At 59.3% G+C, this 57,325-nt stretch carries 51 protein-coding genes, 3 tRNA genes and 1 pseudogene (2 of these 55 running past the window's edge); 47 read left to right on the forward strand and 8 right to left on the reverse strand.

The window, feature by feature from the left end; genetic code table 11:
* Window positions 1–715: the 5' portion of a multicopper oxidase family protein gene (locus AC1RT6_RS01810; protein ID WP_079446694.1), read on the reverse strand. Its footprint begins 629 nt before the window's first position; only the first 715 of its 1,344 coding nucleotides appear in the window; it begins with the start codon at window positions 713–715; its stop codon lies beyond the left edge, outside the window.
* A 278-nt stretch (window positions 716–993) separates the two neighbouring features.
* Between AC1RT6_RS01810 and AC1RT6_RS01815 the strand changes: the two genes are divergently transcribed.
* From AC1RT6_RS01815 to lon, 5 genes are all read left to right on the forward strand, one after another.
* A tRNA-Leu gene (locus AC1RT6_RS01815) sits at window positions 994–1,078 on the forward strand.
* Window positions 1,079–1,228: 150 nt separating this feature from the next.
* On the forward strand, window positions 1,229–2,590 hold the full coding sequence (tig, locus tag AC1RT6_RS01820; protein ID WP_079446693.1) for a trigger factor: 1,362 nt from the start codon (window positions 1,229–1,231) through the stop codon (window positions 2,588–2,590).
* A 376-nt stretch (window positions 2,591–2,966) separates the two neighbouring features.
* Entirely contained in the window at window positions 2,967–3,602 is a 636-nt protein-coding gene (locus AC1RT6_RS01825; RefSeq protein ID WP_079446692.1) for an ATP-dependent Clp protease proteolytic subunit, read from the forward strand.
* A gap of 449 nt (window positions 3,603–4,051) precedes the next feature.
* The gene (clpX, locus tag AC1RT6_RS01830) at window positions 4,052–5,326 is read left to right on the forward strand and encodes an ATP-dependent Clp protease ATP-binding subunit ClpX (protein WP_040675983.1); all 1,275 of its coding nucleotides are present in this window, start codon (window positions 4,052–4,054) and stop codon (window positions 5,324–5,326) included.
* A gap of 323 nt (window positions 5,327–5,649) precedes the next feature.
* On the forward strand, window positions 5,650–8,076 hold the full coding sequence (gene lon, locus AC1RT6_RS01835) for an endopeptidase La (protein WP_079446755.1): 2,427 nt from the start codon (window positions 5,650–5,652) through the stop codon (window positions 8,074–8,076).
* A 186-nt stretch (window positions 8,077–8,262) separates the two neighbouring features.
* On the opposite strand, the gene AC1RT6_RS01840 is transcribed toward lon, so the two are convergent.
* Both AC1RT6_RS01840 and AC1RT6_RS01845 read right to left on the reverse strand, forming a co-directional pair.
* Window positions 8,263–8,339: transfer RNA gene (locus tag AC1RT6_RS01840), tRNA-Val, on the reverse strand.
* 126 nt (window positions 8,340–8,465) lie between these two features.
* The gene (locus AC1RT6_RS01845; protein ID WP_079446691.1) at window positions 8,466–8,684 is read right to left on the reverse strand and encodes a hypothetical protein; all 219 of its coding nucleotides are present in this window, start codon (window positions 8,682–8,684) and stop codon (window positions 8,466–8,468) included.
* A 193-nt stretch (window positions 8,685–8,877) separates the two neighbouring features.
* Here AC1RT6_RS01845 and AC1RT6_RS01850 point away from each other — a divergent pair, with 193 nt between their 5' ends.
* Complete coding sequence (locus AC1RT6_RS01850) at window positions 8,878–9,735, forward strand: class I SAM-dependent methyltransferase (protein ID WP_079446754.1); 858 nt, start codon at window positions 8,878–8,880, stop codon at window positions 9,733–9,735.
* Window positions 9,736–9,742: 7 nt separating this feature from the next.
* Here the strand turns inward: AC1RT6_RS01850 and AC1RT6_RS01855 are convergent, their stop codons facing one another.
* The 3 genes from AC1RT6_RS01855 to AC1RT6_RS01865 all read right to left on the reverse strand — a co-directional run bounded on the left by AC1RT6_RS01855 (window position 9,743) and on the right by AC1RT6_RS01865 (window position 11,875).
* Window positions 9,743–10,054: a hypothetical protein gene (locus AC1RT6_RS01855; protein WP_079446690.1), complete on the reverse strand. Its 312-nt coding sequence runs from the start codon at window positions 10,052–10,054 to the stop codon at window positions 9,743–9,745.
* Between the two features lie 132 nt (window positions 10,055–10,186).
* Window positions 10,187–11,440, reverse strand: a complete 1,254-nt coding sequence (gene pepT / locus AC1RT6_RS01860; RefSeq protein ID WP_079446689.1) for a peptidase T — start codon at window positions 11,438–11,440, stop codon at window positions 10,187–10,189.
* A 135-nt stretch (window positions 11,441–11,575) separates the two neighbouring features.
* Window positions 11,576–11,875 (reverse strand): HU family DNA-binding protein, encoded by a 300-nt coding sequence (locus AC1RT6_RS01865; RefSeq protein WP_079446753.1) that lies wholly within the window; start codon window positions 11,873–11,875, stop codon window positions 11,576–11,578.
* 217 nt (window positions 11,876–12,092) lie between these two features.
* Here AC1RT6_RS01865 and AC1RT6_RS01870 point away from each other — a divergent pair.
* Window positions 12,093–12,169 (forward strand) — tRNA-Asp (locus AC1RT6_RS01870).
* 119 nt (window positions 12,170–12,288) lie between these two features.
* Here AC1RT6_RS01870 and AC1RT6_RS01875 read toward each other — a convergent pair.
* Complete coding sequence (locus AC1RT6_RS01875; protein WP_079446688.1) at window positions 12,289–12,483, reverse strand: hypothetical protein; 195 nt, start codon at window positions 12,481–12,483, stop codon at window positions 12,289–12,291.
* A 317-nt stretch (window positions 12,484–12,800) separates the two neighbouring features.
* On the opposite strand from AC1RT6_RS01875, the gene AC1RT6_RS01880 reads away from it, so the two are divergent.
* The 29 genes and pseudogenes from AC1RT6_RS01880 (at window position 12,801) to AC1RT6_RS02020 (ending at window position 41,891) form a co-directional block, all read left to right on the forward strand.
* Complete coding sequence (locus AC1RT6_RS01880) at window positions 12,801–13,166, forward strand: NADH-quinone oxidoreductase subunit A (RefSeq protein WP_079446687.1); 366 nt, start codon at window positions 12,801–12,803, stop codon at window positions 13,164–13,166.
* Window positions 13,136–13,759 (forward strand): NuoB/complex I 20 kDa subunit family protein, encoded by a 624-nt coding sequence (locus AC1RT6_RS01885; RefSeq protein ID WP_087881145.1) that lies wholly within the window; start codon window positions 13,136–13,138, stop codon window positions 13,757–13,759. Before AC1RT6_RS01880 ends, AC1RT6_RS01885 begins: the two co-directional genes overlap by 31 nt.
* Before the next feature lie 141 nt (window positions 13,760–13,900).
* Window positions 13,901–14,506: a hypothetical protein gene (locus AC1RT6_RS01890; protein WP_139372870.1), complete on the forward strand. Its 606-nt coding sequence runs from the start codon at window positions 13,901–13,903 to the stop codon at window positions 14,504–14,506.
* 131 nt (window positions 14,507–14,637) lie between these two features.
* Window positions 14,638–15,252 carry an NADH-quinone oxidoreductase subunit C gene (locus tag AC1RT6_RS01895; RefSeq protein ID WP_079446683.1) on the forward strand — a complete coding sequence of 205 codons (615 nt, stop codon included), beginning with the start codon at window positions 14,638–14,640 and terminating at the stop codon, window positions 15,250–15,252.
* Window positions 15,252–16,460, forward strand: coding sequence for an NADH-quinone oxidoreductase subunit D (locus tag AC1RT6_RS01900; RefSeq protein WP_079446682.1), 1,209 nt, complete (start codon window positions 15,252–15,254; stop codon window positions 16,458–16,460). Before AC1RT6_RS01895 ends, AC1RT6_RS01900 begins: the two co-directional genes overlap by 1 nt.
* Entirely contained in the window at window positions 16,460–17,422 is a 963-nt protein-coding gene (locus tag AC1RT6_RS01905; RefSeq protein ID WP_472791526.1) for an FkbM family methyltransferase, read from the forward strand. The genes AC1RT6_RS01900 and AC1RT6_RS01905 overlap by 1 nt, the downstream gene beginning before the upstream one ends.
* Window positions 17,423–17,436: 14 nt before the next feature.
* The gene (gene nuoE / locus AC1RT6_RS01910) at window positions 17,437–18,192 is read left to right on the forward strand and encodes an NADH-quinone oxidoreductase subunit NuoE (protein WP_079446680.1); all 756 of its coding nucleotides are present in this window, start codon (window positions 17,437–17,439) and stop codon (window positions 18,190–18,192) included.
* Window positions 18,192–19,517, forward strand: a complete 1,326-nt coding sequence (gene nuoF, locus AC1RT6_RS01915) for an NADH-quinone oxidoreductase subunit NuoF (protein ID WP_079446679.1) — start codon at window positions 18,192–18,194, stop codon at window positions 19,515–19,517. The genes nuoE and nuoF overlap by 1 nt, the downstream gene beginning before the upstream one ends.
* Before the next feature lie 4 nt (window positions 19,518–19,521).
* On the forward strand, window positions 19,522–21,597 hold the full coding sequence (gene nuoG / locus AC1RT6_RS01920; RefSeq protein WP_079446678.1) for an NADH-quinone oxidoreductase subunit NuoG: 2,076 nt from the start codon (window positions 19,522–19,524) through the stop codon (window positions 21,595–21,597).
* A 5-nt stretch (window positions 21,598–21,602) separates the two neighbouring features.
* The gene (gene nuoH / locus AC1RT6_RS01925; RefSeq protein WP_079446752.1) at window positions 21,603–22,673 is read left to right on the forward strand and encodes an NADH-quinone oxidoreductase subunit NuoH; all 1,071 of its coding nucleotides are present in this window, start codon (window positions 21,603–21,605) and stop codon (window positions 22,671–22,673) included.
* Between the two features lie 8 nt (window positions 22,674–22,681).
* Window positions 22,682–23,170 (forward strand): NADH-quinone oxidoreductase subunit NuoI, encoded by a 489-nt coding sequence (gene nuoI / locus AC1RT6_RS01930; RefSeq protein WP_079446677.1) that lies wholly within the window; start codon window positions 22,682–22,684, stop codon window positions 23,168–23,170.
* Between the two features lie 120 nt (window positions 23,171–23,290).
* A complete protein-coding gene (locus AC1RT6_RS01935) occupies window positions 23,291–23,929 on the forward strand; it encodes an NADH-quinone oxidoreductase subunit J (RefSeq protein WP_079446676.1) in 639 nt (212 codons plus the stop codon).
* Window positions 23,926–24,234, forward strand: a complete 309-nt coding sequence (nuoK, locus tag AC1RT6_RS01940; protein ID WP_079446675.1) for an NADH-quinone oxidoreductase subunit NuoK — start codon at window positions 23,926–23,928, stop codon at window positions 24,232–24,234. The genes AC1RT6_RS01935 and nuoK overlap by 4 nt, the downstream gene beginning before the upstream one ends.
* An 83-nt stretch (window positions 24,235–24,317) precedes the next feature.
* Entirely contained in the window at window positions 24,318–26,384 is a 2,067-nt protein-coding gene (gene nuoL, locus AC1RT6_RS01945) for an NADH-quinone oxidoreductase subunit L (RefSeq protein WP_079446674.1), read from the forward strand.
* Window positions 26,385–26,386: 2 nt separating this feature from the next.
* A complete protein-coding gene (locus tag AC1RT6_RS01950) occupies window positions 26,387–27,895 on the forward strand; it encodes an NADH-quinone oxidoreductase subunit M (protein WP_079446673.1) in 1,509 nt (502 codons plus the stop codon).
* Between the two features lie 25 nt (window positions 27,896–27,920).
* Window positions 27,921–29,357, forward strand: a complete 1,437-nt coding sequence (nuoN, locus tag AC1RT6_RS01955) for an NADH-quinone oxidoreductase subunit NuoN (RefSeq protein ID WP_079446672.1) — start codon at window positions 27,921–27,923, stop codon at window positions 29,355–29,357.
* Window positions 29,357–30,169 carry a biotin--[acetyl-CoA-carboxylase] ligase gene (locus tag AC1RT6_RS01960; protein ID WP_079446671.1) on the forward strand — a complete coding sequence of 271 codons (813 nt, stop codon included), beginning with the start codon at window positions 29,357–29,359 and terminating at the stop codon, window positions 30,167–30,169. The genes nuoN and AC1RT6_RS01960 overlap by 1 nt, the downstream gene beginning before the upstream one ends.
* On the forward strand, window positions 30,169–31,839 hold the full coding sequence (locus AC1RT6_RS01965) for a ribonuclease J (protein ID WP_079446751.1): 1,671 nt from the start codon (window positions 30,169–30,171) through the stop codon (window positions 31,837–31,839). The genes AC1RT6_RS01960 and AC1RT6_RS01965 overlap by 1 nt, the downstream gene beginning before the upstream one ends.
* A 206-nt stretch (window positions 31,840–32,045) precedes the next feature.
* A complete protein-coding gene (mce, locus tag AC1RT6_RS01970; RefSeq protein WP_079446670.1) occupies window positions 32,046–32,450 on the forward strand; it encodes a methylmalonyl-CoA epimerase in 405 nt (134 codons plus the stop codon).
* Window positions 32,450–32,725 carry a DUF1467 family protein gene (locus AC1RT6_RS01975; RefSeq protein WP_079446669.1) on the forward strand — a complete coding sequence of 92 codons (276 nt, stop codon included), beginning with the start codon at window positions 32,450–32,452 and terminating at the stop codon, window positions 32,723–32,725. Before mce ends, AC1RT6_RS01975 begins: the two co-directional genes overlap by 1 nt.
* A 206-nt stretch (window positions 32,726–32,931) precedes the next feature.
* Window positions 32,932–33,303 carry a DUF2946 domain-containing protein gene (locus AC1RT6_RS01980; RefSeq protein WP_079446668.1) on the forward strand — a complete coding sequence of 124 codons (372 nt, stop codon included), beginning with the start codon at window positions 32,932–32,934 and terminating at the stop codon, window positions 33,301–33,303.
* Window positions 33,304–33,393: 90 nt separating this feature from the next.
* Window positions 33,394–35,592 carry a TonB-dependent receptor family protein gene (locus AC1RT6_RS01985; RefSeq protein ID WP_309772663.1) on the forward strand — a complete coding sequence of 733 codons (2,199 nt, stop codon included), beginning with the start codon at window positions 33,394–33,396 and terminating at the stop codon, window positions 35,590–35,592.
* 87 nt (window positions 35,593–35,679) lie between these two features.
* Window positions 35,680–36,222, forward strand: a complete 543-nt coding sequence (locus AC1RT6_RS01990) for a copper chaperone PCu(A)C (protein ID WP_079446666.1) — start codon at window positions 35,680–35,682, stop codon at window positions 36,220–36,222.
* On the forward strand, window positions 36,219–36,752 hold the full coding sequence (locus tag AC1RT6_RS01995; protein WP_079446665.1) for a YcnI family protein: 534 nt from the start codon (window positions 36,219–36,221) through the stop codon (window positions 36,750–36,752). The genes AC1RT6_RS01990 and AC1RT6_RS01995 overlap by 4 nt, the downstream gene beginning before the upstream one ends.
* A 51-nt stretch (window positions 36,753–36,803) precedes the next feature.
* A pseudogene (locus tag AC1RT6_RS02000) lies at window positions 36,804–37,049 on the forward strand (copper resistance CopC family protein); the annotation flags it as partial.
* Window positions 37,050–37,344: 295 nt separating this feature from the next.
* Complete coding sequence (locus tag AC1RT6_RS02005) at window positions 37,345–38,340, forward strand: copper resistance D family protein (protein ID WP_472790044.1); 996 nt, start codon at window positions 37,345–37,347, stop codon at window positions 38,338–38,340.
* A 171-nt stretch (window positions 38,341–38,511) separates the two neighbouring features.
* Complete coding sequence (gene proS, locus AC1RT6_RS02010) at window positions 38,512–39,831, forward strand: proline--tRNA ligase (protein ID WP_079446663.1); 1,320 nt, start codon at window positions 38,512–38,514, stop codon at window positions 39,829–39,831.
* Window positions 39,832–39,904: 73 nt separating this feature from the next.
* The gene (locus AC1RT6_RS02015; protein ID WP_079446662.1) at window positions 39,905–41,185 is read left to right on the forward strand and encodes a lipoprotein-releasing ABC transporter permease subunit; all 1,281 of its coding nucleotides are present in this window, start codon (window positions 39,905–39,907) and stop codon (window positions 41,183–41,185) included.
* A 7-nt stretch (window positions 41,186–41,192) separates the two neighbouring features.
* A complete protein-coding gene (locus AC1RT6_RS02020; protein WP_079446661.1) occupies window positions 41,193–41,891 on the forward strand; it encodes an ABC transporter ATP-binding protein in 699 nt (232 codons plus the stop codon).
* Window positions 41,892–41,927: 36 nt separating this feature from the next.
* Here AC1RT6_RS02020 and AC1RT6_RS02025 read toward each other — a convergent pair whose 3' ends face one another.
* Complete coding sequence (locus AC1RT6_RS02025) at window positions 41,928–42,179, reverse strand: DUF3551 domain-containing protein (RefSeq protein ID WP_079446660.1); 252 nt, start codon at window positions 42,177–42,179, stop codon at window positions 41,928–41,930.
* A 231-nt stretch (window positions 42,180–42,410) separates the two neighbouring features.
* Here AC1RT6_RS02025 and pyrF point away from each other — a divergent pair, with 231 nt between their 5' ends.
* The 11 genes from pyrF to bamA form a co-directional block, all read left to right on the forward strand.
* Window positions 42,411–43,133, forward strand: coding sequence for an orotidine-5'-phosphate decarboxylase (pyrF, locus tag AC1RT6_RS02030; protein ID WP_079446659.1), 723 nt, complete (start codon window positions 42,411–42,413; stop codon window positions 43,131–43,133).
* A gap of 822 nt (window positions 43,134–43,955) precedes the next feature.
* Window positions 43,956–47,462 carry a DNA polymerase III subunit alpha gene (dnaE, locus tag AC1RT6_RS02035; RefSeq protein WP_079446750.1) on the forward strand — a complete coding sequence of 1,169 codons (3,507 nt, stop codon included), beginning with the start codon at window positions 43,956–43,958 and terminating at the stop codon, window positions 47,460–47,462.
* A gap of 190 nt (window positions 47,463–47,652) precedes the next feature.
* Window positions 47,653–48,651 (forward strand): 30S ribosomal protein S2, encoded by a 999-nt coding sequence (locus AC1RT6_RS02040; RefSeq protein ID WP_079446657.1) that lies wholly within the window; start codon window positions 47,653–47,655, stop codon window positions 48,649–48,651.
* A 126-nt stretch (window positions 48,652–48,777) separates the two neighbouring features.
* Window positions 48,778–49,701 carry a translation elongation factor Ts gene (tsf, locus tag AC1RT6_RS02045; protein ID WP_493028991.1) on the forward strand — a complete coding sequence of 308 codons (924 nt, stop codon included), beginning with the start codon at window positions 48,778–48,780 and terminating at the stop codon, window positions 49,699–49,701.
* Window positions 49,702–49,750: 49 nt separating this feature from the next.
* A complete protein-coding gene (gene pyrH / locus AC1RT6_RS02050) occupies window positions 49,751–50,467 on the forward strand; it encodes a UMP kinase (protein ID WP_079446655.1) in 717 nt (238 codons plus the stop codon).
* Between the two features lie 51 nt (window positions 50,468–50,518).
* Entirely contained in the window at window positions 50,519–51,082 is a 564-nt protein-coding gene (gene frr, locus AC1RT6_RS02055) for a ribosome recycling factor (RefSeq protein WP_079446654.1), read from the forward strand.
* Window positions 51,083–51,100: 18 nt separating this feature from the next.
* Window positions 51,101–51,859 carry an isoprenyl transferase gene (locus tag AC1RT6_RS02060; RefSeq protein WP_079446653.1) on the forward strand — a complete coding sequence of 253 codons (759 nt, stop codon included), beginning with the start codon at window positions 51,101–51,103 and terminating at the stop codon, window positions 51,857–51,859.
* A 188-nt stretch (window positions 51,860–52,047) separates the two neighbouring features.
* A complete protein-coding gene (locus AC1RT6_RS02065) occupies window positions 52,048–52,890 on the forward strand; it encodes a phosphatidate cytidylyltransferase (protein ID WP_472790036.1) in 843 nt (280 codons plus the stop codon).
* A 3-nt stretch (window positions 52,891–52,893) separates the two neighbouring features.
* Complete coding sequence (gene dxr / locus AC1RT6_RS02070; protein WP_079446651.1) at window positions 52,894–54,117, forward strand: 1-deoxy-D-xylulose-5-phosphate reductoisomerase; 1,224 nt, start codon at window positions 52,894–52,896, stop codon at window positions 54,115–54,117.
* Between the two features lie 45 nt (window positions 54,118–54,162).
* Entirely contained in the window at window positions 54,163–55,314 is a 1,152-nt protein-coding gene (rseP, locus tag AC1RT6_RS02075) for an RIP metalloprotease RseP (protein WP_079446650.1), read from the forward strand.
* A gap of 284 nt (window positions 55,315–55,598) precedes the next feature.
* Window positions 55,599–57,325: the 5' portion of an outer membrane protein assembly factor BamA gene (gene bamA, locus AC1RT6_RS02080; protein ID WP_079446749.1), read on the forward strand. The gene runs 802 nt beyond the window's last position; only the first 1,727 of its 2,529 coding nucleotides appear in the window; its start codon is at window positions 55,599–55,601; its stop codon lies beyond the right edge, outside the window.

Consider the following 57,325-nt stretch of genomic DNA (forward strand, 5'->3'; position numbering starts at 1 on the left):
TGATCCGCACACCAATATTTTTGATTTCAATAGCAATTACATTGCGTTGACAGGCATTTATGAACCGCAGCCTGAGTCGCTCGTTGATGTGAAGGTTAATGTCGGGCGATGGTTTTCCATTCACCAGGTAGAGAGGCGGTCCGACCTTTTTTTCGGTCGTTCCCGGCGCGACAGGAAGTCCTTCAGCATCCAGCCGCCAGTCCTCAATCAGCATGACCTCGTCACGGTCGACTTCCGCCGGCGACTGTTCCTCGACGATCAGAGCCTGCGCGGGCGAGGGCTGCGCCAGACCATCTCCCAGCAGGCGGCTATCGCACATAAAAGTTCCGGCCTGCCGGAAGGGGAGTGAATAGCGATCGGTTCCGCCCGGCGAGATAGGGGGCCGAGCGGTCAATGGCTCGATGGCAGCCGCGCCATCTAATCCATGCCAGTTCAAAACAAACGGCGCCGGCAGGCCGTTGTTCACGACAAGGCCCAACATGCTCTCGCTTTGGCGGAAACGGAGGCTTCCGGAGGAGCCGTCGGTCTTCAGGGACCAGACCGTGGTTTCGCGATGATCCGGCCCAAGTGAAAGGGGGGTGGGCATTGCGTCAATGGCGTGTATTTGAGGATGTTGCGATTGCGCATGGATCGTGGCGGCGGGTCCTGCCGCGGCGGCTGCCCCGAAACCGGCCAGAAGATGCCTCCGGGTTAATCGAGCAGGACGAAACATCATTTGCCAATGCCGATCATGTTCTTCGGACCCTGTCCAGCACGGCCATTTTTTTACTGCAGACGGATGCCGCCATGTTATAAGCCCGCCGCATCGAAGCGCCTCGATGACGGCGGGAGATGAATCCGTTGCCCTCGATGCGCCTGGTTTCAACTCGTTCCGGTTTTAACTCGTTGGAGCATGAGGTCTACCGAAAGCCGCTTCGCATTTTTCGGCATCATTTGACATTCGCTTTGCCGACTCCCAGCCAAATGGTAGCAAATGTCAAACCCACTCCACCGGCGGGCGTGGCGGAATTGGTAGACGCGCTGGATTTAGGTTCCAGTGACGAAAGTTGTGGGGGTTCGAGTCCCTCCGCCCGCACCAAGCGCTAAAGCGTTTGAGCAGATGATTTCAGGCAGCTATCCGGGTTGGATACATGCCGGCCGTACACCGATGCAGGCGTTTTGCCGCGCATCGACCGATTGACAATGATTCGGCCATTCCAGCCGGATCGAGCGGAAGAAGATTGACGTCATGCAGGTGAACGAAACCCTCGCCGAGGGACTGAGACACGAGTTCCAGGTCAGCATTCCGGCCGCCGAAATCGCGGCCAAGGCGGATGAGCGGCTCGTCGACCTCAAGGACAAGGTGAAGATCAACGGCTTTCGTCCAGGGAAAGTGCCGGTCAGCCACCTCAAGAAGCTCTATGGCCGCTCCTTGATGGTCGAGACCATCGAAGACACGATCCGCGATACGAATATGCAGATCGTCAACGACCGTGGCTTCAAACTCGCAGGTAATCCCAAGGTAACGATGCCTTCGGAGGAGAAGGAGATCGAGGATATCCTCGCGGGCAAGTCCGACCTCAGCTATAGCGTGGCGATCGAAGTCGTGCCGCCGATCGAACTAGCGGACTTCAAGTCCTTCACCATCGAGAAGCCGGTGGTCGATGTTAGCGACGCCGACGTTGACGAAGCCATCAAACGGATCGCCGATCAGAATCGCACCTACTCCAACAGGACGGAGGGCGCGAAGGCCGAGAATGGCGATCGCGTCACCATTTCGTTCAAGGGCACCATCGACGGCGAGCCGTTCGAGGGCGGGAGCAGCGAGGATATCCTGGTCGTGCTGGGATCGAATGCCCTCATTCCGGGGTTCGAAGAGCAGTTGGTCGGGGCCGGAGTCGGCGAGACTCGTACGGTCAAGGCGTCGTTCCCTCAGAACTATGCGGACTCAGAGCTTGCTGGGAAGGATGCAGAGTTCGAGACCACGGTAAGCCTGATCGAGGCGCCGGAGGATATCAAGATCGACGACGAGTTTGCCAAGTTGCTCGGTCTGCAGGAGCTCGATCAGTTGAAGCAAGTCGTCCGCGAGCAGCTCAGCGCTGAATTTGCCCGAGCGATGAGGCAACACGTCAAGCGCGCGCTATTTGATCGTCTCGATGAGACGCACAAGTTCGATGCGCCCCCGACGCTGGTTGAAGAGGAGTTCGAACAGGTTTGGCAGTCGATCACGGCGGAGATGGAAAAAGAGAAGAAGACCTTCGCCGACGAGAACACCACCGAAGAAGAGGCCAGGGCAGAGTACCGCCGGATTGCAGACCGCCGGGTACGACTCAGCCTGGTACTCTCGGAGATCGGCGAAAAGAACAAAATCTCGGTCGCGGATGATGAAATCAACCGTGCGTTGATTAGTCGCGCCCGCCAGACGCCGGGCCGTGAGAAGGAAATTTGGGATTACTATCAGAAAAACCCGCAAGCGCTGGCTCAGATTCGCGCGCCCCTTTTTGAGAACAAGGTGGTGGATTACATTCTTGAACTCGCCACGATCACGGAAAAGAGTGTGACGCGCGAGGACCTCTTTAAGGAACACGAGGCGCACAGTAACGAGATCTGACCGACCGCGCGTTGGGGCCTGTACGGCGCCGCTTGATATTATGGGTATGGATCGGATCCGGCGTCGCGATACGGTCCCGTCAGGCTGCGAATCAGTTTGTGGAGTGAGCCTGACATTCGAGACGGGGGTGCCGTCCAGGACCAGCTCGTACTGCGCGACCTTTCGTGGCGAACGTCAAAATCGAGGGCGCCAGCAAATTACGATTCCGGCGTGGCTTAGGTTCAGTCTTGTCGCCCAAGCGATGAACTTATATCTGTGGGCCGTGCTTGCCGAGTCCTGCATCACGGGACATTCATCCGCGCCGGAAGAACTGAAGACTCTCGGTTTCTCGGATGTTCGTCGCCGCCAACCGCTGACACAAACTTTTGGGTGATCAATGCGCGATCCAGTGGAAACCTACATGAACCTCGTGCCGATGGTGGTCGAGCAGACCAATCGCGGCGAGAGGGCCTACGATATCTTCTCCCGGTTGCTGAAGGAGCGCATCATCTTTGTGACCGGCCCGGTCGAAGACAACATGGCGATGCTGACCGTTGCGCAGCTCCTTTTCCTGGAGGCGGAGAATCCGAAAAAGGAAATCTCGATGTACATCAATTCGCCGGGTGGCGTGGTGACTTCGGGTCTGGCGATCTACGACACGATGCAGTTCATTCGTCCGCCGGTCGCAACGCTGTGCACCGGACAAGCTGCGTCGATGGGCTCGTTGCTGCTGGCCGCAGGTGAAAAGGATATGCGGCACGCACTGCCGAACGCGCGCATCATGGTTCACCAGCCCTCTGGCGGTTTCCAGGGGCAGGCGACGGACATTATGCTGCACGCGCAGGAAATTCTGAGCCTCAAGAAGCGGCTCAACGAGATCTACGTCAAGCATACGGGACAGACCTACCAGGCGATCGAGGAGGCGCTGGAGCGCGATAAGTTCCTCACAGCTGACATGGCTCGTGACTTCGGCATCGTTGATAAAGTGATCGACAAGCGCGCTGAAGAACCGGCCGCACCGAAGGCTTCGTAACGTATCAAGGCTCCGTCCAGTGACGAACGGAAGGCCGGTTGATCCCGATCCAGTTTGAACCATCGCGATTGCACGGCGATGGTTTCTGAAAAGTTCCTTGTCCTTCCGCGCGAAGTATTCGCCTGACTGGCATGATACCGGCGCAACGCTGGACCAGTTTTTGGCAAGGGAAGAGTCGCCTCCCTGGGCCAAATCAGGCTATTGTCGCATTGCGGATGGCTGCCGATTAGCGAATTCTTGAGAGTCGGGGAGCCATGGTGCGGTTGCTGCGTTTCAACTGGCGGTATGCGCAGGAGAATCGAATGGACCCGCGATTCGCGCGGGGTTGAGAGCGCAGGGTCTTTTCTGGTACGGACTTTGCTCATATGTAAACCCGTTAGACCGGATGTGCCGGATCGGAACGGGCGAGCAGGCGAACAGGCGGGATCGAGCGTCGGACGGAGACAGGAATGAGTAAGGTCGGTACGGGCGACTCCAAGAATACGCTGTATTGTTCGTTTTGCGGCAAGAGTCAGCACGAGGTGCGCAAACTGATCGCGGGCCCGACCGTGTTCATCTGTGACGAATGCGTCGAGCTCTGCATGGACATCATTCGCGAGGAGAACAAGTCCTCGCTGGTGAAGTCGCGCGACGGCATTCCGACTCCGAAGGAGATATGCAAGGTTCTGGACGACTACGTCATCGGGCAGGGCCACGCCAAGAAGGTACTTTCGGTTGCGGTCCACAATCACTACAAGCGGCTTAACCATCAGACCAAGCATAACGACGTCGAACTCGCGAAGTCGAACATCCTGCTGATCGGACCGACCGGATCGGGCAAGACGCTCCTTGCGCAGACGCTGGCGCGTATCCTCGACGTTCCGTTTACCATGGCGGATGCAACGACGCTGACCGAGGCCGGCTACGTCGGCGAGGATGTCGAGAACATCATCCTGAAGCTGTTGCAGTCGGCGGACTACAATGTCGAGCGTGCGCAACGCGGTATCGTTTATATCGACGAAATCGATAAGATCTCACGCAAGTCCGACAACCCCTCGATCACGCGTGACGTGTCGGGTGAGGGCGTGCAGCAGGCGTTGTTGAAGATCATGGAAGGCACAGTGGCTTCGGTTCCGCCGCAGGGCGGCCGGAAGCACCCGCAGCAGGAGTTCCTGCAGGTTGATACCACGAATATCCTGTTCATCTGCGGGGGCGCGTTCTCCGGCCTAGAGAAGATCATCTCGGCGCGAGGACGCACGACGTCAATCGGTTTCGCTGCACAGGTGCTTGCGCCGGAAGACCGCCGCACTGGCGAAATCTTCAGGCATGTCGAGCCGGAGGATTTGCTGAAGTATGGCTTGATCCCGGAATTCGTCGGACGTCTGCCCGTCGTGGCCACGCTCGAGGATCTCGACGAAGCATCGCTGAAAAAGATTTTGACCGATCCCAAGAATGCGCTGGTGAAACAGTATCAGCGGCTGTTCGAGATGGAGAATATCGAGCTGACGTTCGCCGACGAGGCGCTCGGCGCGGTGGCCCGCAAGGCCATCGAGCGCAAGACCGGCGCGCGCGGGTTGCGCTCGATTCTCGAAAGCATCCTGCTCGAAACCATGTTCGATCTTCCGGGTCTGGAAGGGGTCGAGGAGGTCGTGATCTCGCGCGAAGTGGTCGAAGGAACCGCGCGACCGCTGTACATTTACGCCGACCGCTCTGATCGCGCGAGCGAAAGCAGCGCCAGCGCCTGATTCGACCGTTTCTCGGCTGTCTCGTGCCTCGCTGGCGGTTAGCCGCGAGGGCCTTGCTTTTACAAGCCGATGGCTCCTGTAGGTTGCAAGCCGACGCTCCGTGTCGGTTACAAGCCGCTGATTTCCTTCACTTGACACGCTGGTGGTGGATGGCCACCTTATGCTGTCGGCGGCGGCGCATGTTCGCTAGCTGCTCACGACCTCGGGCAGGTGAGGCCTCGGTTCGCAAAGGCCCATTCTTCTCCAGGAAACTCGGCACCTTGTGGCGGTTGCGCATTGACATGCGGCTGCGAACAAGGGGGCGCAACAAAAGGAACAAGGCTATGACCGCCTCGAAACCCCGGCCAGCTATAGTCCACGGCGAAATCCATGCCTATCCGGTGCTTCCGCTTCGCGACATCGTCGTTTTCCCGCACATGATCGTGCCGCTGTTCGTCGGCCGCGAGAAATCGATCAGGGCGCTGGAAGAGGTGATGAAGAACGATGGGCTCATCATGCTAGCGACGCAGAAGAACGCGTCGGACGATGATCCTGTGCCAGATTCTATCTATAAAATCGGAACGCTCGCCAGCGTGCTGCAACTGCTGAAGCTACCCGACGGCACGGTGAAGGTGCTGGTGGAAGGTCTTGAGCGGGCGCGCGTTGAGACCTATTCCGACCGCTCTGACTATTATGAGGCGACCGCGGTCGCGCTGGCTGATACCGATACCAATAGCGTCGAAGCCGAGGCGCTGGCGCGTTCAGTCGTGTCGGATTTCGAAAGCTATGTGAAGCTGAACAAGAAGATCTCTCCCGAGGTTGTGGGTGTCGTGCAGGCGATCACGGATTTCGCCAAGCTTGGTGACACCGTAGCGTCGCACCTCGCCGCCAAGATCGCGGATCGCCAGGGCATTCTTGAGACGCTGTCTGTAACCGCACGTCTGGAAAAGGTGCTCGGTCTGATGGAGAGCGAGATCTCCGTCCTGCAGGTCGAGAAACGCATCCGTTCACGCGTCAAGCGCCAGATGGAGAAGACCCAGCGCGAGTACTACCTCAACGAGCAGATGAAGGCGATCCAGAAGGAACTCGGCGATGACGAGGGCCGGGACGAGCTCGCCGATCTCGAAGAGAAGATCGCCAAGACCAAGCTTTCGAAGGAGGCTCGCGAGAAGGCCCAGCACGAACTGAAGAAGCTGCGGCAAATGTCTCCGATGTCCGCGGAGGCCACCGTGGTGCGCAACTATCTCGATTGGTTGCTGTCGATTCCGTGGGCCAAGAAGTCCAAGGTGAAGAAGGATCTCAACGCCGCCCAGGAAGTGCTGGACGCTGATCATTACGGGCTTGAGAAGGTCAAGGACCGTATCGTCGAGTATCTCGCGGTGCAGTCGCGCGCCAACAAGCTGACCGGACCGATCCTGTGCCTTGTCGGTCCGCCCGGCGTCGGCAAGACCTCGCTCGGGAAGTCGATCGCGCGGGCGACGGGCCGCGAATTCGTGCGCGTCTCGCTCGGCGGCGTGCGCGATGAGGCGGAAATCCGCGGTCACCGCCGGACGTATATCGGCTCGATGCCCGGCAAGATTATTCAGTCGATGCGCAAGGCCAAGACCTCGAACCCGCTGTTCCTGCTGGACGAGATCGACAAGATGGGCGCGGATTTCCGCGGCGATCCGTCGTCTGCCCTGCTTGAGGTCCTCGATCCCGAGCAGAACTCGACGTTCAACGATCACTATCTGGAAGTCGACTATGATCTGTCCAACGTGATGTTCCTCACGACCGCGAATACGCTGAATATTCCCGGTCCCTTGATGGACCGCATGGAGATCATCCGGATCGCCGGCTACACGGAGAACGAGAAGGTCGAGATTGCTCGCAAGCATCTCATCCCGAACGCGCTCACCAAGCACGGCCTGGATTCGAAGGAGTGGTCAATCGATGACGACTCGCTCCTGCTCATCATCCGTCGCTACACCCGCGAAGCGGGCGTGCGAAACCTGGAGCGTGAGCTTTCCACACTCGCCCGCAAGGCGGTGAAGGAACTGATGCTCTCGAAAAGGAAGTCGGTCAAAGTCACCGAGAAAGTCGTCGAGGAATTTCTCGGAGTTCCGAAATATCGCTACGGCGAGATCGAAACCGACGATCAGGTCGGTGTCGTGACCGGTCTGGCATGGACCGACGTCGGCGGCGAGTTGCTGACGATCGAAAGCGTGATGATGCCCGGCAAGGGACGCATGACGGTTACCGGCAACCTGCGCGACGTGATGAAGGAATCGATCTCGGCGGCGGCTTCCTACGTCCGCTCGCGCGCGATCACCTTCGGGATCGAGCCGCCGCTGTTCGAGCGACGCGATATCCACGTTCACGTCCCCGAGGGGGCTACCCCGAAGGATGGTCCTTCGGCCGGTGTAGCGATGGCGACGACGATTGTGTCGGTGCTGACCGGAATCCCGATCCGGCGCGATATCGCAATGACGGGCGAGATCACGCTGCGAGGCAGGGTTTTGCCGATCGGCGGTCTCAAGGAGAAACTGTTGGCAGCCGCGCGAGGTGGCATCAAGACGGTGCTCATACCGGACGAGAATGCCAAGGATCTCACTGAGATCTCCGAGTCTATCAAGGCTGGGCTGGAGATCATTCCGGTCGCGCGGATGGACGAGGTGATCGCCAAAGCGTTGGTGCGGCAGCCCAAGCCGATTGTCTGGGAGGAGGATACGAAGCTCCCGGTCACTCCCGATGCGGCTGACGAGGCGGCGGGCGGCCTGACCGCTCACTGATCGTCACGATATAATTGACGGAACGGCGCCTGCGAGGGCGCCGTTCTTGCATTATGATGCGACTATGCCTGCCAGACCATAATCAGGGATATAGAGGAGGGAGATGGAGGTGCGCTTCATTGAAGCGTTCCCATGCGTCAAAATTCGGGGAAGCTGGCGGGGAGCCGAATCAAAACAGCTAAATATTGGTAGGCGGCGAGAGATTCGAACTCCCGACCCTCTCGGTGTAAACGAGATGCTCTAACCAGCTGAGCTAGCCGCCCTCCGCTCCTTGTTTAGCCCCGACGCATCCCAGCATGCAAGCCGCTGTCGCAGCCCTAGGCTTTATCATACGGCTTTGCCCGTTGATCCCGATGCAAACGGAAGCCGCAGACGCATACTCGGGTCGATCATGACGAAACTTTACGATAGATCAAACCGGGGGCGATAAGGCATTCATTCCGGGCCAGCTGCGATGGCTCGAGCCCGCCGGCTCCTTCGAGAGCGATACGATCAAACTCAAACCGGGCGCCGCTCGAATCGACGATGTATTCGGGGATCGATTCCCGGCGATACTCACCGATGGAAGGGCCTTGCTCGACGATCGTCTTATCTTCCTCATCTGCCATCTCTTCTCTCCATTCTGGTCCGAACCGCAGGCGGCATCTCCTCTGTCCCGCTGCGGCGGGATATCGCCCTCGGCTTGGGTGTGGTACGTTTTGACCTCGGCTTGTTACCAAGCCGCTAGATCGAGTGGTTTCCTCCATAAGCGGCGTCACGGATTTTGTGAAGGGCAATCGCTCGAATTGCGCGGGAGCGGTGATGGCAGGGGTTCCTCTGACGCGAAACGCGGACCAGATCGCCTATTGGAATGGACCCGGCGGCCAGCGCTGGGCTGATCGTCAGCGTATGCAGGATGAACTGCTGCAGCCGGTCTCCACCTTCCTGCTGGATCGTGCCAAAGCTATGCCCGGCGAACGCATCATAGATGTCGGCTGCGGCTGCGGTGCAACTACGCGGGCATTCGCGGAGAGGGTAGGCGCTTCCGGCTACGTCCTGGGAATCGATATTTCTGCACCGATGCTGGAACGGGCAAAGCAGATTGCGCCGAAGAACGCGTCGGTGGAATTTCTGCTCGCCGACGCCACCGTATATCCATTTGAGCCAGCGCGTTTCGATCTGGTGGCCTCCCGGTTCGGCGTGATGTTCTTCGACGAGCCGGTCGTGTCGTTTGCCAATCTGCGTCAGGCGCTGCGACCCGGTGGCCGCTTAGCATTCATTTGCTGGCGGGAGCCTCGCCTAAATCCCTGGCTCATGGTCCCGCTCCAGGCGGTCTACAACCATGTTCCGAAGCTCCCCGAGGTCGCGCCGGAAGACCCCGGTCCGTTCGCGTTCGCGTCCGAAGCGCGTGTTCATCGTATTCTCGGTGCTGCCGGTTTTTCCGATGTCGCAATGGAGGCCTATGACCTCACATTGGATATTTCGGTCGGCGGCGGAATTGAAGCCGCGGTCAAGTCCGCGCTTCAGCTCGGTCCCGCCAGCCGCGCGATCGAAGGCCAGCCTGTTGAAGTCATCGCTGCTGCGGCGAACTCGGTCCGGGAAGTTCTTGCTCCGTTTGCCAGTGAGAAAACAGTGGTTCTACCGGCATCGATCTGGATCGTAACCGCGCGCAACCTTTGATCGTGCCCTAGCAATATCCGTAAAGTCCGCAAGCGTACGGCAATCGGTCGAAATAGAACGAGAGCACTGGCCGCTCCTCGTAGTACGGGCGATAGTAGAAATCGTTTGGCCTTCCGTAATAGCCCGGCACCGGCGGCGGAATCCGAAAACGGTAGAGCACGCTCTCGGGGTAATCCTTCTCCTGCGCAACACGGACCGGCGGAGGTTCCGGCTCCGCGAAGATTTTGCCGATGCGGCTCTGCACTGGAAGGTCGGCGGCCGATCCCGCCGCTCCCATCATTGCAACTCCGATGACCGCAAGCGAGATGGTGCGTAGCATTCTTGAATCCCCAGTGATTCGAGGATCATATCTTCTGATGTTTAGGAAAGATTAACGATGTTCGCGCAGTCGTATCCCGCGATGACCGCGCGGCATCCGGACCTGCGATCTCTGCTCGCGATATCAGAAACGTCAGGCACGTTCTTCCCAGATCGCAGCGAGATGGACGATGGTGCGCACAGCGGCTTCCATGTCCTGTACGCTGACCCACTCGGTGCGTGAGTGGAAAGCATGTTCACCGGCGAAGATGTTAGGGCAGGGAAGCCCCATGAATGACAGTCGCGAGCCGTCCGTGCCGCCGCGAATGCTGCCTTTGGCTGGCTTGAGACCGGCGCGGCGGATTGCCTCCATCGCGTTATCGACAACCTCCGGGTGACGATCCACAATCTGCTTCATGTTGCGATACTGGGGCTGTATGTCCAGCCGATACGTCGAATGTGGGAAGTCCGTCATGACATCGCGGATGATGCCCTCCAGCAAGGCCTCCTTCTCCGTCAGACCTGTTTCCGTGAAATCGCGCACGATGAAGTTTAGCGTCGCGTGTTCGAGTACGCCGCTGAATCCGGTCGGATGAAGAAAACCTTCGCGGCCCTCGGTAGTCTCGGGCGAGCAAATATTTTTTGGAAGCCGCTCCACAATGCGCGATGCGATCTTGATCGCATGTTCCATCTTTCCCTTGGCGAATCCGGGATGGGCACTGACTCCCTTGATGGTAATAACCGCAGCATCGGCCGAGAACGTCTCGTCCTCGATATGACCTGCGGTCTCGCCGTCGACGGTGTAGGCGAAGTCCGCGCCGAGTTTTTTCAGATCGACTTTGTCAACGCCGCGTCCGATTTCCTCATCGGGCGTGAACAGGATTTTGATCACGCCATGCCTGATATCTCGGTTGGCAAGCAGAACCTGCACTGCATCCATGATTTCGGCGACGCCGGCTTTGTTGTCGGCGCCAAGCAACGTGGTCCCGTCCGACGTGATGATGTCGTTGCCCACCTGATCAGCCAGTGCCGGATTATCCGCCACGCGGACGATCTGCGACGGATCGCCGCACAGAACGATGTCGCCGCCGCGATAATTCCGGACAACCTGCGGTTTGACGTTAGCGCCTGAACAGTCCGGCGACGTGTCCATATGCGAACAGAAGCAAATAACCGGAACCTGCTTTGAGCTGTTTGCCGGAATGGTCGCGTACACGTAACCGTGCGGGTCGAGATGAGCATCGGCGGCGCCGATCTCCTGCAATTCCCTCACCAGCAGCCGTCCAAGATCCTTCTGCTTCCCGGTGGAAGGACAGCTGGAAGACGTCGGATCGGACTGGGTATCAATGGTGACATAGCGAAGAAAGCGCTCCGTCACCGTGTGATTGAATGTCATGGGAACAGCCATCGGGAATCCAGGGCAGGGCTGAGCAGTAAGAAATCAACCTCGCCAAATCCGCGATTGGGCTTTGCGTGGGCAACCGGTTCGTTGCGGCAAATCCTCGAGCGTTTGAACGGAGCGTCCTGGACCCGGCATTCCTGGTCAGATGGCTTCCTTGAGCTCTTTGGCGGCTCGGAACGCGACCTTCTTGGATGCTTTGATCTGAATTTCCTCGCCGGTGGCCGGGTTGCGTCCCTTGCGGGCGGCGCGTTTGCGGACCTGGAGGATGCCGAGGCCGACGATGCGGATACGATCGCCTTTCTTGAGGTGTTTGGTGATGCGGGTAACCATGTCGGTCAGGATGGCCTCGGAGGCCTTCTTGGACAATTCATGGTCCTCGGCCAACGCTGCCGCGAGATGTTTCAGGGTCACGGTGCTCGGGGTCGCTGCCTTCTTCGCCATAATATAGCTCTCCTCGTCATTGCCAGCGTCGAAAAGCAAGGCGTATCAGCCCTTGTTTGATTCGGGGAGATGCCACTCGCGCCATTTTGCCTGCAAATAGCTGATTTTTTGCACCGACCCCTCAAAAAGCCTGATAGCAAAGGAGATCTGCAACTGCCTTGACTTGGAAAGGCCCCCCCTTTAAGCCGTCACCCCTATGCGCGGATAAACGGTTTCCGCGGGAGTAGCTCAGTTGGTTAGAGCGCCGCCCTGTCACGGCGGAGGCCGCGGGTTCGAGTCCCGTCTCTCGCGCCATTTGGCGTGATCTCAGCTTCGGGTTTTGACGAGGGCTCGCAGCTCGGACCGGTTCCAGCCAGCGGTTGCCTCAATGAGCGCCACCAGATGGCGCTTCGGTCACCGGCGCGAAATCAGGATCATCTTACGAGCGATGGTTCCGAGCTGGATACCATCGTTGGTTGTCCGGCCTTGATCACGTGAGCAGTCTGGACGAAGTCGGTGCTTGGGCGACGGGAAGTCCCGAAAGTCGTCAATACGGCACCCGCGACAAGCGCGACAATCACGATCTTCAGGTGGGTGGCGCGATCTGCGCTCTGGATCGAATGGTTCATGGTTTGCCTCCCGCCTCGTCACAACTCGTGGTCCGTAGGCAAGAGCAATAAAACCAGTTTGTTTCAGCGCGGCTCGCGGCACTCCCGAAATGATTTCATTGGGTCTGATTTTTCGGGCCGTGGTTCGGCGGGTGAGCGAGGAGCAGGTTGACCGCCCGGCCGCGGTCCTGGCTCCGATGTCAAGTCGCAAAATCTCCGTCCCGGGTGCGTCAAATTAGGCTATCTTGCCACCCCTGTTTTGCTAGGCTAAAGCCTCTCAAAAGTTCCAATATCTAAACAAATCTGCGGGTAAAGCATCGCAGCGAGGGGAAGCGCCCATGAGCGGCATTTTGCAGAACTATCTTCCGCTTGTGGTGTTTATCGGGATAGCGGGTGTGATCGGCGCCGTGCTCCTGATCGCTCCATTTATCGTCGCATACAAGCAGCCGGACCCGGAAAAGCTTTCCGCTTATGAGTGCGGATTTAACGCATTCGACGATGCCCGGATGAAGTTCGACGTCAGGTTTTATTTGGTCGCTATTCTTTTCATCATTTTTGACCTTGAAGTCGCGTTTCTCTTTCCTTGGGCGGTCACGTTCGGCAAGCTCGGCGTGACAGGCTTCTGGTCGATGATCGTGTTTCTAGGGGTGCTGACGGTCGGTTTTGCCTACGAATGGAAGAAAGGCGCTCTCGAATGGGATTGAACTCTCCCACGGCAAAGGTCGCCTACGCCGGCAGCCCTCTCTCGGCTCCGTCGGGAGGCTCGATTTTGGACCCCAGCACCGGCCGGCCCGTCGGTGCCAGCGATCCGTACTTTCTCGAGGTTAATCACGAATTGTCGGACAAAGGTTTCTTTGTCGCCGCGGCCGACGATCTCATCACCTGGGCGCGTACCGGTTCGCTGATGTGGATGACCTTCGGCCTGGCCTGCTGCGCGGTCGAGATGATGCAGGTCTCGATGCCGCGTTATGACGTCGAGCGCTTTGGCTTCGCGCCGCGTGCATCGCCGCGGCAATCGGACGTGATGATCGTCGCCGGAACGCTGACCAACAAGATGGCGCCCGCGCTGCGCAAGGTCTACGACCAGATGCCGGAACCGCGTTATGTCATCTCGATGGGATCGTGCGCCAACGGCGGCGGTTACTATCATTATTCCTATTCGGTGGTGCGGGGTTGCGATCGCATCGTGCCGGTCGATATCTACGTGCCGGGCTGTCCGCCTACGGCCGAAGCACTTCTCTACGGCATTCTTCTCCTGCAGAAGAAGATCCGAAGAGTTGGAACTATTGAACGCTAAACCCTCGGACCGCGCCAAGGTGAGATGCTGAAAATGGGTCTATTCGGGTGGCTTCGAGGTTCGTCCGCAAGACAGACGCGACTGTTCGGTCCAACGAGCGAGGGACTTTACGGTGCGCTTCCAAAGGGCGCTCGATGGACTTTGGGATCAGATCCAGCGGCAAGTCCTTCTCTCTTCGTTCCAGAGCCAGGCGAACTGGCGTTCGATATTGTCGAGTGCGAATGGGATGAAAAAATTTTTAAGGCGGTTGTTGTAGCAAACTGTGGTGAACGGGTCGTTGGCTTTGCGCTTGTGCTTCCTGTTTCGGACGGCACAATAACGGATGGGGTGGATAAAATTAGTGCTGGCTTCAACGGGCAGCCTGTTTTGCACGACCGGCACGAATGGATCATTCCGAGAGGACATCCCACACGGATTGCCACTTTCGTGTCTTTGGGCGAGCCGACGAACAATCTTGTGCGATTGTTCGAAGAGTGCTTTGGCATGCCGGCCACCGATCGCCCGGCTGCCCCGGACTTTATGTGTGATATGGTCGTCCTGCGTGGTTTGATCGTGCCCGAGAGCGGCCGGATGACCGCAAGATGCAAAGTGTTCCTACGTACTTCGGATGCCGAGGATGAGACGTACGCGGAATTCTTTTTGAGCATAAACACACTGGAGAAGGCAATTTGGGTCTCGGAGAAGGCGGCAGAATACAGGGCGCCAATCATTGGGTGGGCCACCAGTGAAATCCAGCGACCTCAGTAACGCGGTGGAAATGGGATGCAATCTTGCAACGATCTTCAAGGACATGCCAGCTTGACGGCTAAGGTTATGGTTTTGACGCGTAATCCCATTCTGTCCGGGCGGCAGGCCGCCTTTGAAGTGCGGAGTCATGGATGACCGATCTCTCCGAACTCGGTCAGATGATCGTCGCCACGCTTCCGGGCGCGGCCACGGATCATTCCGTGTCGTTCGGTCAACTGACCGTGACGGTTGAGGCGGCGAAGATTGTCGAGGTCGCCCGCTTCATCCGCGACGACCAGCGCTGCCGCTTCGTCAACTTCATCGACGTGACCGCGGTCGACTATCCCGGCCGTGAGAAGCGCTTTGATGTGGTCTATCATTTCCTGTCGCCGACGCTGAACGCGCGCATCCGCTTGCGTGCTCACGCTTCGGAGACCACCCAGGTTCCCTCGTTGATCGACGTGTTTCCCGGCGCGGACTGGTTCGAACGGGAGGCCTACGACCTTTACGGCGTGATCTTCACTGGCCATCCCGACATGCGGCGTTTGTTGACCGATTATGGATTCGACGGACATCCGCTGCGAAAGGATTTTCCGCTGACGGGCTTCGTCGAGGTGCGTTACGACGACGCCGAGAAACGGGTCGTGTACGAGCCCGTGCGTCTCAACCAAGAATTTCGCAAGTTCGATTTCATGTCACCTTGGGAGGGCGCTGACTATCAGTTGCCGGGTGATGAGAAGGCGACGGGCGGCAAGGCGGGTAGCTGATGACGGAAGCACTTGGTGCCGTAACTCCCGGTATGCGTAACTTCACCATCAATTTCGGCCCGCAGCATCCGGCGGCCCACGGCGTTTTGCGCTTGGTGCTGGAGTTGGATGGCGAGGTGGTCGAGCGCGTCGATCCGCACATTGGCCTGCTTCACCGCGGCACCGAGAAGCTGATCGAGCAAAAGACCTATCTTCAGGCGATCCCGTACTTCGATCGGCTCGATTACGTCGCGCCGATGAATCAGGAGCACGCGTTTTGTCTCGCGGCCGAGAGACTGCTTGGGATCGCAGTGCCGCGACGCGGCCAGTTGATCCGGGTGCTCTATTGCGAGATCGGACGCATTCTTTCGCATCTCCTCAACGTCACCACGCAGGCGATGGATGTCGGCGCGCTGACCCCGCCACTGTGGGGTTTTGAGGAACGTGAGAAGCTCATGCTCTTCTACGAGCGCGCGTCCGGCTCGCGGATGCATGCCGCGTATTTCCGCATTGGCGGGGTGCATCAGGATCTGCCGCCAAAGCTGATCGATGACATCGACGCCTGGTGCGATCCGTTCCTCCAGGTTGTCGCCGACCTCGACAGGCTGTTGACCGCCAATCGCATCTTCAAGCAGCGCAACGTCGATATCGGTGTGGTGACGTTGAAGCAGGCCTGGGAATGGGGCTTTTCCGGCGTCATGGTTCGCGGCTCCGGAGCGGCCTGGGATTTGCGCAAGGCGCAGCCCTACGAATGCTACGCCGAAATGGACTTCGATATTCCAATCGGAAAGAACGGCGACTGCTACGATCGCTATCTCATTCGCATGGAAGAGATGCGGCAGTCGGTTCGCATCATGAAGCAGTGTATCGCCAAGCTGCGCGCTCCTGACGGGCAGGGACCGGTAGCGGTCGAAGACAACAAGATTTTCCCGCCCCGTCGCGGCGAGATGAAGCGCTCGATGGAAGCTTTGATCCATCACTTCAAGCTTTACACCGAGGGTTTCCACGTTCCGGCAGGTGAGATCTATGCGGCCGTGGAAGCGCCCAAGGGAGAGTTCGGCGTCTACCTCGTCTCCGACGGCAGCAACAAGCCCTACAAGTGCAAGATCCGCGCGCCGGGTTTTGCGCATCTGCAAGCGATGGATTTCATCTGCAGGGGGCACCTGCTAGCGGATGTGTCCGCTATTCTCGGTTCGCTTGACATCGTGTTCGGAGAGGTTGACCGGTGATCGCACAGCCGCCGATCCAATTCGACCGAACCTCCGGCGTTCTTCAGGGAGCGAACGCCTGGGAGCGCGTGGCTGCGCTGGCGCTGGTGGCTGGCTCCAAGGTGTCGTCGCTGTTCTCGCATCGCGGCTATAACAGCTGCGCCAACCTGCTGCGCAAAACCTTGCCGGAGCGGGATATCGCCGTCAGGCTCAATCCCGATGCTACGTTCGCGTTTCCCTATGGCGACGGCTATTGGAGCAAGCTGCTCAATCGCTCCTTCAAGTATGAAGACGAACTTGAGTTGCTGTTTCGCGATTCCGCAGACGTCGATTACACGCTGCTCGATTGCGGCGCTAACTACGGTTACTGGTCGGTGCTGGTGTCCAGCAAGCCGTTCGGATCACGCAAGGCGATCGCGATTGAGCCGTCGTCCAAGAATTTCGCCAGGCTTTCGAACAATGCAAAGATCAATGGCAGTCGCTTCGAGGTGATGCAGAGCGCCATTGGCGCGACGCGCGGCACCGCGCGCCTGTCCGGCACCAAGCACGAGGCCTTCAGCATCGCCGGCGGCGCGGATGCCGGCGGCGAAGTTGTGCCAGTGGTGACGCTAGATAATCTACTCGATGACGGCAAGATTTCACCTGACGGCAAGTACCTCATCAAGCTTGACGTCGAAGGCGTTGAGATCGAAGCCATCAAGGGCGGCACCCGCGTGCTGCAGGGTGATGCCGTGATCCTATGCGAGGAACACGGCAACGACCGAAATCACACCGTATCGCGCTATATTCTTGAGCAGACGCCGCTAGATCTGATCGTGCACGATCCGGCCAGTGATCGTTTCGAGACGTTAACCGAACTTTCCATTTTGGACCGCCTCAAGGTTGCCTCCCACGTTGGATACAACGTGTTCGGAACCTCGAGCGCATTCTGGAAAGATCGTTTTCGTCGCCTGAACGCGACCGCGTCGCAACGTGTTCATTGAGAGACTAGAGTACGATGTCCGTTCGCCGCCTGGCACCGAAAGAACAACAGCCCGAGTGTTTCGCCTTCAGCGAGGAAAACCTCGCATGGGCCAAAAAGCAGATCGCGCAATATCCGGAGGGCCGCGAAGCCTCCGCATCCATCGCTATCTTGTGGCGCGCGCAGGAGCAGAATGGCGGCTGGATCTCCGAGGCAGCTATCCGCGTCGTCGCTGACATGCTCGACATGCCCTACATCCGGATGCTGGAAATCGCGACCTTCTACACGATGTTCCAGTTGCAACCGGTCGGCAAAAAGGCTCACATTCAGGTCTGCGGCACCACGCCTTGCCGGCTGCGGGGCGCTGAGGACATTCTCGCCGTCTGCAAAAGCCGCATCCATCACGAGCCGTTTCATCTTTCGAAGGATGGCGACTTCTCGTGGGAAGAGGTCGAGTGCCTCGGTGCCTGCGTCAACGCGCCGATGGTATTGATCTGGAAGGACACTTACGAAGATTTGACGAAGGAGAACTTCGGCAAGGTGCTGGACGGGTTTGCCTCGGGCCAGCCGCCGAAGCCCGGTCCTCAGATCGACCGCCAGTTTTCCGCGCCGGTCGGCGGTCCGACCACATTGAATACGGCGGCTGCGAAAGGCGAGGGAAGATCGCGCGGCGGTGTTCAGCCGGCATTGACGGATGCGGACGCCAAGAAGCCGACCGATTCCGCGAGCCGGCGGGAAAGCCCTGCGCCGAAGCCGCCCGCCGATGACGCGACCAAAAAGGGCAAGACCTGATGCTCGACGACAAGGATCGCATCTTCCGAAATCTCTATGGTCTCGATGACTGGCGGCTGGCCGGCGCGCGCCGCCGTGGTGCGTGGGACGGCACCAAAGCGATCGTCAACAAGGGCCGCGACTGGATCGTCAGTGAGATGAAGGCCTCGGGCCTGCGTGGCCGCGGCGGGGCCGGATTCCCGACCGGCATGAAATGGTCCTTCATGCCGAAGGACAACGCCGACGGCCGCCCGAGCTATCTCGTCGTCAATGCCGACGAGTCCGAGCCCGGCACCTGCAAGGACCGCGAGATCATGCGGCACGATCCGCATCTGCTGATCGAAGGTTGCCTTTTGGCTGGCGTCGGCATGGGTGCCCATGCTGGCTATATTTACATTCGCGGTGAATTCATCCGCGAGCGCGAACATCTTCAGGCCGCCATCGACGAGGCCTACGAGGCCCGGCTGATCGGCAAGGATAACATTCATGGCTTCCCGTTTGATCTCTACGTCGCACATGGTGCAGGGGCCTACATCTGCGGCGAGGAGACGGCGCTGCTGGAGAGCCTCGAAGGCAAGAAGGGTCAGCCTCGGCTGAAGCCGCCGTTTCCGGCCAATGTCGGTCTTTACGGTTGCCCAACCACGGTGAACAACGTCGAGTCGATCGCGGTGGCGCCGGATATCCTGCGCCGCGGCGCGGCCTGGTTCGCCGCCATCGGCCGACCCAACAATGTCGGCACCAAGCTGTTTTGTGTTTCGGGCCACGTCGAGCGCCCCTGCAATGTCGAAGAGGCGATGGGGATCACGTTCCGCGAATTGATCGATACCCATTGCGGTGGCATCCGCGGCGGCTGGAACAATCTCAAGGCAGTCATTCCGGGCGGCTCGTCGGTGCGCATGGTGCCGGCTGAGCAGATCATCGATACGCCGATGGATTTCGACAGCCTCAGCAAGCTGCGTTCCGGCCTCGGCACCGCGGCGGTCATCGTCATGGACAAGTCGACCGACTTGATCCGGGCGATCGCGCGCATTTCCTATTTCTACAAGCACGAGAGCTGCGGCCAGTGTACGCCGTGCCGGGAAGGGACCGGCTGGATGTGGCGGGTGCTGACCAGGATGGCCGAAGGTCGCGCTCACAAGCGCGAGATCGACATGCTGCTCGAAGTCACCAAGCAGGTCGAGGGTCACACCATCTGCGCGCTGGGTGATGCGGCGGCCTGGCCGATTCAGGGTCTCATCGCGCATTTCCGGCACGAAATCGAGGCGCGCATCGACCAGTATTCGCACAAGGCCGACCGCGACGATCAGGGCATCCTCGATCCCGCCCATATGGTTGCGGCGGAGTAGAGCCATGACGAAGCTTATCATCGACGGCAAAGAGATCGACGTGCCGGCAGAGTATACGCTCTTGCAGGCGTGCGAGGCCGCCGGCGCCGAGATTCCACGCTTCTGCTATCATGAGAGGCTGTCGATCGCCGGCAACTGCCGGATGTGCCTTGTCGAAGTGAAGGGTGGTCCGAAGCCGGTCGCGAGTTGCGCCTGGGGCGTACGCGATTGCCGTCCCGGTCCCAACGGTGAACCGCCGCAAATCTCCACGCGATCACCGATGGTGAAGAAGGCGCGCGAAGGCGTGATGGAGTTCCTGCTGATCAACCATCCGCTTGACTGTCCGATCTGCGATCAGGGCGGCGAGTGCGATTTGCAAGATCAAGCGATGGGGTACGGCGTCGATACTTCGCGTTTCGCCGAGAACAAACGCGCGGTCGAAGACAAGTATCTCGGTGCACTGGTCAAGACTTCGATGAACCGTTGCATCCAGTGTACGCGCTGCGTCCGCTTCTCCGCCGAGATATGCGGCGCGCCGGAAATGGGCGCGACCGGCCGCGGCGAGGACATGGAGATCACGACCTACCTCGAAAGTGCGCTCACGTCGGAATTGCAAGGCAACCTCGTCGATATCTGTCCGGTCGGCGCGTTGACATCGAAGCCCTACGCATTCGCCGCCCGACCATGGGAGCTCGGAAAGACTCAATCCATTGACGTCATGGACGCGGTTGGCTCAGCCATCCGCGTCGATACGCGCGGACGCGAGGTGATGCGCATCTTGCCCCGCTTCAACGGTGCCGTGAACGAGGAGTGGATCTCGGACAAGACCCGCCACATCGTCGACGGGCTTCGCACCCAGCGGCTCGATCGCCCCTACATTCGCGAGAACGGCGCGTTGCGCCCGGCCTCGTGGCCGGAAGCATTCAAGGCGATTGCTGCGAAGGTGAAGGGGACCGACGGAAAGCGGATCGGCGCGGTTGCCGGCGATCTTGCTGCTGTCGAGGAATTGTTCGCGCTTAAGGATCTGCTGTCAAAACTCGGCTCGGTCAACATGGCGGTGCAGGGAGGCGACGCCTTCAATCCCGCGCGGGGGCGGGCGTCCTACATCTTTAACCCGACCATCGCCGGCATCGAGCAGGCCGACGCGCTGCTGATCGTCGGGTCCAACCCGCGCAAGGAAGCGGCGATCCTCAACGCGCGCATCCGCAAGCGCTGGCGGACGGGTCAGCTCAAGATAGGTGTGATCGGAGAGCGAGCCGATCTGACCTACGAGTATGACTATCTCGGCGCCGGCGCAGATTCGCTTGCGGACCTCGCTGCGGGGAAGAACAAGTTCCTCGATGCACTAAAGGGCGCCAATTATCCGATCGTACTGGTCGGCGGTGCTGCAACGTCCCGGCCTGACGGCGCGGCAATTCTCGCGGCAGCGGCCAAACTTGCCGTTGATATCGGTGGGCTGAATGACGACTGGAACGGATTTGCCGTTCTTCACGATGCGGCGTCGCGGGTAGGCGCGCTGGACCTCGGCTTCGTGCCGGGGAAGGGTGGTTTGAACGCAGGGCGGATGACCGCGCCGGGCGGGCTCGACGTTTTGTTTTCGCTCGGCGCAGACGAGATCAAAGTGCCGGACGGGGTATTCGTCGTCTATATCGGAACACACGGCGATGCCGGCGCTCACCGCGCGGACGTCATTTTGCCAGGCGCAGCCTACACCGAAAAGACCGGCATTTATGTCAACACGGAAGGCCGGGTCCAGATGGCGAACCGGGCGAGCTTCCCGCCCGGCGAGGCGCGAGAGGACTGGGCGATCATTCGTGCGCTGTCCGAAATGCTAGGCAAGACCCTGGGTTATGACTCGCTGGCCGCCCTGCGGCAGGCGATGTTCAAGACAGTGCCGCATCTGATGCGGATCGACCAGATCGAGGCCGGCGATATCCGCGCGATCAAAGATCTGGTGGGCAAGGGCGGCAGTATCGAGAAGTCGCCGTTCAAGCCTGCGATTGACGACTATTATCTGACCAACCCGATCGCGCGGGCCTCGGCCGTGATGGCCGAATGCTCGCGGCTTGCGTCGGGTCGTATGCTGACGGCAGCGGAGTAAGCGTGATGGCCGATTTCTTCGCAATGCCATTATGGACGGACTTTCTCTGGCCCCTGATCGTGATGGTGGCGCAGAGCCTGCTGCTGCTCGTCGTTCTGCTGATAGCAATCGCCTACATTCTGCTCGCCGACCGAAAAATCTGGGCCGCGGTGCAGATCCGGCGAGGTCCCAATGTTGTCGGACCGTGGGGTCTGTTTCAGTCGTTCGCCGATCTTCTGAAATTTGTGCTGAAGGAACCGATTATTCCCTCCGGCGCCAACAAGGGCGTGTTCCTTCTGGCGCCGCTGGTCTCCTGCGTGCTGGCGCTGGCGGCGTGGGCGGTGATCCCGGTCAATCTGAACTGGGTCATTTCCGACATCAATGTCGGGATTCTCTACATCTTCGCGATCTCGTCGCTGTCGATTTACGGCATCATCATGGGCGGCTGGGCGTCGAACTCGAAATATCCGTTTCTCGCCGCTTTGCGTTCGGCGGCGCAGATGGTCTCCTACGAGGTATCGATCGGCTTCGTCATCATCACGGTTTTGCTTTGCGCAGGTTCACTGAACCTCTCTGCCATCGTCGAGGCGCAGCATACCCGCGGGTTGGCTAGTCTGATCGGACTGCCGTGGCTGACGTTTCTGAACTGGTACTGGCTGCCGCTGCTGCCGATGTTTGTAGTGTTTTACGTTTCGGCTCTGGCCGAGACCAATCGCCCGCCGTTCGATCTCGTCGAGGCGGAATCCGAACTCGTCGCGGGCTTCATGGTCGAGTACGGCTCGACGCCGTATCTGTTGTTCATGCTCGGCGAGTACGTCGCGATCACCACCATGTGCGCGATGGGTGCGATCCTTTTCATGGGCGGCTGGCTGCCGCCGGTCGACTTGCCACCGTTCAACTGGGTGCCTGGCGTCATCTGGTTCTCACTGAAACTGTTCTTCATGTTCTTCCTGTTCGCGATGGCGAAGGCGATCGTGCCGCGCTACCGCTATGATCAACTGATGCGGCTCGGCTGGAAGGTGTTTCTGCCGCTGTCGCTGGCGATGGTGGTGATCGTAGCCGGCGTGTTGCAGTTCGCTGGCATCGCGCCGAATTGAGATTTGTCATGAGTATCAATGCAACAGCCCGTTCGCTCCTGCTGACCGAATTCATCTCGGCGTTTTTCCTCACTATGAGGTATTTCTTCAAACCGAAGCCGACCATCAACTATCCCTTCGAGAAGAATCCGATCTCGCCACGCTTCCGCGGTGAGCACGCGCTGCGCCGTTATCCAAACGGCGAGGAGCGTTGCATCGCCTGCAAGCTGTGCGAGGCGATCTGCCCTGCGCAGGCCATTACCATCGAGGCCGGTCCGCGCCGCAACGACGGCACCCGCCGCACAGTGCGGTACGACATCGATATGGTGAAATGCATCTATTGCGGGTTGTGCCAGGAGGCCTGTCCGGTCGATGCGATCGTCGAAGGGCCGAATTTTGAATTCGCGACCGAGACCCGCGAGGAGCTTTATTATGACAAGGCCAAGCTGCTCGCCAACGGCGACCGCTGGGAACGCGAGATCGCGAAAGCGATCGAACTTGACGCGCCGTATCGGTAAGGTGGGTATGTTCAATCGCATTGTAGTATGGGGCGTTGCCTCCGTTCTCCCGCCCCGACAAGGGGGGAGGGGGTGTGTTCTCCGCGTGGCAAGGTTGCAACTGGCTGGCGGAGGTATCGCATGATCCTTCCAGCGCTGTTCTTCTATCTGTTCGCCGGCGTGTGCGTTGCATCTGCCGCGATGGTCATTTCGTCGCGCAATCCCGTGCACTCGGTGCTGTTCCTCATTCTGGCGTTCGTCAACGCCGCCGGTCTGTTCATCCTGTTAGGCGCGGAATTTATCGCGATGATCCTCATCGTGGTCTATGTCGGCGCGGTCGCGGTGTTGTTCCTCTTCGTCATCATGATGCTGGACGTCGACTTCGCCGAATTACGAGAGGGCTTTCTTGAATATTTGCCGTTCGGTTTGGTGATCGCAGCGATCTTTTTGCTGGAACTGCTGCTCGTTGTTGGGGGCTGGACCCTCAATCCGACGGTCACGAAATCGATCACGGCGGCCATTCCGGGCGACGTCAGCAACACCGAGGCGCTCGGTCTCGTGCTCTACACGAAGTACATTCATTATTTCCAGCTCGCCGGCATGGTGTTGCTGGTGGCCATGATCGGCGCCATCGTCCTGACGCTGCGACACAGGGCCAGCGTCAAGCGTCAGGATATCAATGTCCAGAACGCGCGGACTCCCGAGATGGCTATGGGCGTGCGCCAGGTTGCCTCGGGGCAGGGATTGCAGGACGCTGACTCAGCGGAGTGGGTGAAATGACAATCGGCCTCGGACACTATCTGGCGGTTGGCGCGATCCTTTTCACGCTGGGGACTCTCGGCATCTTTCTCAATCGCAAGAACATCATCATCATCCTGATGTCGGTGGAATTGATTTTGCTGGCCGTCAATATCAACCTGGTGGCTTTTTCGGCGTTTTTGGGCGACATCGTTGGACAGGTGTTTACGCTACTAGTGCTCACGGTTGCCGCGGCCGAGGCGGCGATCGGCCTTGCTGTTCTCGTTGTGTATTACCGCAACCGCGGTTCGATCGCGGTTGAGGACGTCAATCTGATGAAGGGCTGAAGCATGATCCGGAAAAGTGAGGACCGGCTTTCTCCGGCCAATGGATGCATTGGTTGCGAGATCATGCTTCGTGAGGTGGATGCATGATCGAGGCAATCGTCTTCTTGCCGCTGATCGGCGCGATCCTCGCCGCGCTGATTGCATTGGTGGGCGCGCATGGGCGCAATCCCAGCGGTGATTCAGTCGATCATCACGACGACCATGGTCATGCTCACGCGGCTGCTGCGCATGATGAACATGGGCACGGTGACGCCCACGGTCACGACGACCATCATGTCAGCGAGCCTCCGGCTGCTGGATCGCGCGCCGCCGAACTGATCACGACCGCGTTTTTGATTGCATCGGCAGTCCTGTCATGGGTGACGCTGGTCGATGTCGGCTTCATGCATCATGACGCACGGATTGCGCTCTTCTCCTGGATTTCCTCCGGCGATCTTCAGGTGGGTTGGTCGTTACGGGTGGATACGCTGACGGCGGTGATGCTCGTTGTCGTCACCACGGTGTCGTCGCTGGTGCACTTCTATTCCATCGGCTACATGGACGAGGATCCCAACCGGCCGCGATTTTTCGGCTATCTGTCGCTGTTCACCTTCGCGATGCTGATGCTGGTGACGTCGGACAACCTGGTCCAACTGTTCTTCGGTTGGGAAGGCGTCGGTCTCGCTAGCTATCTGCTGATTGGATTCTGGTATCAGAAGCCGTCGGCTAATGCGGCGGCGATCAAGGCGTTCGTGGTCAACCGTGTCGGAGACTTCGGCTTTTCGCTCGGCATTTTCGCGGTGTTCATGCTGATCGGTTCGACTGATTTCGACACTATCTTCAACGCGGCGCCGGGCTTGGCCGGGACGAAGGTTCACTTCCTTGCCTGGGACGTCAACGCCCTGACTTTAATCTGCCTGTTGTTGTTCATGGGCGCCATGGGCAAGTCGGCCCAGTTCCTGTTACACACCTGGCTGCCCGACGCCATGGAAGGACCAACACCAGTATCGGCACTAATTCACGCAGCGACCATGGTGACGGCGGGGGTGTTCATGGTGGCGCGGCTGTCGCCCCTGTTTGAACTGGCGCCGGATGCGCAGGCTTTCGTGATGTTCATCGGTGCGACCACGGCGATCTTCGCGGCGACGGTCGGTCTCGTGCAAAACGACATCAAGCGCATCGTGGCGTATTCGACCTGCTCGCAGCTCGGCTACATGTTCGTGGCAATGGGAGCAGGAGCCTACACCGTTGGAATGTTCCACCTGTTCACTCACGCCTTCTTCAAGGCGCTGCTGTTCTTGGGTTCGGGATCGGTGATTTATGCGATGCATCATGAGCAGGACATCCGCAATATGGGTGGTCTGAAGGATCGCATTCCTTATACCTACTTCGTGATGGTGATCGGTACGCTGGCGCTGACAGGATTTCCGCTGACGGCGGGTTATTTTTCAAAGGACGCGATTATCGAATCCGCCTATGTGTCTCACAACCCCTTCGCGTACTACGGTTTCCTCATGACCGTGGTTGCTGCCGGCCTGACCTCCTTCTATTCGTGGAGGTTGATCTTCAAGACCTTCCACGGCCGGCCTCACGATCAGGCGCACTATAAGGCTGCGCATGAAAGCCCGATCTGGATGCTAATTCCGATCGGAATTCTTGCCGCGGGCTCGATCCTCGCAGGCTTTCCCTTCAAGGAACTATTCACCGGGCACGGGGTCGAAGAGTTCTTCCGGGAATCCGTGAAGATGCATCCGCACATCCTTGAGGAAATGCACCATATTCCAAAGGCAATCGCCTACCTGCCGACGGCGATGATGATTTTGGGGTTTGCGGTGGCGTGGCTGTTCTATATCCGTCGCCCCGACGTGCCGGTCCAACTGGCCCGTGAACACCCGATGCTCTACCAGTTTCTGCTCAATAAGTGGTACTTCGACGAGCTCTATGAGGTGATCTTCGTGCGTCCGGCGAAGTGGCTTGGTCGCTTTCTGTGGAAGAAGGGCGACGGCTTCGTCATTGACGGATTTGGCCCCGATGGTGTCTCGGCGGGGGTGCTTGATGTCACCCGCAATGTCGTCAGGCTACAGACCGGCTACCTTTATCACTATGCGTTCGCAATGCTGATGGGCGTCGCCGGCCTGATCACCTGGTTCATGTTCTCGGGAGGCCGGTAGGAATGACGACCTGGCCCATTCTGTCTGTCACGACCTTTCTGCCGGCGGTCGGCGCGGTTCTGATTTACGTGATGGCTCGTGGCAGCGACGAAGCCGCCAACCGCACCGCGCGCTGGATTGCGCTGTGGACGACGATCGTCACCCTCGCGGTGTCGCTGATCCTGGTTGCGCGCTTCGATCCAACCGATACGGGATTCCAGTTCGTCGAGCAGGCGACCTGGCTTGCCACCGGCATTCGCTACCACATGGGCGTCGATGGCATCTCGCTGCCGTTCGTCATTCTCACCACGGCGTTGATGCCGCTATGCATCATCGCAAGCTGGAAATCGATTACCCGTCGCGTGCCTGCCTACATGATGGCGTTTCTGCTTCTGGAAACGCTGATGACCGGCACGTTCTCGGCGCTCGACCTGCTGCTGTTCTACGTATTCTTTGAAGGCGGCCTCATCCCGATGTTCCTGATCATCGGGATCTGGGGCGGTCCGCGTCGGGTCTATGCCACCTTCAAGTTCTTCCTCTATACGCTGCTCGGCTCGGTTCTGATGCTACTGGCCATCATGGCGCTCTACTGGAATGCCGGAACGACTGACATTCCGACGCTGATGCGCACATCCGTTCCGTACAATCTGCAGATGTGGGCGTGGCTTGCCTTCTTTGCATCTTTCGCGGTCAAGATGCCGATGTGGCCCGTGCACACCTGGCTTCCGGATGCACATGTCGAAGCACCCACGGCGGGATCGGTGATCCTTGCAGCTATTTTGCTGAAGATGGGGGGCTACGGCTTCCTGCGCTTTTCGCTGCCGATGTTTCCGCTTGCGTCGCATGACTTCGCGCCGCTGGTCTTCGTTCTCTCCGCTGTCGCGATCGTCTACACCTCGTTGGTGGCCCTGATGCAGGAGGACATGAAGAAGCTGATTGCTTATTCGTCGGTAGCTCACATGGGATTCGTGACCATGGGAATTTTTGCCGGCACCATGCAAGGGGTTCACGGCGGCGTATTCCAGATGGTGTCGCACGGGATCGTGTCGGGCGCGCTGTTTCTCTGTGTCGGTGTGGTTTATGACCGAATGCACACGCGCGAGATCGCGTCCTATGGCGGGCTCGTCAACCGGATGCCACTTTATGCGATGGTGTTTCTCGTCTTCACGATGGCCAATGTCGGACTGCCCGGAACGTCCGGATTTGTCGGGGAATTCCTTGCGCTGATCGGCACCTTCAAGGTCAACATTCCCACAGCGGTCGCGGCAACGCTCGGCGTGATCCTGTCAGCAGCCTACGCTTTGTGGCTCTATCGCAAGATCGTGTTCGGGGCGCTGGTCAAACCGTCGCTTGCGACCATTAAGGATCTTACTTTCCGCGAGGGCCTGACGCTGGCGCCGCTTGTGGTGCTAACGATCCTGTTCGGCGTTTATCCGAAGCCGGTGCTCGATTTCTCGGCGGCTTCCGTACAAAATCTTGTCAACAATTACGCAAGCGCGACCGCCGCCATCAAGGCTGCGGCGCTGCCATGATCGCGGCAGGTCAGGGATGCCAGCTATGATGTTTGAGGCCGCTGGATATCAACTGCTTCCCGTATTGCCGGAAATTGTTCTGGCGGTCGGCGCGATGGTGTTGCTGTTGATAGGGGCATGGTGCGGCCAGCGTGCAGCCGGCCTCGTGACCGGTCTTGCGATCTGTTTTCTGATCGGGACCGGCGTGATTGAGTATCTGTTGCCGCACGGCAGGCTGATGACGTTCGGCGGCAGCTTCATCGTCGATGAGTTCGCTCGGTTTCTGAAGATACTTGCCTTGCTCGGCTCTGCGGCGACGCTCGTTCTGTCCCGGGAGTTTCTCGAGGACCAGTCCCGTCGGATGTTCGAGTTCGCAATTCTGGTGATGCTTTCGACGGTCGGCATGATGGTGCTGATTTCGGCGGCCGACCTGATCATGCTGTATCTCGGGCTCGAATTGATGAGCCTTGCGCTCTACGTGGTAGCGGCGAGCAACCGTGACAACGTCAAGTCAACCGAAGCGGGTTTGAAATACTTCGTCCTTGGCGCTCTGGCGTCCGGGATGTTGCTGTATGGCGCTTCGCTAATCTATGGATTCACGGGAACGGTCAGCTTTGCCGGCATTGCAGCCGCTGCGAAGACCGGTAGCATCGGCGTTGTGTTCGGCCTTGTCTTTCTGCTGGCTGGCCTTTGCTTCAAGGTGTCGGTGGTGCCATTCCATATGTGGACGCCCGATGTCTATGAAGGAGCGCCGACGCCGGTCACGGCATTCTTCGCCTCGGCGCCGAAGATCGCGGCGATGGCTGTGTTTACCCGCGTGGTGCTGACGGCATTCTCTGGGGTCGTCGCCGAGTGGCAGCAGATCGTGGTTTTCGTGGCGATCGCGTCCATGGCGCTGGGGTCGTTCGGCGCGATCGGACAACGCAACATCAAACGCCTGATGGCTTATTCGTCGATCGGCCACATGGGTTTTGCACTGGTCGGTCTTGCTGCCGGCACGGTCGAAGGCGCGCAGGGCGTCGTGCTGTATCTGGTCATCTATACCGTGATGACGTTCGGGGCCTTTACTGTCATTCTCGCCATGAGTCGTAACGGTCAGGCCCTGGAGCAGATCAGCGATTTCGCGGGGCTATCGCGAACCAATCCGCTGCTGGCTTTTTTCTTTGCAATGCTGCTGTTTTCGCTCGCCGGAATCCCGCCGTTGGCCGGTTTCTTTGCCAAATTCTATGTTTTCAGCGCGGCCATCAAGGCGGGACTGTTTGCCCTATCCGTGATCGGCGTCATCACCAGCGTCGTCGGTGCGTTCTACTATCTCAACGTGATCAAGATGATGTATTTCGACGAGCAGGCCGAGGCGACAGACGCGGTGCACATCGAATTGCGTTCGGTGGTGGCGGCGACGGCGCTTTTTAACATGCTGTTCTTCGTGTATCCGGGACCCTTGGTCAGCGCAGCCACGGCGGCTGCGAAATCATTGTTCTAATGGCATTCTCGCTCGGTCCACGAGCTGCATCGGCTGGTTACCGACTCGCGGTTTTTGACCGCATCGGCTCGACTAACACCGAAGCGCTGGTGCGTGCGCGAACGGGCGAGACCGGCCCGATCTGGCTGGTAACGGCGGAACAAACCGCGGGACGGGGTCGTCGGCAGCGTAGCTGGATCTCCCCTCGGGGCAATCTGGCCAGCAGCGTACTCGAGGTTATCGATACCTCGCCCGCCGTAGCAGCGACCTTGAGCTTTGCGGCAGGGTTGGCGCTCGAAGCTGCGCTTCAAGCAGTCAGCCTTGAAGCGCGCATGAGATCTCCAGTTTCGGAGAAGGTGACGTTTCATTTGAAATGGCCGAATGACGTGTTGGCAGGTGGGAGGAAACTCGCGGGGATCCTGCTGGAGGCCGAGGTGGTTGCACGTGACCGTCTGGCCGTTGTTGTCGGCATAGGCACTAATGTGGTTGCTGCGCCTGAGGGAATGCCGTATCCGGCCGTTGCGCTGAGGGACCTCGGCATCGACATCGGCGCGGAGGATTTATTTCGCGCGCTGACCGAGGCCTGGGCTGAATTTCGCGCGATCTGGGACATGGGTCGTGGCTTTGGCGAGATCAGGCGGCTGTGGCTCGATCGGGCGGCCGGCGTCGGCCAACAGGTCTCGGTCCAGTCTGGCCAGTCAATGGTATCCGGCCTGTTTGATACCATCGACAAAAACGGGTGTTTGATCGTTGCGACCTCCGACGGTACGCGAGTGGCCGTCTCCGCCGGCGATGTGTATTTCGGCACGGCAGCCTCGGTCGGAGCAACATGATAGCGCGGCCTGATGAGTTGATGTTCGCCCCGCTCGGCGGCGTGGGTGAGATCGGCATGAACCTGTCGATCTACGGGCTCGGCAATCGTCATCAGCGCAGCTGGCTGGCGGTCGATCTCGGTGTATCCTTCGGCGACGAGGAACATTTGCCGGGCATAGATCTCATCATGCCGGACATCCGGTTTCTCGAACAGGAACGAAAGAACCTTGTCGGCCTGGTGCTGACGCACGCCCATGAGGATCACTTCGGCGCAATCATCGATCTGTGGCCGCGTCTGAGATGCCCGATCTACGCGACCAAATTCAGCGCGGCTTTATTCGAGGCCAAATGCGCCGCTGAACGCAATTCGCCCGACATCCCTGTGACTATCGTACCTTCGGGAGGGCGTATCGGGATCGGTCCCTTTGGCGTGGAATTCATTCCGGTGGCGCACTCGATTCCGGAATCCCATGCCCTTGCGATCCATACGGAAGCTGGAATTGTTGTGCATACCGGCGATTGGAAGATCGATCCGACGCCCATCATCGGCCCGCCGACCGACGAACGGCGCTTTCGCGAACTTGGCGACGAAGGCGTGCTGGCGCTGATCGGCGATTCGACCAACGCGGTGCGGGATGGGCGTTCGCCGTCTGAAATCGAAGTCGCCAAAACCATCGCGGAATTGGTGAAGGCCGCCAAGGGCCGAGTTGCGGTGACAACGTTTGCGTCCAACGTCGGACGGCTGCGCGCGGTGGCCGATGCCGCGCGTGAGGCAGGACGCGAGGTCGTAGTGGTCGGCCGTGCAATGGCGCGCGTGGTGCAAGTCGCGCGCGAGACCGGGCATATGGACGGGGTGCAGGATTTCCGTAGCGCCGAAGTCTATGGCCACCTTCCTGCGGACAAAGTATTGGCGTTGTGCACGGGCAGTCAGGGCGAACCCAGGGCGGCACTTGCCCGCATCGCCCGGGACGATCATCCGGAGGTCACGCTGAACGGTGGCGACACCGTGATCTTTTCCTCACGCACCATTCCCGGCAATGAGAAAGCCGTCGGCGCTATCATCAACGGTCTTGTGGCGCAGGGCATCAAGGTCATTACTGATCGCACCCGACTTGTTCATGTCTCTGGCCATCCACGCTGCGACGAGCTGCGGGACATGATTTCCTGGGTTCGCCCACGTCTGCTGATCCCGGTGCACGGCGAGGCTTTGCATCTCTCCGAACATGCGCAGTTGGCGCGTGCTTCAGGCGTGCCGAAAGTTCTGATCTGCAAGAATGGCGATCTGGTCCGGCTTGGGCCAGGAGACCCAGGCATCATCGATGAATTGCCGTCAGGGCGGCTTTACAAGGATGGCTCCATCCTGGAGGATTCAAAGTCGCGCGCGGTCGTCGAGCGGCGGCGCATGGCATTTGCCGGCTGCGTGTTCGTGGCAATTGCTGTCACGGACAAAGGTGAACTGGTTGAGGATCCCGAAGTTGATCTCGTTGGCATACCGGAGAAGAATATGGCCGGCGAGATACTCGACGACATCGTTTTCGACACGGTGGTCTCGACGGTGAAAGAGTTGCCGCGGACACGGCGGCGCGATCCGGATGCGATGGCCGAGTCGGTGCGCCGCGCGGTACGGGCAGCAGTCGCGGAAGAGTGGGGCAAGAAGCCACTCTGCTATATTCACGTTCTGGTGATCTAGAGCCTTTCCGCTTCTGATGGAATCAGAAGCGAGGCTCCATGATTTTGATCTGACGCGTTTTCTTCACGCGAACCGGTATCCACTTTGCTCGAAAACGCTATAGTATAGTGGATTAACGTCTCCCCTTGACGGTGTTTCCCGGACATGGAGGTGGATGTGATGCAGGTGCGACGAAACTAAATCCAACCATTGCATTGCGGGATGACATGCTGGGTAGGCTCAATCATGTGGCTATTGCCGTCAGAGATGCCGAAAAGGCGGCAAAGATTTACGGCGTCGCCTTCGGCGCGGAAATTTCTGCCGCGCTGCCGTTGCCCGAGCATGGGGTGATCACAGTGTTCGCGGTGCTGCCAAATACGAAGATCGAGTTCATTCAGCCGCTCGGCGAGACGTCTCCGATTGCGAAGTTTGTGGAGCGTAATGCGGATGGCGGTATTCACCATGTCTGCTATGAGGTTCCTGACATCGTCGCGACTCGTGATATTCTCATAGCAGAGGGCGCGCGCGTTCTCGGCGACGGCGAGCCCAAGATTGGTGCGCATGGCAAGCCGGTGCTTTTCTTCCATCCGAAAGACTTTTCCGGCGCGCTTGTCGAGATCGAGCAATCCTGATGGTTTCCGCAATTTTCTCCGGTGTTGCGATCTATTTTGTCTTCTGGTGGATAACGCTGTTTCTGATGCTGCCGTTCGGTGTGCGAAGCCAGCATGAAGACGGCGAGCATGCTCCGGGCACCGATCCCGGAGCCCCTGTGCGGGCGTTGATGCTGCGCAAAGTGATTTGGACCACGATTATTTCACTGACGCTCTATGGTATCGCGGCCTGGTCGTATTATTCAGGCCTGCTGAATGTGGCGCGGTTGTCGCGACTGATGGGTTTTTCGGATTAGCTTTCGCGAAGCACTGTGCGCGCTGTCCCGGCGCCGCGTCGGATACTGGTGCATTCAAGAGAAAGGCCGGGCCAGCGTTAGAATACAAAACCGCTGATCGTTGTGGTCTTGTATTCGCTCGTACACCCCTCCGCCGACCTGTAGGATATCGGCTCGACACTCGACTCCGGCCGTGATAGCTCTCAACGCGAACGGCTGAGGGGATCATGCGACGGCGGCTGGGAAGGCTTCTTCCGATCGTCATGTTTGCGATGCTGGTGCAGATTTTCGCACCAATCGCCGCCTGCCGAGCGTTGAGCAACACGACGGGTGATCCGACTGCGGGCGCCATCTGTTCCCACGCCACTGACGGCAGCATTTCGCAAGACGGTCAGGCGGACCATCAAAAGGCAAGCGGCGCGTGCTGTACATTATGCTGTGTCGGCAGTAGCGCGACCCCGACTGCTGACCCGCAAGCCTCCATTGTCGAGGTCGAACGGAATGCCAATGCGGTCCGCTGGCGCGATCTGACCTTCGTCCTGCCGCCATCGGCGGTCGGCTCCAACGCGCAAGCGCGTGGCCCTCCCGTTATTTCCTGATCGGTGAGTTTTGAACGATTGCTGCGATCTTGCAGCGATCCGAATCCGTTCGAACGCTCCGGGCGAATGTCCGGTATCAGGTAAATTATCATGTTCAATTGCCTTGCCTCCGTCGGAGGCAGCGGGCTTCGCCGTGTGCTCGCGACGTCCGTTGCGATCATGTTGCCTTCCGCGGCTTTCGCGCAATCCGGAGTAACGCTGCCGGCGGTAACAGTCATGGCGGCCCAGCCCGACAAACCTCAGTTAAAGCCCGCCATGCGAAGCACGCCGCGGTCAAATCAGGCCGTTCGTCATGCACAGGCTCCTTCGCAGGCCGCTGCTCCGGCCGCCGTCCCCGGATCGTTGACGGTCCTTACCGCGCAGCAGGCGCTGCGGGAAATCCAACAGACGCCCGGCGGCGTCGCGCTAGTGATAGCCGATGCCTACAAGAACTCGACTGTCGCCAACACCATCAAGGACGTGCTGGAATACGTGCCCGGCGTGTTCGTCCAGCCGAAATGGGGCGACGACACCCGGCTGTCGATCCGAGGTTCGGGCTTGTCGCGTAACTTCCATCTACGTGGCGTGCAGCTCTATATGGACGGAATCCCGATCAACACGTCCGACGGCTATGGCGATTTCCAGGAAATCGATCCGACTGCCTATAAGTATGTCGAAGTCTTCAAGGGGGGCAATGCGCTGCGCTTCGGCGCTAACTCCCTCGGCGGCGCCATCAATTTTGTGACGCCGTCCGGCCGCGATCCCTTCATCAACGGCGTCAGCGTCGATGCCGGCGCTTTCGGCTTCCGGCGGTTGCAGGCCAAGGCCGGAGGCAACAACGGTCCGTGGGATGGCTTTATCACCGCCGCAACGCAGAGCAGCGATGGCTTTCGCGATCACAGCTTCGGCCAGGCGACGCGCCTCAGCGGCAACGTCGGTTATCAATTCTCGCCGGATTTCGAGACGCGGTTTTATCTCAACGCCAACAGTGTGCGGCAACGCATCCCCGGCAGCGTCAGCAAGTTTTCGGCGCTGACGTCACCTGAGACCGCCGCTGTCAACAACCTTACAGGCGACTGGCAGCGAAATATCGATTCCGTGCGTATAGGTAACAAGACCACCATGCGGTTCGATAATACGACGGTGGAGTTCGGTGCGTTCGGGATCGATCGCCATCTGATGCACCCGATCTTCCAATGGCTTGATTATCACTATCAGGACTATGGCGCGTTCGTGCGAGCGGTCGATGACCGCATGATCAATGGCTTCCGCAACCGGCTGGTGGCGGGCGTCAACGTGATCAATGGCAGGATCGACAATCAACAGTTCGCCAATCTCGCCGGCCAGAAGGGTGAGCTGCTGTGGTCGTCGATCGATCGCTCGAAGAACACTTCGGTCTATGCCGAGGATTCGTTCTATTTCCTGCCGAACGTCGCCGCGGTCGCGGGCACGCAGTTTCTTTACGCGACGCGCGACAGGCAAGACCGCCTCCTGAGCGACGGCGATCAATCGGGCCGGACGGAGTTCAGCCTGTGGAGCCCGAAAGGCGGGTTATTGTGGCAGATCGATCCGACCTGGCAGGCTTTTGCCAACATTTCGCGCAGCGCGGAGGTGCCGAGCTACGGCGAGAGTGCGATCGGTCCTGGGATTCCGACCATTCCTTTTACCAGCATTCGGCCGCAGCGCGCGACGACGTACGAGATCGGCACGCGCGCGGGGCGGCCTGACGCCACTTGGGAGCTGACGTACTACCGGGCGCAGATCGACAACGAACTGCTTTGTCTATTCAGCGCGTTCGGTAACTGCAACGTCACCAACGCTGATCGCACGATGCATCAGGGCATCGAGGCCGGCGCAGGCGCTGCGATCTTCCGCAATCTTTTCGTGCGCGGCGATCAGCCGGACCGGCTCTGGCTCAACATTGCCTATACCTTCAGCGATTTCCGTTTCAGCAATGATCCGGTGTTCGGCAATAATCTGCTGCCTGGAGCGCCGCGCCACTTCGTCCGAGGCGAGCTGCTCTACAAGCATCCGAACGGGTACTACATTGGTCCGAATATCGAATGGGTGCCGCAAGGCTATTATGTGGACAGCGCGAACACGCTGAGCACGGACGGCTATGCGATCTATGGACTGAAAACCGGCTTTGACGATGGCGGCAGGTATTCTGGCTACGTCGAGGCACGCAACATCGGCAACAAGGCCTACATCGCTTCCAGTTCGATCATCGATCGGGCCAACGCGAACTCACCATTGTTTGAACCTGGATTTGGGCGCGCGGTCTATGCTGGGTTCAAAGTGCGATGGTGAGTGCCTATACGCGCGCATATCGGCATCTTTTCGACCAGTGCTTATGATCGAACGGTCCTCTTGTGACAGAACCAAAAGGAGAATGTCATGAAATCATGTTTGGCGCTTCGCGGCATCATCGGCGCCGTGGCGGTCGCTGCGCTTGGCCTGGTGACGCCAGTCCACGCTGAATCCGCCAGCGTCGGCGATCTGGTGATTTCTCAGCCCTGGACTCGTGCCACGGCGGGCGGCGCCAAGGTCGGTACCGGATATCTCACCATCGAGAACAAAGGTGCGGTTGCCGATAAACTTGTCGGCGGTTCGACCGATGCAGCCGGCAAGCTCGAAGTTCATCAAATGAGCATGAGCAACGGCGTAATGAAAATGCATCAGGTCGAGGGTGGACTCCCCGTCGAGCCGGGCAAGACGGTCAAGCTGGAGCCGGGCGGCTATCACCTGATGTTGGTCGATCTCAAGCATCCCTTCAAAAAGGGTGAAAAGGTGCCGGTGACGCTCGAATTCGAAAAGGCCGGCAACGTCGCGGTCACGCTCGATGTGGAAGGCATCGGTGCGCGAGCGCCGGGCGTGCCGGCCGGTGGAGCGATGATGAAAAAGATGCCGGATCATTCACAGGATGGAGGCGAGAAGTGACGCGCGCGTTAGGATCGTGGATAGGTTCGGCCGTTGCGGTGGCTGCCGCAATCATCTCGTGTAACGCAGCGCTGGCGCATGTCACGGTCCAGCCGGCGGATGCACCCGCGGACAGCTATGCACATCTCACCTTTACCGTGCCGCACGGCTGCAACGGCAGCGCGACCACGGCGCTGCGGATCAAGCTGCCGGAAGGCATTCTGTCGGCGAAGCCGCAGATGAAGACGGGCTGGAATGTCGAAATCAAGAGCAAAAAGCTCGAAACGCCGGCGCAAGGACCACACGGAAATACCATCACAGATGTCGTGGATGAGGTCGCCTGGCGTGGGGGTCCGTTGCCGGACAGCCTCTATGATACGTTCGGTCTGGTCGTCCGACTCCCGGACCAGGCGGGGCAGAACCTTTATTTTTCCGCCGTGCAGGAGTGCGAACAGGGGGTCGAGCGCTGGATCGAAATCCCACAGGCCGGACAGGTCCTCGACGGACTGCACAAGCCTGCGCCGGTGGTTCGACTGAAAGCCAAACGCTGAGAATCGTCGTCGGTGAGACATTTCACGCAGGTGGTGTGGTGCTGGCTGTTGATGACAGTGCTGTTGTCGTCGGCGGCCTGGGCCCACGCCAGCCTGATAGCCAGTGATCCCGCTGACGGCGCTCTGTTGGCACGTTCGCCGGCGACCCTGACGCTGACGTTCAACGAGCCCGTCGAGCCGCTGACGATCCGGATCGTCGATGAGAGCGGAGCGGCTGAGAGCGTCACGCGGATTCGCCGCGACGGCGCGCAGCTTATCCTCACGCCGGCGAAGCTGGACAACGGCGCGCACGTCATCAGTTGGCGTGTGGTTTCGGCCGATGGTCATCCGGTGGGCGGCTCCACGACATTTTGGATTGGCCAGCGTGGCGCGAATGCACCGCAAGCGATGCGCTCGGACGACGCGCTGCTTCGTGGCGCGATCTGGCTGACGCGGGTAACCGTCTATCTCGGCTTGTTCGTCGGCGTTGGCGGCGCGTTCTTCGTCGCATGGATGCAAGCATCGTCCGCACCTGCCGTGCGCGTCATCGGTAACGTCATCGATCTGGTCGCATTGGGCAGTTTGGCAATTGGTGTAGGGCTGCGAGGGCTCGATGCCCTGGCGTTGCCGTTATCGTCGTTACCCGGACCCGGAGGTGTGGATCGTAGGCGCTCACGGCTCGTTTGGGTTGTCGGCCGTGATCGCGGCCGCGGCCTTGCTGCTGGCCTCGCTATCGCATCGGGTCGGCGGGACCCGCGCCAGGGTGATGTCGCTCGGCGCTCTATTGGGTGTCGGATTGGCGCTGGCGACGACCGGTCATGCTGCCACGGCTTCGCCGCGATGGCTCACCGCGCCTGCGGTGTTTGTGCACGGCATTGCTCTGGCATTCTGGGTCGGGTCGCTGGCTCCGCTCGCGCTGGCGATGCGCGGGCCTCGCCAGGCCGCGATCGAGGCCCTGAAGCGGTTTTCGTGGGTCATCCCCTTCGCTGTCGCAGCGCTGCTGGCGAGCGGGCTGCTGCTCGCCGTCGTGCAACTCAAGCGGCCGGACGCGTTGTGGACGACGAGCTATGGCCGCGTTCTCGCGATCAAGCTCATGCTGATAGTACTGCTGCTGGCGATAGCGCTCTGGAATCGGCTGTTTCTTACTCCGCAGGTCGGGGAGGGCCGGGATAAGTCTCGCCGTCTCATGCGACGGACGATCATTGCCGAACTGGTCCTGGTGGTCGGCATCCTCGGCGTCGTCGGACTTTGGCGTTTTACACCTCCGCCTCGCGCCCTTCTCGCCGCCCAACCCCTGTTTACGCACGTTCATACCGAACGCTTGATGGCGGACATTACCGTGTCACGTGGCCGGTCCGGTCCTGTCAGTATTGCCATCCAGTTGCGGACACCGGACGAGCAGGTGCTTGCCGCCAAGGCCGTTTCCGTGACGCTGTCCAGTCAGGAGAACGGTGTCGAGGCCTCGATTGCTGAAGCGAGGTCCTCCGGCGAAGGACAATGGCAGGTTTCGATGGCGATCCCGGTCGCCGGGCGATGGACTCTCGCACTCGATGTGCTGATCTCGGATTTCGATCAATTTCATGCCGAGGCAGAGATTCAGATCCATTAGAGTCCGTTTTAACTGCGTTGAATCAAACTCTGCTTTATTCTTTCGACTGACTCCGAAAACGTGAAATTCCGTCGCTTTTGCGCGGCTTGTCGTCTTGCAGACCTTGTATTTTGCTGGCCGATCCGGTTTCACTGCCAGCGTCCGTGTCTCCAAGCGATTCCAGGCCTGCCCATGCGATTGTCGCGGTTTTTTTTGCCGATTCTGAAGGAGACCCCGAAGGAAGCCGAGATCGTCTCGCACCGGCTGATGCTGCGGGCAGGCATGATACGCCAGGAGGCGGCCGGCATCTATGCTTGGCTGCCGCTGGGTCTTCGGGTGCTCAAGAAGATCGAGGCGATCGTGCGCGAGGAGCAGAACCGCGCCGGCGCGATCGAGCTATTGATGCCGACGCTGCAACTCGCGGATCTCTGGCGCGAGAGCGGGCGTTACGATGCCTATGGACCGGAGATGCTGCGGATTCAGGATCGCCACAAGCGCGAGCTGCTGTTCGGTCCGACCAACGAGGAAATGATCACCGAGATCTTCCGCGGCTATATCCGTTCCTATAAAAGCCTGCCGCTCAATCTCTACCATATCCAGTGGAAGTTCCGTGACGAGCAGCGTCCCCGTTTTGGCGTCATGCGCGGCCGCGAATTCCTTATGAAGGATGCCTATTCCTTCGATATCGATGAAGCTGGCGCGCGGCGATCCTACAACAGGATGTTCGTCGCTTACTTGCGCACATTCGCGCGTATGGGATTGAAGGCGATTCCGATGCGGGCGGAGACCGGCCCGATCGGCGGCGATCTCAGTCATGAATTCATCGTTCTCGCCGAGACCGGAGAATCCGGCGTCTATATCGACAAGGATGTTCTCGATCTTCCGGTACCTGACATGGATGTGGATTACGATGGCGATCTGACGCCGATCGTCAAGCAATGGACCACAGCCTATGCCGCGACAGAGGACGTGCATGATGGGTCGCGCTATGAGCACGAGGTTCCGGAAGAGAGACGCGTTCATACCCGCGGCATTGAGGTCGGTCAGATCTTCTATTTCGGCACCAAGTATTCCGACTCGATGAAGGCACTGGTGGCTGGCCCCGACGGCATTGAGCAGCCGATCCATGGCGGCTCCTACGGAGTGGGGGTCTCCCGTCTCGTCGGAGCGATCATCGAGGCCTGTCATGATGAGACGGGCATCAAATGGCCGGACGCCGTGGCGCCGTTCGCGGTGGCGATCCTGAATCTGAAACAAGGCGCCAGTGATACTGACGCGGCATGTGAACGGCTCTATCGCGAACTCTCCGCCAGGGGAGTTGACGTGCTTTACGATGACACCGACCAGCGGGCAGGCGCGAAGTTCGCAACCGCCGACCTGATCGGCATTCCCTGGCAGGTGATGGTGGGCCCGAAGGGGCTCGCCGAAGGCAAGGTCGAGATCAAGCGACGGAGCGACGGGGCGCGAGAGCATGTCGCGTTGGAGGATGCGATTGCGCGGTTGATGACGTAGCGATTATCCACCGCGCGCGGCATTCAATGCCATTCCGGCCACAATTGGCCGCGAATCATGGGATTATCGAAAGATGGATGAGACCATGAACGAGCCGCTTCGAACCAAGCCGTTTGCCGCCTTTGAGTGGATGCTGTCCGGGCGCTATCTGCGAGCGCGGCGGAAGGAAGGGTTCATCTCCGTCATAGCCGGCTTCTCGTTCCTCGGCATCATGCTCGGCGTAGCCACGCTGATTATCGTGATGGCTGTCATGAATGGCTTTCGCACGGAACTGCTTAGCAAGATCCTTGGCCTGAACGGGCACCTCTTGGTTCAGCCGCTGGAGTCGCCGCTCACCGACTGGAAGGACGTTGCGGACCGTATCAGTCAGGTGCAGGGGATACGGCTTGCCGCGCCTGTCGTCGACGGTCAGGCGCTCGCGTCTTCGCCGTATAATGCCGCCGGTGTGCTCGTCCGGGGCATCCGGGCTAATGATCTCAACAATCTCACCTCCATCGCCCAGAATATCAAACAGGGGACGCTCGACGGGTTCGACGACGGACAAGGCGTGGCCATCGGCCGGCGTCTTGCCGATCAACTCTCGCTGCACGCAGGCGACAGCGTGACGCTGGTCGCACCGCGCGGGGCCGTAACTCCGATGGGCACGACACCGCGCATTAAGCCGTACAAGATCGCGGCGGTGTTCGAAATCGGGATGTCGGAATACGATTCCACCTTCATATTCATGCCGCTGGCTGAGGCGCAGGCCTATTTCAATCGCGCCAACGATGTCACCGCGATCGAGGTCTATACGGACAATCCGGACAAGATCGTTGAATACCGCGCGTCGGTGACGGAAGCTGCGGGCCGCCCGGTGTTTCTGGTCGACTGGCGGCAGCGGAATTCGACGTTTTTCAATGCGCTCCAGGTCGAACGCAATGTGATGTTTCTGATCCTGACGCTGATTGTCCTGGTCGCGGCGCTGAATATCGTTTCAGGGCTGATTATGCTGGTCAAAGACAAGGGGAGCGATATCGCCATTTTGCGCACCATGGGCGCTTCTCAGGGAGCGATCATGCGTATCTTCCTGATCACGGGGGCGGCAATCGGCGTGGTCGGCACGCTTACCGGCTTTGTGGTGGGGCTCGTGATCTGTCTCAATATCGAGTCGATCCGCGAATTTCTCTCATGGCTTACCAGCACGGAGCTGTTCTCACCTGAGCTTTACTTCCTGTCCAAACTGCCGGCCGAAATCGATGTTCGGGAGACCAGCGCCGTTGTGATCATGGCGCTGACGCTGTCGTTTCTCGCGACTCTTTATCCGTCATGGCGCGCGGCGCGGCTCGATCCCGTCGATGCCCTGCGGTACGAGTGAGCCCGACATGGAGCAAGAGACGAAGGAAGTACCGGTTGTTTATCTTCACGATATCAGGCGTCAATATACGCAGGGTGAAACGAGGCTGACCATTCTGGACAGCACGAAGCTTGCCTTGTGGGCGGGCCAGTCCGTTGCGCTGGTGGCCCCGTCGGGATCGGGCAAGTCAACCCTGCTGCATATTGCCGGACTGCTCGAAAGCCCTGATGCAGGGGAGGTCTATATCGGAGGAACCGCGACGTCCAGTCTCTCGGACGTTGAGCGTACGCAGATAAGGCGCACCGATATCGGGTTCGTCTATCAGTCGCACCGTCTTCTTCCGGAGTTCACCGCGCTTGAAAACGTTATGCTGCCGCAGATGATCCGCGGTCTCAAGCGCGCAGAGACGGTCAAGCGCGCACACGAAATTCTCGCTTATCTCGGGCTCGAGGACCGCGTCACCCATCGTCCGGCGGAGTTATCCGGCGGAGAACAGCAGCGGGTTGCAATCGCGCGTGCCGTTGCCAACGCGCCGCGGGTGCTGTTTGCCGATGAACCGACCGGCAACCTCGATCCCCAAACAGCAGATCATGTGTTCAATGCGCTGATGCAGCTTGTGAAAGCGACTCAGGTGGCAATGCTGATCGCGACGCACAACTTGGAACTCGCAGATCGGATGGACCGGCGAGTATCGCTTGAGAACGGTCACGTGGTCGAACTCGACTGAAGGGATTTGACCAGACGGCGCCAACTTTCGTCTTGATTATTGGTAGTGGTGTCGTCGTCGTGGCCGCCTCCGATCGTCTGGCGTGCCGGCGAAATAGGGGTTCTCCATGCATTGGGCGTACAAGCCCCTTGTTGACGCCCTACATTGCTCCATGGTTTCAAAGCGGCAGTCACTCATCGTGACCGGTGAGTAAAGCATCTGGCAGACCGGATAACGGGGGTCCCAGTTCTGGGCGTTAGCTGTGGCGCACGAGAAAATCAGAGCTAGAGCGATGAAAGTTCCGCGCATCAAATGATTCCTGAATGAATGAACTGATAAGCACTTTCGCTTTTTGGCCGCGTATCAAGTTATCAAGTCGCAAAGCTTGCAGGTGGGCGTGTGACTGCCCCGCATATTGATATATATCCTCGCCTGAAGTAGTTCCATCTCGCTAAACGCAAAACTTCAAAAGTTCGGTGTCAGGCTAACCAACCCTCGAACTTTCGAGGTCCTTTGACAAGCATTGAGGTGGCCCGCGGCATGACCGGCTCACACTATCTCGACCTCGCCCGTGAGAAGCTGATTGTCGCTCTCGATTACTGGAATATCGAGGATGCAAGGAAGCTCGTTCGGGACTTGGGCGACGAAGTCTCTTTTTACAAGGTCGGTTTAGGGCTGCAACTCGTCGGCGGAAACGAATTTGCCAGGGAACTCATTGCGGAGGGCAAGCGGGTTTTCCTGGATTACAAATATTACGACATCGCAGAGACCGTTCAACGCGCGGTCGCCCAGGCAGCCGAGTTGAAGATCACCTTCCTGACCGTGCATGGCGTTGCGAGCATCATGAAAGCTGCCGTCGCCGGTCGCGGCAACTCCGACATGAAGGTTCTCGGCGTCACTGTGCTCACAAGCATGGATGCCGAGGATATCAAGGAAATGGGATTCGAGTGCAGCGTCGAAGACTTGGTCGTTGCACGCGCGAAGAGGGCGCTTGAGGTTGGAGTCGATGGCGTCATCGCGTCGGCCTTGGAAGTCGCCGAGCTTCGCAAGCAGACCAGCAACAAGCTGATGATCGTGTCGCCTGGTATCCGCCCGAGCGGCGGCGCCAAGCATGATCAGAAGCGGGTGGCCACACCGTTTGAAGCCATGCGTGCGGGGGCGGATTACCTGGTGTTGGGCAGGCCGATCTACGCCGCGGATAATCCAAAAGCCGCCGCGCAAGCGATCATTCAGGAAATGGCGGATGCGTTGCGCCCGGATTAAGGCTTATCTCTCGAAAGCTGAAGCGTTTTTGAGCGAAGTGGAATCCGGTTCGCGTGAAGAAAACGCGTCAAATGAAAGACTCTTAGGAATCCCGACTCAGGCTTTTCCCGTTCGACGGTAACCACGTGAGATACGGCAGGTCATTTCTTCTCAACTAAGCCGCGCCTGAACCTTTGGTAGTTTGTCTCTTCGCGGCAAACGAAACGACTTGCGAAGTGGACCAAGGAGCGCTATCGGCCCCTTATGGCTCAGAAACTCAAACCTGGCGTGCGAAGCCGCGACGGCGGTGAATATACCTGTTCTGGTTGCGGCGCCGTCTACGCAGTGACGGTCTATACCAGTCCGTTTAAGGACACGGGGCATGCAGATTGTGACGTCTGTAGCCTACCTATCAAAAGCTGGAACCACGCAACGGCGTGGTGGTCCTACAAATTGACCAAGCGGCCACGCAAGTGATGGTGGTCGGCGAAACCCGCGCCATTAACCAAGGGATTTGTTCCAAGGTCGTCCTTACTTGACTTTTAGAACATAAAGGGAACAATGTTCCTCCTATGTTCTAGTCAGAGGAGGGCCGAACCATGTTGAGAATGTTTGTGGAGGAGGCGTCGGCGCTGGCGTCGATCGTGCTGTTCGTTGGAATGGTTGCCGTCTGGGCGCAGCTTATTCCTCAACTTTCGTGAGCGAGGTCCGGCGGACTGGGGAAAGCGAGAACAGCCGCGCGGGTGTGGGGGTTTCGGATGGACTCACCAGGTGCAAGCCCTCACCATTCATTCGCTGCGGGTCGGCCCGTGCCGATTCGGCCCGATGATTGCTCAAGAAGCCATGATCCAGAAAACAGTCGCGGCTAACGCAGGTTTCGTTCACCTGCATGTCCATTCGGCCTATTCGTTGTTGAAAGGCTCGATCAAGATCCAGAAACTGGCGGAGCTCGCCAGGGCGGATCACCAACCGGCATTGGCGCTCACTGATACCGACAATATGTTCGGTGCGCTGGAATTCTCCGACAAGGTCGCGGGCCAGGGCATTCAGCCGATCATCGGCTGTGAACTGGCAGTGGATTTCGGAGATCAGGACGCCAATGCGCGGAATGCGCTTCCACCCGCCCGAATCGTCCTGCTGGCGACTCGCGAGGTCGGTTATCGTAACTTGATGAGACTGAACTCCCGGGCGTTCCTCGAAACGCCGGTGCATTACAGCCCGCACATCAGTTGGGAGTGGCTTCGGGGTGAGAACGAAGGTTTGATCGCCTTGACCGGCGGGCCGGAGGGCCCTGTGGCGTTGGCGTTCACCGCCGATCATTCAGCGCTTGCGATTGCTCGCTGCGATCAACTCGCCAAGATTTTCGGCGACCGGCTCTACGTGGAGTTGCAGCGTCATGGCCTGGACAAGGAACGGCGAGTCGAAGGTGCGTTGATCGACCTCGCTTATGCGAAGGGTCTTCCGCTGGTTGCAACCAACGAGCCGTATTTTGCCAGCTCCGATGATTATGAGGCCCATGACGCCTTGCTGTGTATCGCCGGCGGTCGCCTGGTTGCGGAGACCGAACGCGAGCAATTGACTTCCGATCATCGCTTCAAAACCCGCGCGGAAATGGCTGTCCTGTTTGCCGACATCCCCGAAGCGTTGTCGTCCACGGTTGAAATCGCAGAACGTTGCGCGTTCCGGCCCATGACACGCAAGCCGATCCTTCCGAACTTTACAGTGGCCTCCGACGCCGCCGCGGCGGACGGCAAAAACGATGAAGCTGCTGAATTGCGGCGGCAGGCGGAAGAGGGGCTTGCGAAGCGGCTAGCGGTGCACGGCGTCTCGACTGGAATGATGGAGACCGACTACCGCGCGCGCCTTGGTTTTGAACTCGACGTCATCACTCGCATGAATTATGCGGGCTACTTCCTGATCGTTGCGGACTTCATCAAATACGCCAAGTCCGAGGGAATTCCAGTCGGGCCCGGACGTGGTTCCGGCGCCGGCTCATTGGTAGCCTATGCGCTCACGATCACCGATCTCGATCCGATCCGGTTCGGCCTGCTCTTCGAGCGTTTCCTCAATCCCGAACGCGTATCGATGCCGGACTTCGACATCGATTTCTGCCAGGAACGGCGCGGTGAGGTCATCGACTACGTGCAGAAGCGTTATGGTCGCGATCAGGTCGCGCAAATCATCACCTTTGGCACGCTACAGGCGCGGGGCGTGCTGCGCGACGTCGGCCGCGTCCTGCAGATGCCTTACGGTCAGGTGGATAAGCTCACCAAGCTGGTGCCGCAAAATCCCGCAGCGCCGGTCTCGTTGAAGCAGGCGATCGAAGGGGAGCCGAAGCTTCAAGCGTTTCGCGATGAGGATCCTGTAGTGGCACGCGCGTTCGATATCGCCCAGCGCCTCGAGGGGCTGACACGTCACGCCTCGACCCATGCGGCGGGCATCGTGATCGGCGATCGCCCCTTGAGCGAACTCGTGCCGCTGTATCGCGATCCAAAGTCTGACATGCCGGTGACTCAGTTCAATATGAAGTGGGTGGAGCCGGCAGGCCTCGTGAAGTTCGACTTTCTCGGCCTGAAGACGCTGACCGTTCTTGACGTTGCGGTGAAGTTGCTAAAGCAGCGCAATATCCACGTCGATCTCGCCACACTGCCGCTCGATGATGCACCCAGCTACCAGATGCTGGCGCAAGGCGACGTGGTCGGCGTGTTTCAGGTTGAAAGCCAGGGTATGCGGCGAGCGCTGGTGGACATGCGCCCGGACCGTTTCGAGGACATCATCGCGCTGGTCGCGCTGTATCGGCCGGGGCCGATGGCGAATATTCCGACCTATTGCGCGCGCAAGCACGGCGAGGAGGAGGCGGAGTTTCTTCATCCAATGCTCGAGCCGATCCTGAAGGAAACCTTCGGCGTCATCATCTATCAGGAACAGGTGATGCAGATCGCCCAAGTTATGGCCGGCTACTCGCTCGGAGACGCCGACCTGCTGCGGCGGGCGATGGGCAAGAAAATCCGCGCGGAAATGGAAAAGCAACGCGCGATCTTCGTTGCCGGCTCCGTAAAAAGCGGCGTTCCCAAAGGCCAAGCGGAAACGATCTTTGAGCTGCTGGCGAAATTCGCTGATTACGGATTTAACAAAAGCCATGCGGCGGCCTATGCGCTCGTCTCCTATCAGACGGCGTATATGAAAGCGCATTTCCCCGTCGAGTTTCTGGCGGCGTCAATGACGCTCGACATGAGCAACACCGACAAGCTTTCGGAATTTCGCGCGGAAGCCCACCGCCTGGGCATCAAGGTCGAAGCGCCGTCGGTCAACCGCTCTGGCGCGACCTTCGAGGTGAGCGAAGGCGTTATTTGTTATGCGCTGGCCGCGCTGAAAGGGGTGGGCGCACACGCGGTCGAACTGATCGTCGAAGCTCGCAAGAACGGCTTTTTTACCTCGCTGGCCGACTTCGCCGCCAGGGTGCCGCCACGTGCCATCAACAAGCGCGTGATCGAAAGCCTCGCAGCCGCCGGAGCGTTCGATGCGCTCGAGCCCAATCGCGCCCGCGTGTTCGCCGGCGCCGAGGCGATCCTTGCCGCGTGCCAGCGCAGTCACGAGGCAACGATACTCGGTCAGAATGACATGTTCGGCGGCATGGCGGACGCGCCCGACATCATGCTGCCTCGGGCGGAGGCTTGGCTGCCTGCTGATCGGCTGAGGCGCGAATATGAGGCGGTTGGATTTTTCCTCTCGGGACATCCGCTCGACGACTATGCGACAGCGCTAAAGCGGCTGCGCGTCCAGTCCTGGATCGAATTTTCCCGCGCGGTGAAGGCTGGTGCGACCGCCGGCAAGGTAGCCGCGACGGTGCTTTCGCGGATGGAGCGGCGAACCAAGACCGGTAATAAGATGGGCATCATCGGCCTGTCCGATCCGACCGGCCATTTCGAGGCGGTGCTGTTTTCAGAAGGTCTGGCGCTATTTCGGGACGTACTTGAGCCGGGAGCAGCAGTGCTGTTGCAACTCGACGCGGAGTTGCAGGGAGAGGATGTGCGGGCGCGGGTGTCCCGTGCCGAGCCGCTCGACGATGCCGCGGCCAAGACACAGAAGGGTCTGCGGATTTTCCTGCGCGATTCCAAGCCGCTCGAGTCGATCGAAAAACGTCTTCTGGCAAACGAAAGCGGTAACCCGGCCGGGGGCGCCGGAGTTTCAGCGTCAAGGCAAGCCGGCGACGGTGACGTCTCGCTGGTGATGTTGCTGGACCTTGAAACGGAGGTGGAGATAAAGCTTCCGGGCCGCTTTCGGGTTTCGCCTCAGATCGCCGGCGCGATCAAGGCGGTGTCGGGGGTCGTGGACGTTCAGGCCGTCTGACCGGCCCGGGCAGCGCAGGCGGCGGGGTCGGATTGCCTTGCGTATAGCGGGTACCCTCGCTATACAGGCCGCATCTCACACGGAAACATGGCCTAAAAAGCCGTCCGGTGGCTGCCGGACCGCATTCCTTTTGGTTTGACGGTTCGGTCTGCTCACACGTTTCCGGAGGAACCAACCGGAGAATTTTACCATGGCGCTACCTGAATTCACCATGCGTCAGCTGCTTGAGGCTGGCGTTCATTTCGGCCACCAATCGCACCGCTGGAATCCGAAAATGGCGGAGTACATTTTCGGTGCGCGTAACAACATCCATATCATCGACCTCGCGCAGACCGTGCCGTTGCTGCACCGTGCGTTGCAGGCCGTCAGTGATACCGTCGCCAAGGGCGGCCGCATCCTGTTCGTCGGCACCAAGCGGCAGGCGCAAGACGGCGTCGCCGAGTCGGCGAAGCGCTCGGCACAGTATTTCGTCAATTCGCGATGGCTGGGCGGCACGCTGACCAACTGGAAAACGATTTCCGGTTCGATCAAGCGGTTGCGCCATCTCGACGAGGTGCTCAATTCCGGCGATGCCAATGCCTACACCAAGAAGGAACGGCTGACGCTGCAGCGCGAGCGCGACAAGCTCGATCGTTCGCTCGGCGGTATCAAGGACATGGGCGGTCTCCCCGATTTGATCTTCGTGATCGATACCAACAAGGAAGACATCGCGATCCAGGAAGCCCAGCGGCTGAACATTCCGGTCGCGGCGATCGTGGACACCAACTGCGATCCGAAAGGCATCACATATATCGTGCCCGGTAACGACGATGCGGGCCGCGCCATCAGCCTGTATTGCGACCTCATTGCCCGAGCGGCAATCGACGGCATTTCGCGGGCTCAGGGTGATTCCGGCATCGATGTCGGCGCCTCGGTTGCGCCGGTGCAGGAACAGCTTCCGGATGCCGCGCAGCCTGCCGGCTTCCAGGGGCTCGCCGGGCCGCGAGGCGTCGCCGACGATCTCAAGAAGCTCACGGGCGTGTCAGGGGCGATAGAGAAAAAGTTCAACGATCTCGGCATCTTTCACTATTGGCAGCTTGCAGAGCTCGATCACGATACCGCGCACAGGATTGGCGAAGAAGTTGGCCTTCCAAGCCGGGCCGACGGCTGGGTTGCCCAGGCTAAGGCAATGACCGCCGAGGCCGAATAACGTGACGCGCGGGCGGTGTTGCGGCCGGCCGCTTCAGACCTGATTTTCTGACTTGATCCCTGAATAGAGGTGGCGGGGGCAGTAAGCCGTACCGCAATCTCCCGACAGGCAAAGGACATTACAGCAATGGCGACAATCACCGCGGCGATGGTCAAGGAGCTGCGCGAAACCACTGGCGTCGGCATGATGGATTGCAAGCAGGCGTTGACCGAAAACAACGGTGACATGCAGGCTGCGATTGACTGGCTGCGCAAGAAGGGACTTTCCAAGGCTGCCAAGAAGGCGGGGCGTGTGGCAGCCGAGGGCCTGATCGGCGTCGTCACCAGCGGCAACAAGGGTGTCGTCGTTGAAGTCAATTCGGAAACCGACTTCGTTGCGCGCAATGAGCAGTTTCAAGGATTGGTCAAGATGGTGGCGCAGGTCGCCCTCAGCGTCGGCGCCAATGTCGAGGTGATCAAGGCCGCCAAGGTTGGTAGCGCCACCGTGGAGACGGCGATCTCGGATGCCATCGCTACCATCGGCGAGAATATGACGTTGCGTCGCGCGGATTCGCTGGAGGTCGCCAAGGGGGTCGTCGCGAGCTATGTCCACAATGCCGTGATCGACGGTGCAGGCAAATTGGGGGTGATCGTCGCGCTTGAGTCTGCCGGTAATGCCGACGAGCTCGCAGCGCTTGGCCGCCAGATTGCGATGCATGTCGCGTCCACGAATCCGCTGGCCATCGATCCCGCGGGAGTCGACCCGGATGTCGTCACACGTGAGAAGGACGTCCTCGCTGACAAGTTTCGGCAACAAGGCAAGCCGGAAGCGATGATCAAGAAGATCACCGAGTCCGGCCTGAAGACCTTTTTCAAGGAACAGACGCTGCTGGAACAGCCGTTTATCTTCGACGACAAGAAGAGTGTTGGCCAGGCGCTCAAGGAAGCCGAGGGCAGGGTTGGGGCGCCTGTGAAGATTACAGGCTTTGTGCGCTATGCTCTCGGCGAAGGAATCGAGAAGGCCGATTCCGATTTTGCGGCCGAGGTTGCTGCGGCGGCCGGACAGGGCTGACGCCGGATCTGAGGCGGGACAGTCTGACTCGCGACGGAGCTAACGCATCATGGATCAGCCGGCCTACCGTCGTGTTGTCGTGAAGCTGTCGGGGGAATATCTGGCGGGTTCGCAATCTTTCGGCATCGATCAGCCCACCATCGATCGTATTGCCGGCGATCTGACCGCGGCCCGCGCGCTGGGAGCTGAAATCGCGGTCGTTGTCGGCGGAGGAAATATATTCCGGGGCGTCGAGGTATCGTCCCGCGGCGTCTCGCGTCCGACCGGCGATACGATGGGAATGCTTGCAACCGTCATGAACTGCCTTGCGCTCGAGGCCGCCCTCGAACGCCGCGGGCAATCGGCGCGCGCCCTCTCTTCGTTTGTAATGCCCGAAGTCTGTGAGCTCTTCACCCGCCGTGCGGCGCACAAATATCTTGCAGAGAACCGAATTGTTCTGCTCGCGGGCGGAACCGGAAATCCTTATTTCACGACCGATACGACGGCGGTGCTTCGTGCCGCCGAGATCGGCGCGCAAGCCGTGCTCAAGGCGACCAACGTGGATGGCGTATATAGTGCCGATCCGAAGAAGGACCCGTCGGCGAAACGGTTCGAACGGTTAAGTCACTCGCAGGCGCTCGAAGGCGGCTATAAGGTCATGGATGCGACAGCTTTCGCGCTTGCTCGCGAGACGTCGCTGCCTATCATTGTGTTCTCGATCGCCGAACCGGATTCTATCGGCGCCATCCTGAGGGGGACCGGCCGCGGGACGATCGTCGCAAGTTGATCCGTGGCGTCGGATCGGATGTAGTTCAGGCAAGTTCCAGATGGAGGGCACATGGCGTCGGAAAACTTCGATATCGGCGACCTGAAGCGGCGAATGCAGGGAGCGATACAGTCCCTCAAGCATGAACTGGGGGGCTTGCGGACCGGTCGGGCGTCGCCGTCAATGCTCGACCCGGTGCAAGTCGATGCCTATGGCAGCCACATGCCGTTAAATCAGGTTGCAACGATCAGTGTCCCCGAGCCGCGCCTGCTGTCGGTACAGGTATGGGACAGATCGATGGTGAAGGCTGTCGAGAAGGCGATTGTCGATTCTAACCTCGGACTGAGCCCGGCCACCGAGGGACAGGTATTGCGACTGCGTATCCCCGAACTTAACGAAGAGCGGCGCAAGGAATTGGTAAAGGTCGCGCACAAATATGCGGAGGCGGCCAAGGTGGCGGCTCGTCATGTGCGTCGCGACGGCTTGGATACGCTCAAGAAGCTCGAAAAGAATCACGAGATTTCCGAGGACGACGAGAAACGCCTGGCGAACGATGTTCAGAAGGCTACGGACGGCGTAATCTCCGAAATCGATCAGTTGCTGGCGGGCAAGGAAAAGGAAATCCTTACCGTTTAGCAGGATTGGACTGGCCTGATGTCGAATGCTGTTGCGCCTGCAATCGAGGGATCGGACCAATCCGATACACCGTTGCACGTTGCGATCATCATGGATGGCAACGGCCGATGGGCGGCCGCTCGAGGACTGCCGCGCGCGGAGGGTCATCGCCGCGGCGTCGAGGCGTTGAGGCGCGTGGTCCGTGCTGCAAGCGAATTGAACATCCTTTATCTGACCATTTTTTCATTCAGTTCCGAGAACTGGTCGCGGCCTCCGAGCGAGATCGGCGATCTCTTCGGCTTGCTGCGAAGGTTCGTCCGTAATGATCTGGCAACGCTGCACCGCGACGGAGTGCGGGTGCGAGTTATCGGCGAGCGTGCCGGGTTGGAGCCGGATATCTGCGCGCTGCTGACAGAGGCCGAGGATCTGACGAAGAACAACAACCGGCTTAATCTTGTCGTTGCATTCAACTATGGCTCGCGACAGGAAATCGCAAAGGCTGCCCAGCGCCTTGCTCGTGAAGTCGCTGACGGCAAGCGCGACCCGGCCACGGTCGATGCCGATACGCTGGGTCGATATCTCGACGCGCCGGACATTCCCGATCCTGACTTGATCATTCGCACAAGCGGTGAGCAGCGGCTGTCGAATTTCCTGATGTGGCAAGCGGCTTACAGTGAGTTTGTATTCGTCCCGATTCACTGGCCGGATTTCGACAGAACGGCGCTCGAAGGCGCGATCGCCGAATATGCCAGACGCGAACGACGCTTCGGCGGGCTGGCTGCGAAAGCCGGATCGTGATCATAGCTTTTCGAACGAAGTGGTTATCGGTCGCGTGAAGAAGCGCGCCAATCAAAATCATAGAGTCCGCATCATCCATCAGAAGCGGAAAGATTCTAGACTATAAGATGTTAGTTTGCCTTTGATTCCGAAGTTCGTATCAAAGGTTGCTAGCTAAGGACATTCGAACTTGGACTCGGGACATTAGTGTGAATCAGGATCAACTCGCGCCGGTTGCCGCAAGCGGATCGCGAAATCTCCGGACGCGTATCATTGCGGCATTGGTGCTTGCGCCAGCTGCGATTGCGATCGCATGGGCTGGCGGACCGCTATGGATAGGTCTTGTGACCCTCGCGGCCATCGGCATGTACGTCGAATGGCTGACGATCGTCGGCACCGCGCAGGAAAGGTGGACGGTTGCCGCAGGGATCGCAGCCCTCGTTGGCTCCAGCCTGTGCCTGGCGCTCGGATACGACGCGGTTTCGCTGGTTGTTCTCCTGATCGGCGCCGCGGTGGTCGCAGCGATGTCGCAACAGTTGCGGCTCTGGTCAGTCGGTGGATTCTGTTACGCGGCGGCTGCCGCATTTGCGGCGGTTCAGGTTCGCCTCGACGGCGAATACGGATTTGTCGCGTTGATGTTTGTGCTCCTGGTGGTGTGGGTGACGGACATCGGGGGATACTTCGCCGGCCGCGGAATCGGCGGACCCAAATTGTGGCCTCGCGTTAGTCCGAAGAAGACGTGGGCGGGTGCGGCAGGCGGTTTCGTCGCGAGCCTTGCAGTTGCCGCCGGATTTTCGGCTTTTGGTTTTGGAAATCTGACGTCTTTGCTTTTCCTAGGGGCGGTTCTGTCAATCGTGTCGCAATCGGGCGATTTGTTTGAATCTGCGGTCAAAAGGCGATTCGGGGTCAAGGATTCCAGTCAGATCATTCCCGGTCACGGCGGCTTGCTCGATCGTCTCGACGGCTTTGTCGCGGCGATCGTGTTCGCCATGTTTTTCGGATTTCTGCTTGGCGATGCCAATGGCATCGGTCACGCTCTTATGGGTTGGTGAGGTATGAGTGCTGTTCCGTTGAAAAACGACAAGCCGGTTGAGGCTGGCGTCAGGACCGTGACGGTTCTGGGAGCGACCGGATCGATCGGCGACAGCACCATGGATTTGTTGCGCGGCGCGCCCGGCCGCTATCGGGTCGAGGCCCTAACCGCGAACTCCAATGTTGAAGGCCTTGCCAAGCTGGCGCGCGAATTTGACGCGCGGTTTGTGGCGATCGCGGATATCGCTCGCTTTGGCGAATTAAAGGATGCGCTTGCTGGTAGCGGCATCGAGTGTGGTGTCGGCGAAAGCGCGATCATCGAGGCCGCTTCGCGTCCAGCCGACTGGCTGATGGCCGCGGTGAGCGGCGCGGCTGGACTGAAGCCCGCGCTTGCAGCCGTTGATCGAGGGACGACGATTGCGCTTGCGAACAAGGAATGCCTGGTCTGCGCCGGCGATTTCTTCATGCAGCGCGCCGCGAAGGCGGGAGCTTGCATCCTGCCAGCGGACTCCGAACACAATGCCTTGTTTCAGGCTCTGAGTTCGGGAAATCGCGATGAACTCACGCGCGTCATCATCACCGCGTCAGGAGGACCGTTTCGCACCTGGGCGGCGGCTGACATCGAGAAAGCGACGTTGGCGCAGGCGTTGAAGCACCCGAACTGGAGCATGGGACAGAAGATCACCATCGATTCAGCGTCGATGATGAACAAGGGGCTCGAAGTCATTGAGGCCGCCTGCCTGTTTGCGCTGACGCCGGACGAGATCGACGTCCTGGTTCACCCGCAATCGATCGTCCACGGCATGGTCGAGTTCTCAGACCGATCCGTCGTCGCTCAACTTGGCACCCCCGACATGCGGACGCCGATCGCACATTGTCTCGGTTGGCCGGAACGCATTGCGGGACCGGCGGCGAAGCTCGATCTCGCTAAAATTGGACAACTGACTTTCGAGGCGCCGGATTTCGCCCGATTCCCGGCGTTGCGGCTCGCTTATGATGCGCTGCGGACCGGAAATGGCGCAACCACGGTCTACAACGCTGCAAACGAGATCGCCGTCGCGGCGTTTATCGCTGAGAAGATCAGGTTTGGCGCCATCGCACGCCTGGTCGAAGCCACCATGAATGGCTGGGTCCGGGCAGGAAATCTCGCGCCCTTGGCGTCGGCTGATGACGCCCTCGCCGTTGACCATAACGCGCGAAATATGGCTGCTTCACTATTGCCTCAAATTGCCGCAAAGGCATCTTAGGCGTGGACGGGAACAGGGCCACCGGCACTGGACGAGGGAAACGGAATGGCCGATTTTTTTCTTAATAGTTTCAATATGCTAAGCTCAGGTTTGATTGGCTACATCGTTCCGTTCCTGTTTGTCCTCACCATCGTTGTTTTTTTTCACGAACTTGGCCACTTTCTCGTTGCGCGCTGGGCGGGCGTGAAGGTGCTGACATTTTCCGTGGGCTTCGGCCCCGAGCTGGCGGGCTTCAACGACAGGCACGGAACGCGCTGGAAGCTCTCCGCGATTCCCCTGGGCGGATACGTCAGGTTCTTTGGCGATGATTCCGAAGCCAGCAATCCCTCGAACGCGACCCTTGCCTCCATGACGGCGGAGGAGCGCGAGAGTAGCTTTCATCACAAGAACGTTGGTCCGCGCGCCGCGATCGTTGCTGCCGGCCCCATCGCCAACTTCATCCTCGCGATTGTTATTTTCGCTAGTCTGTTGATGTTTCTGGGTAAGCCCAGCACGACAGCTCGCGTAGACGGGATACAGGCCGGCAGCGCCGCTGAAGCCGCCGGTTTCAAGGCCGGCGATATCGTGACCGCGATCAATGGCGGCAAGATCGACAGCTTTTCTGACATGCAGCGGATCGTCGGTACCAGTGCCGGCGAGACGCTGACATTCGCAGTGAAGCGAGGCGATTCTATCGTTGATCTCAAAGGAGTGCCGGAGCTCAAGGAGATCAAGGACCGGTTCGGAAACATTTACCGGATCGGCGTTCTCGGAATCACGCGCGCGACGTCGCCAGGAGACGTCACCAGGGAATATGTGAACCCGGCGGTGGCACTATGGTTGGGAGTTAAGGAAACCTGGTTCGTGGTCGACCGGACGATGGCTTATATCGGCGGGATTTTCACCGGGCGCGAGGCCGCCGACCAGGTTGGAGGACCGCTGCGGATTGCTCAGATTTCCGGGCAGGTAGCCACGATCGGCTTCGCTGAGTTGATCCATCTTGCCGCCGTTCTTTCCGTATCGATTGGACTGCTAAACCTGTTTCCGGTTCCGTTGCTGGATGGCGGGCACCTTTTGTTTTACGCGGCGGAAGCCGTGCGGGGTCGGCCGATATCCGAGCGTGCGCAGGAAGTGGGTTTTCGAATCGGGCTGGGTCTGGTGTTGATGTTAATGGTTTTCGCCACCTACAACGATATTCTGCACCTGGCTGGATCGTGAGTCGTTCGCTCCAGGGCGGGATGAGGAAAAATTCTTCGCGGTTTTCCGCCCGCACGTCGCTCTGAAATTTCTTGGAATCGATCACGTTCGATTCTGGCTGAGGCTTAGTCCAGGATCGTCGTGATTCGGGCGTGACTTATGGGCAACGTCTTGGAATTAAATTAGAATTGCACTGCGAATGGCCGTTTGCCACTGAAGGAAAATTGGCTACAAACAGCGCGAATGGGAATCTGCCGCCTGAGGGGGAACTGGGCGGCGTCAGAATTGATAAGGGCGCGTTGCGCATGAATGTTGGAATGCGAGTGTTAAGGGGGACATTGCTCGCCGCCCTGATTTCCATTGGCGTGCCGGTCGCCGCTGTGATGACCGTCCCACTCGTGTCGTCTCCCGCTGCCGCCCAGACGCTGTCGTCGATCTCCGTCGAGGGGAACCGCCGCGTCGAGTTGGATACGATCCGTTCCTATTTCAAGCCAGATGCCAGTGGGCGCCTTGACCAGGCCAGCATTGATGACGCCTTGAAAGCGCTGATCGAAACCGGCCTGTTTCAGGATGTCAGGATCAACCGGGTGGGGAACGGGCTGGTGGTCTCGGTCGTCGAGAATCCGGTCATCAACCGGGTTGCCTTCGAGGGCAACAAGAAGGTGAAGGACGATCAACTGAAGTCGGAAATCCAGTCCAAGCCGCGCGGTACATTTTCCCGGCCGATGGTTCAGTCTGACGTCCGGCGAATCGTCGAAATCTATCGCCATTCCGGCCGCTACGATGTGCACGTCACACCCGAGTTCATCGAACAGCCCAACAACCGCGTCGATCTCATCTTCACGATCGCTGAAGGAGACAAGACCGGCATCGCCTCGATTGAGTTTATCGGCAACCAAGCCTTTTCGTCCTACCGGCTGAAGGACGTCATCAAGACGCACGAATCGAACTTCCTTAGCTTCCTCGGCGGAGGGGACACCTATGATCCCGACCGCGTCGAGGCCGACCGCGACTTGCTGCGCCGCTATTATCTGAAGCATGGCTATGCCGATGTTCAGATCATCGCCGCCCTGACCGAATACGATCCCGGTCGCCACGGGTTCCTCGTGACCTTCAAGATTGACGAAGGCCAGCAGTACCGCGTCGGATCGGTGGCGTTTGAGTCGTCGATTCCGACATTCGACGGAAATTCGATGCGCAGTTTTTCTCGTGTCAACGTCGGATCGCTCTACAACGCCGAAGCACTGGAGAAGTCCGTCGAAGAGATGCAAGTCGAAGCGTCGCGGCGCGGGTATGCTTTCGCCGTCGTGCGTCCGCGAGGCGATCGTAACTTCGATGCCCATACCGTCTCAATCGTATTCGCGATCGACGAGGGTCCGCGAACCTATATCGAGCGCATCAACGTCAGGGGCAACACACGGACGCGAGACTATGTGATCCGGCGTGAGTTCGATATTTCGGAGGGCGATGCCTACAATAGGTCGCTGGTAGATCGTGCGGAGCGCCGCCTGAAAAATCTCGACTTCTTCAAGACGGTCAAGATCACGACTGAACCCGGTTCTTCAAGCGACCGCGTGATTCTCGACGTCGAGGTCGAAGACAAATCGACCGGCGATTTCTCGGTGTCCGGCGGCTTTTCGACGACCCAAGGCGCGCTTGCGGAAGTCAGCGTCTCCGAGCGCAATCTGCTCGGCCGCGGTCTATATGCGAAGGCCTCGGTCCAATACGGGCAGTGGGCGAGGGGATACTCGCTGTCGTTTGTCGAGCCGTTCCTGCTGGATTATCGCGTCGCGCTTGGGCTCGACCTTTACCAGCGCGAACAACTCGCCAACCAATGGATTTCCTATAACATGAAGACGCTCGGATTCAGCCCGCGGCTAGGCTTCGGCCTGCGGGAGGATCTGACGTTGCAACTGCGTTATTCGATCTTCCAGCAGGAAATCGGCCTGCCGAGCGCTCTGCGGAACTGTAACAACAACTTCGGCGACCCGAACTACAATCCCTCGCCAGCGTTCATGAATGCCAATGGAGT

The organism is Nitrobacter sp. MLSD-S21 (assembly GCF_058809865.1).

What these genes read in the sequence shown, in the direction of transcription:
- AC1RT6_RS01900 (WP_079446682.1), top strand. Translation starts at nt 15,252, where the DNA reads ATGACGGAAGCACTTGGTGCCGTAACTCCCGGTATGCGTAACTTCACC.
- AC1RT6_RS02015 (WP_079446662.1), top strand. Translation starts at nt 39,905, where the DNA reads ATGGATGAGACCATGAACGAGCCGCTTCGAACCAAGCCGTTTGCCGCC.
- lon (WP_079446755.1), top strand. Translation starts at nt 5,650, where the DNA reads ATGACCGCCTCGAAACCCCGGCCAGCTATAGTCCACGGCGAAATCCAT.
- AC1RT6_RS01980 (WP_079446668.1), top strand. Translation starts at nt 32,932, where the DNA reads ATGCGACGGCGGCTGGGAAGGCTTCTTCCGATCGTCATGTTTGCGATG.
- AC1RT6_RS01950 (WP_079446673.1), top strand. Translation starts at nt 26,387, where the DNA reads ATGACGACCTGGCCCATTCTGTCTGTCACGACCTTTCTGCCGGCGGTC.
- proS (WP_079446663.1), top strand. Translation starts at nt 38,512, where the DNA reads ATGCGATTGTCGCGGTTTTTTTTGCCGATTCTGAAGGAGACCCCGAAG.
- dxr (WP_079446651.1), top strand. Translation starts at nt 52,894, where the DNA reads ATGAGTGCTGTTCCGTTGAAAAACGACAAGCCGGTTGAGGCTGGCGTC.
- AC1RT6_RS02040 (WP_079446657.1), top strand. Translation starts at nt 47,653, where the DNA reads ATGGCGCTACCTGAATTCACCATGCGTCAGCTGCTTGAGGCTGGCGTT.
- clpX (WP_040675983.1), top strand. Translation starts at nt 4,052, where the DNA reads ATGAGTAAGGTCGGTACGGGCGACTCCAAGAATACGCTGTATTGTTCG.
- AC1RT6_RS01895 (WP_079446683.1), top strand. Translation starts at nt 14,638, where the DNA reads ATGACCGATCTCTCCGAACTCGGTCAGATGATCGTCGCCACGCTTCCG.
- nuoE (WP_079446680.1), top strand. Translation starts at nt 17,437, where the DNA reads ATGTCCGTTCGCCGCCTGGCACCGAAAGAACAACAGCCCGAGTGTTTC.
- rseP (WP_079446650.1), top strand. Translation starts at nt 54,163, where the DNA reads ATGGCCGATTTTTTTCTTAATAGTTTCAATATGCTAAGCTCAGGTTTG.
- AC1RT6_RS01865 (WP_079446753.1), bottom strand. Translation starts at nt 11,875, where the DNA reads ATGGCGAAGAAGGCAGCGACCCCGAGCACCGTGACCCTGAAACATCTC.
- nuoH (WP_079446752.1), top strand. Translation starts at nt 21,603, where the DNA reads ATGGCCGATTTCTTCGCAATGCCATTATGGACGGACTTTCTCTGGCCC.
- AC1RT6_RS01975 (WP_079446669.1), top strand. Translation starts at nt 32,450, where the DNA reads ATGGTTTCCGCAATTTTCTCCGGTGTTGCGATCTATTTTGTCTTCTGG.
- AC1RT6_RS01850 (WP_079446754.1), top strand. Translation starts at nt 8,878, where the DNA reads ATGGCAGGGGTTCCTCTGACGCGAAACGCGGACCAGATCGCCTATTGG.
- AC1RT6_RS02025 (WP_079446660.1), bottom strand. Translation starts at nt 42,179, where the DNA reads ATGCGCGGAACTTTCATCGCTCTAGCTCTGATTTTCTCGTGCGCCACA.
- AC1RT6_RS01880 (WP_079446687.1), top strand. Translation starts at nt 12,801, where the DNA reads ATGAGCGGCATTTTGCAGAACTATCTTCCGCTTGTGGTGTTTATCGGG.
- tig (WP_079446693.1), top strand. Translation starts at nt 1,229, where the DNA reads ATGCAGGTGAACGAAACCCTCGCCGAGGGACTGAGACACGAGTTCCAG.
- nuoI (WP_079446677.1), top strand. Translation starts at nt 22,682, where the DNA reads ATGAGTATCAATGCAACAGCCCGTTCGCTCCTGCTGACCGAATTCATC.
- nuoK (WP_079446675.1), top strand. Translation starts at nt 23,926, where the DNA reads ATGACAATCGGCCTCGGACACTATCTGGCGGTTGGCGCGATCCTTTTC.
- pyrF (WP_079446659.1), top strand. Translation starts at nt 42,411, where the DNA reads ATGACCGGCTCACACTATCTCGACCTCGCCCGTGAGAAGCTGATTGTC.
- pepT (WP_079446689.1), bottom strand. Translation starts at nt 11,440, where the DNA reads ATGGCTGTTCCCATGACATTCAATCACACGGTGACGGAGCGCTTTCTT.
- AC1RT6_RS01990 (WP_079446666.1), top strand. Translation starts at nt 35,680, where the DNA reads ATGAAATCATGTTTGGCGCTTCGCGGCATCATCGGCGCCGTGGCGGTC.
- AC1RT6_RS02005 (WP_472790044.1), top strand. Translation starts at nt 37,345, where the DNA reads ATGCCCTGGCGTTGCCGTTATCGTCGTTACCCGGACCCGGAGGTGTGG.
- tsf (WP_493028991.1), top strand. Translation starts at nt 48,778, where the DNA reads ATGGCGACAATCACCGCGGCGATGGTCAAGGAGCTGCGCGAAACCACT.
- AC1RT6_RS01935 (WP_079446676.1), top strand. Translation starts at nt 23,291, where the DNA reads ATGATCCTTCCAGCGCTGTTCTTCTATCTGTTCGCCGGCGTGTGCGTT.
- AC1RT6_RS01960 (WP_079446671.1), top strand. Translation starts at nt 29,357, where the DNA reads ATGGCATTCTCGCTCGGTCCACGAGCTGCATCGGCTGGTTACCGACTC.
- nuoF (WP_079446679.1), top strand. Translation starts at nt 18,192, where the DNA reads ATGCTCGACGACAAGGATCGCATCTTCCGAAATCTCTATGGTCTCGAT.
- nuoL (WP_079446674.1), top strand. Translation starts at nt 24,318, where the DNA reads ATGATCGAGGCAATCGTCTTCTTGCCGCTGATCGGCGCGATCCTCGCC.
- mce (WP_079446670.1), top strand. Translation starts at nt 32,046, where the DNA reads ATGCTGGGTAGGCTCAATCATGTGGCTATTGCCGTCAGAGATGCCGAA.
- AC1RT6_RS02020 (WP_079446661.1), top strand. Translation starts at nt 41,193, where the DNA reads ATGGAGCAAGAGACGAAGGAAGTACCGGTTGTTTATCTTCACGATATC.
- frr (WP_079446654.1), top strand. Translation starts at nt 50,519, where the DNA reads ATGGCGTCGGAAAACTTCGATATCGGCGACCTGAAGCGGCGAATGCAG.
- AC1RT6_RS01875 (WP_079446688.1), bottom strand. Translation starts at nt 12,483, where the DNA reads ATGAACCATTCGATCCAGAGCGCAGATCGCGCCACCCACCTGAAGATC.
- AC1RT6_RS01885 (WP_087881145.1), top strand. Translation starts at nt 13,136, where the DNA reads ATGGAAGAAAGGCGCTCTCGAATGGGATTGAACTCTCCCACGGCAAAG.
- AC1RT6_RS02060 (WP_079446653.1), top strand. Translation starts at nt 51,101, where the DNA reads ATGTCGAATGCTGTTGCGCCTGCAATCGAGGGATCGGACCAATCCGAT.
- AC1RT6_RS01855 (WP_079446690.1), bottom strand. Translation starts at nt 10,054, where the DNA reads ATGCTACGCACCATCTCGCTTGCGGTCATCGGAGTTGCAATGATGGGA.
- pyrH (WP_079446655.1), top strand. Translation starts at nt 49,751, where the DNA reads ATGGATCAGCCGGCCTACCGTCGTGTTGTCGTGAAGCTGTCGGGGGAA.
- AC1RT6_RS01985 (WP_309772663.1), top strand. Translation starts at nt 33,394, where the DNA reads ATGTTCAATTGCCTTGCCTCCGTCGGAGGCAGCGGGCTTCGCCGTGTG.
- AC1RT6_RS01845 (WP_079446691.1), bottom strand. Translation starts at nt 8,684, where the DNA reads ATGGCAGATGAGGAAGATAAGACGATCGTCGAGCAAGGCCCTTCCATC.
- AC1RT6_RS01825 (WP_079446692.1), top strand. Translation starts at nt 2,967, where the DNA reads ATGCGCGATCCAGTGGAAACCTACATGAACCTCGTGCCGATGGTGGTC.
- nuoN (WP_079446672.1), top strand. Translation starts at nt 27,921, where the DNA reads ATGATGTTTGAGGCCGCTGGATATCAACTGCTTCCCGTATTGCCGGAA.
- dnaE (WP_079446750.1), top strand. Translation starts at nt 43,956, where the DNA reads ATGATCCAGAAAACAGTCGCGGCTAACGCAGGTTTCGTTCACCTGCAT.
- nuoG (WP_079446678.1), top strand. Translation starts at nt 19,522, where the DNA reads ATGACGAAGCTTATCATCGACGGCAAAGAGATCGACGTGCCGGCAGAG.